General features: G+C 62.9%; 59 protein-coding genes (1 of these 59 running past the window's edge). 46 read left to right on the top strand and 13 right to left on the bottom strand.

From position 1 onward, the window contains the following. The 28 genes from rplE to IB235_RS06070 all read left to right on the top strand — a co-directional run. Positions 1 to 34, top strand: the final stretch of a protein-coding gene (gene rplE, locus IB235_RS06205) for a 50S ribosomal protein L5 (protein ID WP_155038739.1). 527 nt of this gene lie to the left of the window's left edge; 34 of the gene's 561 nt are visible here — the last part of the coding sequence; the start codon falls outside the window, past its left edge; the stop codon is at positions 32 to 34. Positions 35 to 53: 19 nt separating this feature from the next. Continuing rightward, the gene (gene rpsN / locus IB235_RS06200; RefSeq protein WP_155038737.1) at positions 54 to 359 is read left to right on the top strand and encodes a 30S ribosomal protein S14; all 306 of its coding nucleotides are present in this window, start codon (positions 54 to 56) and stop codon (positions 357 to 359) included. A gap of 9 nt (positions 360 to 368) precedes the next feature. Then, complete coding sequence (gene rpsH, locus IB235_RS06195) at positions 369 to 767, top strand: 30S ribosomal protein S8 (RefSeq protein WP_155038736.1); 399 nt, start codon at positions 369 to 371, stop codon at positions 765 to 767. Between the two features lie 12 nt (positions 768 to 779). Continuing rightward, positions 780 to 1,313, top strand: a complete 534-nt coding sequence (gene rplF, locus IB235_RS06190; protein ID WP_155038735.1) for a 50S ribosomal protein L6 — start codon at positions 780 to 782, stop codon at positions 1,311 to 1,313. Between the two features lie 12 nt (positions 1,314 to 1,325). Continuing rightward, the gene (gene rplR, locus IB235_RS06185; RefSeq protein ID WP_155038734.1) at positions 1,326 to 1,685 is read left to right on the top strand and encodes a 50S ribosomal protein L18; all 360 of its coding nucleotides are present in this window, start codon (positions 1,326 to 1,328) and stop codon (positions 1,683 to 1,685) included. 115 nt (positions 1,686 to 1,800) lie between these two features. Then, the gene (gene rpsE / locus IB235_RS06180; protein ID WP_134680219.1) at positions 1,801 to 2,367 is read left to right on the top strand and encodes a 30S ribosomal protein S5; all 567 of its coding nucleotides are present in this window, start codon (positions 1,801 to 1,803) and stop codon (positions 2,365 to 2,367) included. Between the two features lie 11 nt (positions 2,368 to 2,378). After that, positions 2,379 to 2,567: a 50S ribosomal protein L30 gene (gene rpmD, locus IB235_RS06175; protein WP_134680220.1), complete on the top strand. Its 189-nt coding sequence runs from the start codon at positions 2,379 to 2,381 to the stop codon at positions 2,565 to 2,567. A 139-nt stretch (positions 2,568 to 2,706) separates the two neighbouring features. Then, complete coding sequence (locus IB235_RS06170; RefSeq protein ID WP_192336072.1) at positions 2,707 to 3,411, top strand: hypothetical protein; 705 nt, start codon at positions 2,707 to 2,709, stop codon at positions 3,409 to 3,411. A gap of 254 nt (positions 3,412 to 3,665) precedes the next feature. Continuing rightward, on the top strand, positions 3,666 to 4,655 hold the full coding sequence (locus IB235_RS06165; RefSeq protein WP_192336071.1) for an acyltransferase: 990 nt from the start codon (positions 3,666 to 3,668) through the stop codon (positions 4,653 to 4,655). A gap of 153 nt (positions 4,656 to 4,808) precedes the next feature. Then, the gene (rplO, locus tag IB235_RS06160) at positions 4,809 to 5,294 is read left to right on the top strand and encodes a 50S ribosomal protein L15 (protein ID WP_155038730.1); all 486 of its coding nucleotides are present in this window, start codon (positions 4,809 to 4,811) and stop codon (positions 5,292 to 5,294) included. A 103-nt stretch (positions 5,295 to 5,397) separates the two neighbouring features. Further along, positions 5,398 to 6,768, top strand: a complete 1,371-nt coding sequence (secY, locus tag IB235_RS06155) for a preprotein translocase subunit SecY (RefSeq protein WP_155038728.1) — start codon at positions 5,398 to 5,400, stop codon at positions 6,766 to 6,768. A gap of 36 nt (positions 6,769 to 6,804) precedes the next feature. Beyond that, positions 6,805 to 7,461: an adenylate kinase gene (locus tag IB235_RS06150; protein WP_155038727.1), complete on the top strand. Its 657-nt coding sequence runs from the start codon at positions 6,805 to 6,807 to the stop codon at positions 7,459 to 7,461. Between the two features lie 155 nt (positions 7,462 to 7,616). Next, positions 7,617 to 7,985: a 30S ribosomal protein S13 gene (gene rpsM, locus IB235_RS06145; RefSeq protein ID WP_192336070.1), complete on the top strand. Its 369-nt coding sequence runs from the start codon at positions 7,617 to 7,619 to the stop codon at positions 7,983 to 7,985. Positions 7,986 to 7,997: 12 nt separating this feature from the next. Further along, positions 7,998 to 8,387, top strand: a complete 390-nt coding sequence (rpsK, locus tag IB235_RS06140; RefSeq protein WP_155038725.1) for a 30S ribosomal protein S11 — start codon at positions 7,998 to 8,000, stop codon at positions 8,385 to 8,387. A 118-nt stretch (positions 8,388 to 8,505) separates the two neighbouring features. Beyond that, on the top strand, positions 8,506 to 9,522 hold the full coding sequence (locus tag IB235_RS06135) for a DNA-directed RNA polymerase subunit alpha (protein ID WP_155038723.1): 1,017 nt from the start codon (positions 8,506 to 8,508) through the stop codon (positions 9,520 to 9,522). 109 nt (positions 9,523 to 9,631) lie between these two features. Beyond that, positions 9,632 to 10,054 (top strand): 50S ribosomal protein L17, encoded by a 423-nt coding sequence (gene rplQ, locus IB235_RS06130; protein WP_192336069.1) that lies wholly within the window; start codon positions 9,632 to 9,634, stop codon positions 10,052 to 10,054. Positions 10,055 to 10,399: 345 nt separating this feature from the next. Then, a complete protein-coding gene (locus tag IB235_RS06125) occupies positions 10,400 to 11,011 on the top strand; it encodes an autoinducer binding domain-containing protein (protein WP_155038721.1) in 612 nt (203 codons plus the stop codon). A 72-nt stretch (positions 11,012 to 11,083) separates the two neighbouring features. After that, positions 11,084 to 11,674: an acyl-homoserine-lactone synthase gene (locus tag IB235_RS06120; protein ID WP_155038720.1), complete on the top strand. Its 591-nt coding sequence runs from the start codon at positions 11,084 to 11,086 to the stop codon at positions 11,672 to 11,674. 62 nt (positions 11,675 to 11,736) lie between these two features. Then, the gene (locus IB235_RS06115) at positions 11,737 to 13,065 is read left to right on the top strand and encodes a replication-associated recombination protein A (RefSeq protein ID WP_192336068.1); all 1,329 of its coding nucleotides are present in this window, start codon (positions 11,737 to 11,739) and stop codon (positions 13,063 to 13,065) included. Further along, positions 13,062 to 13,436 (top strand): fluoride efflux transporter CrcB, encoded by a 375-nt coding sequence (gene crcB / locus IB235_RS06110; RefSeq protein ID WP_155038717.1) that lies wholly within the window; start codon positions 13,062 to 13,064, stop codon positions 13,434 to 13,436. Before IB235_RS06115 ends, crcB begins: the two co-directional genes overlap by 4 nt. Further along, positions 13,433 to 14,476, top strand: coding sequence for an RluA family pseudouridine synthase (locus tag IB235_RS06105; protein WP_155038716.1), 1,044 nt, complete (start codon positions 13,433 to 13,435; stop codon positions 14,474 to 14,476). The genes crcB and IB235_RS06105 overlap by 4 nt, the downstream gene beginning before the upstream one ends. Then, positions 14,476 to 15,150 carry an HAD-IA family hydrolase gene (locus IB235_RS06100; RefSeq protein WP_192336067.1) on the top strand — a complete coding sequence of 225 codons (675 nt, stop codon included), beginning with the start codon at positions 14,476 to 14,478 and terminating at the stop codon, positions 15,148 to 15,150. The genes IB235_RS06105 and IB235_RS06100 overlap by 1 nt, the downstream gene beginning before the upstream one ends. Then, positions 15,147 to 15,863 carry an ATP12 family chaperone protein gene (locus tag IB235_RS06095; protein ID WP_192336066.1) on the top strand — a complete coding sequence of 239 codons (717 nt, stop codon included), beginning with the start codon at positions 15,147 to 15,149 and terminating at the stop codon, positions 15,861 to 15,863. The genes IB235_RS06100 and IB235_RS06095 overlap by 4 nt, the downstream gene beginning before the upstream one ends. 153 nt (positions 15,864 to 16,016) lie before the next feature. After that, positions 16,017 to 17,042, top strand: a complete 1,026-nt coding sequence (locus tag IB235_RS06090) for an amino acid ABC transporter substrate-binding protein (protein ID WP_155038713.1) — start codon at positions 16,017 to 16,019, stop codon at positions 17,040 to 17,042. Positions 17,043 to 17,145: 103 nt separating this feature from the next. Next, entirely contained in the window at positions 17,146 to 18,399 is a 1,254-nt protein-coding gene (locus IB235_RS06085; protein WP_155038712.1) for an amino acid ABC transporter permease, read from the top strand. A 1-nt stretch (position 18,400) separates the two neighbouring features. Beyond that, a complete protein-coding gene (locus IB235_RS06080; RefSeq protein WP_192336065.1) occupies positions 18,401 to 19,846 on the top strand; it encodes an amino acid ABC transporter permease in 1,446 nt (481 codons plus the stop codon). 10 nt (positions 19,847 to 19,856) lie between these two features. Next, the gene (locus IB235_RS06075; RefSeq protein WP_155038710.1) at positions 19,857 to 20,627 is read left to right on the top strand and encodes an amino acid ABC transporter ATP-binding protein; all 771 of its coding nucleotides are present in this window, start codon (positions 19,857 to 19,859) and stop codon (positions 20,625 to 20,627) included. Between the two features lie 155 nt (positions 20,628 to 20,782). After that, the gene (locus IB235_RS06070) at positions 20,783 to 21,619 is read left to right on the top strand and encodes a calcium-binding protein (protein WP_192336064.1); all 837 of its coding nucleotides are present in this window, start codon (positions 20,783 to 20,785) and stop codon (positions 21,617 to 21,619) included. Between the two features lie 71 nt (positions 21,620 to 21,690). On the opposite strand, the gene IB235_RS06065 is transcribed toward IB235_RS06070, so the two are convergent. From IB235_RS06065 to IB235_RS06040, 6 genes are all read right to left on the bottom strand, one after another. Next, on the bottom strand, positions 21,691 to 22,551 hold the full coding sequence (locus tag IB235_RS06065; RefSeq protein WP_192336063.1) for a D-amino-acid transaminase: 861 nt from the start codon (positions 22,549 to 22,551) through the stop codon (positions 21,691 to 21,693). A gap of 389 nt (positions 22,552 to 22,940) precedes the next feature. Further along, positions 22,941 to 23,174 (bottom strand): hypothetical protein, encoded by a 234-nt coding sequence (locus IB235_RS06060; RefSeq protein ID WP_155038706.1) that lies wholly within the window; start codon positions 23,172 to 23,174, stop codon positions 22,941 to 22,943. Between the two features lie 57 nt (positions 23,175 to 23,231). Continuing rightward, a complete protein-coding gene (locus IB235_RS06055) occupies positions 23,232 to 24,842 on the bottom strand; it encodes an ABC transporter ATP-binding protein (protein ID WP_192336062.1) in 1,611 nt (536 codons plus the stop codon). Next, positions 24,839 to 25,651, bottom strand: a complete 813-nt coding sequence (locus IB235_RS06050) for an ABC transporter permease (RefSeq protein ID WP_192336061.1) — start codon at positions 25,649 to 25,651, stop codon at positions 24,839 to 24,841. Before IB235_RS06050 ends, IB235_RS06055 begins: the two co-directional genes overlap by 4 nt. Continuing rightward, a complete protein-coding gene (locus IB235_RS06045) occupies positions 25,648 to 26,589 on the bottom strand; it encodes an ABC transporter permease (protein WP_192336060.1) in 942 nt (313 codons plus the stop codon). Before IB235_RS06045 ends, IB235_RS06050 begins: the two co-directional genes overlap by 4 nt. A 64-nt stretch (positions 26,590 to 26,653) precedes the next feature. Beyond that, the gene (locus IB235_RS06040) at positions 26,654 to 28,288 is read right to left on the bottom strand and encodes an MFS transporter (RefSeq protein WP_155038701.1); all 1,635 of its coding nucleotides are present in this window, start codon (positions 28,286 to 28,288) and stop codon (positions 26,654 to 26,656) included. A 244-nt stretch (positions 28,289 to 28,532) separates the two neighbouring features. Between IB235_RS06040 and IB235_RS06035 the strand changes: the two genes are divergently transcribed. Continuing rightward, positions 28,533 to 29,834 (top strand): D-amino acid dehydrogenase, encoded by a 1,302-nt coding sequence (locus IB235_RS06035; protein WP_192336059.1) that lies wholly within the window; start codon positions 28,533 to 28,535, stop codon positions 29,832 to 29,834. A 302-nt stretch (positions 29,835 to 30,136) separates the two neighbouring features. On the opposite strand, the gene IB235_RS06030 is transcribed toward IB235_RS06035, so the two are convergent. Continuing rightward, positions 30,137 to 30,391 (bottom strand): GlsB/YeaQ/YmgE family stress response membrane protein, encoded by a 255-nt coding sequence (locus tag IB235_RS06030; RefSeq protein ID WP_155038699.1) that lies wholly within the window; start codon positions 30,389 to 30,391, stop codon positions 30,137 to 30,139. Between the two features lie 314 nt (positions 30,392 to 30,705). On the opposite strand from IB235_RS06030, the gene IB235_RS06025 reads away from it, so the two are divergent. From IB235_RS06025 to IB235_RS06015, 3 genes are all read left to right on the top strand, one after another. Further along, the gene (locus IB235_RS06025; protein WP_155038698.1) at positions 30,706 to 31,446 is read left to right on the top strand and encodes a L,D-transpeptidase; all 741 of its coding nucleotides are present in this window, start codon (positions 30,706 to 30,708) and stop codon (positions 31,444 to 31,446) included. Between the two features lie 135 nt (positions 31,447 to 31,581). Next, complete coding sequence (locus tag IB235_RS06020) at positions 31,582 to 32,139, top strand: hypothetical protein (protein ID WP_192336058.1); 558 nt, start codon at positions 31,582 to 31,584, stop codon at positions 32,137 to 32,139. An 84-nt stretch (positions 32,140 to 32,223) separates the two neighbouring features. After that, positions 32,224 to 33,138: a lytic transglycosylase domain-containing protein gene (locus IB235_RS06015; RefSeq protein ID WP_155038696.1), complete on the top strand. Its 915-nt coding sequence runs from the start codon at positions 32,224 to 32,226 to the stop codon at positions 33,136 to 33,138. Between the two features lie 58 nt (positions 33,139 to 33,196). On the opposite strand, the gene IB235_RS06010 is transcribed toward IB235_RS06015, so the two are convergent. From IB235_RS06010 to serB, 3 genes are read right to left on the bottom strand one after another with little or no spacing between them, the layout of a single operon-like run. Continuing rightward, on the bottom strand, positions 33,197 to 34,669 hold the full coding sequence (locus IB235_RS06010) for an ABC transporter substrate-binding protein (protein ID WP_192336057.1): 1,473 nt from the start codon (positions 34,667 to 34,669) through the stop codon (positions 33,197 to 33,199). Between the two features lie 52 nt (positions 34,670 to 34,721). Further along, positions 34,722 to 35,414, bottom strand: a complete 693-nt coding sequence (locus IB235_RS06005; RefSeq protein WP_155038694.1) for a phosphatidylcholine/phosphatidylserine synthase — start codon at positions 35,412 to 35,414, stop codon at positions 34,722 to 34,724. Positions 35,415 to 35,468: 54 nt separating this feature from the next. Then, positions 35,469 to 36,344, bottom strand: a complete 876-nt coding sequence (gene serB, locus IB235_RS06000; protein ID WP_192336056.1) for a phosphoserine phosphatase SerB — start codon at positions 36,342 to 36,344, stop codon at positions 35,469 to 35,471. Positions 36,345 to 36,535: 191 nt separating this feature from the next. Between serB and IB235_RS05995 the strand changes: the two genes are divergently transcribed. The 4 genes from IB235_RS05995 to hspQ all read left to right on the top strand — a co-directional run bounded on the left by IB235_RS05995 (position 36,536) and on the right by hspQ (position 40,614). Continuing rightward, positions 36,536 to 37,690 (top strand): phosphoserine transaminase, encoded by a 1,155-nt coding sequence (locus IB235_RS05995; RefSeq protein ID WP_192336055.1) that lies wholly within the window; start codon positions 36,536 to 36,538, stop codon positions 37,688 to 37,690. Positions 37,691 to 37,807: 117 nt separating this feature from the next. Beyond that, positions 37,808 to 39,397, top strand: a complete 1,590-nt coding sequence (gene serA / locus IB235_RS05990) for a phosphoglycerate dehydrogenase (RefSeq protein WP_155038690.1) — start codon at positions 37,808 to 37,810, stop codon at positions 39,395 to 39,397. A gap of 65 nt (positions 39,398 to 39,462) precedes the next feature. After that, on the top strand, positions 39,463 to 40,209 hold the full coding sequence (locus IB235_RS05985; RefSeq protein ID WP_192336054.1) for a metallophosphoesterase: 747 nt from the start codon (positions 39,463 to 39,465) through the stop codon (positions 40,207 to 40,209). Between the two features lie 72 nt (positions 40,210 to 40,281). Beyond that, positions 40,282 to 40,614, top strand: coding sequence for a heat shock protein HspQ (gene hspQ / locus IB235_RS05980; RefSeq protein ID WP_155038688.1), 333 nt, complete (start codon positions 40,282 to 40,284; stop codon positions 40,612 to 40,614). Between the two features lie 180 nt (positions 40,615 to 40,794). Here the strand turns inward: hspQ and IB235_RS05975 are convergent, their stop codons facing one another. After that, positions 40,795 to 41,049 carry a hypothetical protein gene (locus IB235_RS05975; RefSeq protein WP_192336053.1) on the bottom strand — a complete coding sequence of 85 codons (255 nt, stop codon included), beginning with the start codon at positions 41,047 to 41,049 and terminating at the stop codon, positions 40,795 to 40,797. 400 nt (positions 41,050 to 41,449) lie between these two features. Between IB235_RS05975 and IB235_RS05970 the strand changes: the two genes are divergently transcribed. The 5 genes from IB235_RS05970 to IB235_RS05950 all read left to right on the top strand — a co-directional run bounded on the left by IB235_RS05970 (position 41,450) and on the right by IB235_RS05950 (position 46,877). Further along, a complete protein-coding gene (locus tag IB235_RS05970; protein WP_155038686.1) occupies positions 41,450 to 42,856 on the top strand; it encodes a circularly permuted type 2 ATP-grasp protein in 1,407 nt (468 codons plus the stop codon). An 11-nt stretch (positions 42,857 to 42,867) separates the two neighbouring features. Then, on the top strand, positions 42,868 to 43,827 hold the full coding sequence (locus tag IB235_RS05965; protein WP_155038685.1) for an alpha-E domain-containing protein: 960 nt from the start codon (positions 42,868 to 42,870) through the stop codon (positions 43,825 to 43,827). Between the two features lie 15 nt (positions 43,828 to 43,842). Further along, complete coding sequence (locus IB235_RS05960; RefSeq protein ID WP_155038684.1) at positions 43,843 to 44,649, top strand: transglutaminase family protein; 807 nt, start codon at positions 43,843 to 43,845, stop codon at positions 44,647 to 44,649. Positions 44,650 to 44,736: 87 nt separating this feature from the next. Next, complete coding sequence (locus tag IB235_RS05955) at positions 44,737 to 45,462, top strand: peptidase (protein WP_192336052.1); 726 nt, start codon at positions 44,737 to 44,739, stop codon at positions 45,460 to 45,462. Positions 45,463 to 45,509: 47 nt separating this feature from the next. After that, positions 45,510 to 46,877 (top strand): glycosyltransferase 61 family protein, encoded by a 1,368-nt coding sequence (locus tag IB235_RS05950; RefSeq protein WP_192336051.1) that lies wholly within the window; start codon positions 45,510 to 45,512, stop codon positions 46,875 to 46,877. On the opposite strand, the gene mutS is transcribed toward IB235_RS05950, so the two are convergent. Next, a complete protein-coding gene (gene mutS / locus IB235_RS05945; RefSeq protein ID WP_192336050.1) occupies positions 46,869 to 49,505 on the bottom strand; it encodes a DNA mismatch repair protein MutS in 2,637 nt (878 codons plus the stop codon). The genes IB235_RS05950 and mutS overlap by 9 nt on opposite strands. Positions 49,506 to 49,651: 146 nt before the next feature. On the opposite strand from mutS, the gene IB235_RS05940 reads away from it, so the two are divergent. From IB235_RS05940 to IB235_RS05920, 5 genes are all read left to right on the top strand, one after another. Next, positions 49,652 to 50,491, top strand: coding sequence for a fumarylacetoacetate hydrolase family protein (locus IB235_RS05940; RefSeq protein WP_155038680.1), 840 nt, complete (start codon positions 49,652 to 49,654; stop codon positions 50,489 to 50,491). 134 nt (positions 50,492 to 50,625) lie between these two features. Next, positions 50,626 to 51,732, top strand: a complete 1,107-nt coding sequence (locus IB235_RS05935) for an ABC transporter substrate-binding protein (protein ID WP_192336049.1) — start codon at positions 50,626 to 50,628, stop codon at positions 51,730 to 51,732. 51 nt (positions 51,733 to 51,783) lie between these two features. Next, the gene (locus IB235_RS05930; RefSeq protein ID WP_192336048.1) at positions 51,784 to 52,632 is read left to right on the top strand and encodes an ABC transporter permease subunit; all 849 of its coding nucleotides are present in this window, start codon (positions 51,784 to 51,786) and stop codon (positions 52,630 to 52,632) included. Further along, the gene (locus IB235_RS05925) at positions 52,629 to 53,411 is read left to right on the top strand and encodes an ABC transporter permease (RefSeq protein WP_192336047.1); all 783 of its coding nucleotides are present in this window, start codon (positions 52,629 to 52,631) and stop codon (positions 53,409 to 53,411) included. The genes IB235_RS05930 and IB235_RS05925 overlap by 4 nt, the downstream gene beginning before the upstream one ends. Continuing rightward, positions 53,408 to 54,445, top strand: a complete 1,038-nt coding sequence (locus IB235_RS05920) for an ABC transporter ATP-binding protein (protein WP_192336046.1) — start codon at positions 53,408 to 53,410, stop codon at positions 54,443 to 54,445. The genes IB235_RS05925 and IB235_RS05920 overlap by 4 nt, the downstream gene beginning before the upstream one ends. On the opposite strand, the gene IB235_RS05915 is transcribed toward IB235_RS05920, so the two are convergent. Next, complete coding sequence (locus IB235_RS05915) at positions 54,433 to 55,197, bottom strand: WecB/TagA/CpsF family glycosyltransferase (RefSeq protein ID WP_192336045.1); 765 nt, start codon at positions 55,195 to 55,197, stop codon at positions 54,433 to 54,435. The two genes, IB235_RS05920 and IB235_RS05915, sit on opposite strands and share 13 nt — an antisense overlap. Between the last annotated feature and the right edge of the window lie 216 nt (positions 55,198 to 55,413).

Here is a 55,413-nt window from a genome sequence, read left to right as displayed (position 1 = left end):
GTTGAAGCATTTCAACATGCCGTTCAACAGCTGATCGCAGGGGTAAAAGAGATATGGCTAAAAAATCCATGATCGAGCGCGAGAAGAAGCGCGAGCGTCTGGTTCAGAAATTCGCCGCCAAGCGCGCCGCTCTGAACGAGGTCGTCCACGATCAGTCCCGCCCGATGGAAGAGCGCTTCAATGCCAGCCTGAAACTGGCTGAACTGCCGCGCAACTCCTCGGCCACGCGTCTGCACAACCGGTGCCAACTGACCGGTCGTCCGCACGCGTATTATCGCAAACTGAAACTGTCGCGGATCATGCTGCGCGAGCTCGGCTCGTTCGGTCAGATCCCCGGCATGGTCAAATCGAGCTGGTAAGGGGGCAATATGTCGATGAACGATCCTCTCGGCGATATGCTGACCCGCATCCGCAACGCACAGATGCGCGGCAAATCGACCGTTCGCACTCCGGCCTCCAAGCTTCGCGCCTGGGTTCTGGACGTGCTGAAGGCGGAAGGCTACATCCGCGGTTACGAGCCCGTAACCACGGAAGCCGGCCACAATGAGCTGGAAATCAGCTTGAAATACTACGAAGGCACCCCGGTCATCCGCGAACTCGCGCGTGTGTCCAAACCCGGTCGTCGGGTTTATGCCTCGGTCAAGGAAATCCCGTCGGTCCGCAACGGCCTGGGCGTTTCCATCGTCTCGACGCCGAAAGGCGTGATGTCGGACGCAGCGGCTCGCAACGCCAATGTTGGCGGCGAAGTCCTCTGCACCGTGTTCTAAAGGAGGGCAGAGATGTCTCGGATTGGTAAAAAACCGGTCGCCCTCCCGCAAGGCGTGACCGCAGAAGTCAAAGGTCAGACGATCGAAGTGAAGGGCCCGAAAGGGACCCGCAGCTTCACCGCGACCGATGACGTGACCCTGTCGCTGGAAGACGGCGCCGTGAAAGTGACCCCCCGTGGTCTCTCGAAGCGCGCCCGTCAACAGTGGGGCATGACTCGCTCGATGGTCGAGAACCTGACCGTCGGCGTGAGCCAGGGCTTCAAGAAAGAGCTGGAAATTCAGGGTGTGGGTTACCGCGCCTCGATGCAGGGCAATGTCCTGAAACTGGCTCTGGGCTATTCGCACGACGTGAACTTCGAGGCGCCTGCCGGCGTCACCATCACCTCGCCGAAGCAGACCGAAATCGTGGTGGAAGGCATCGACCAGCAACTGGTCGGCCAAGTCGCCGCGAACATCCGCGAGTGGCGTCAGCCCGAGCCCTACAAGGGCAAAGGCATCCGCTACAAGGGTGAGGTCGTCTTCCGCAAGGAAGGCAAGAAGAAGTAAGGGGCGCGAGAAATGGCACTGAACAAACGAGAGCTGTTCCTGAAGCGCCGCCTGCGCGTGCGGAACAAACTGCGGGCTATCACGGACGGTCGTCCGCGTCTGTCCGTTCACCGTTCTTCCAAGAACATCAGCGTTCAAGTCATCGACGACGTGAAAGGGGTCACCCTGGCCTCGGCATCGTCGCTCGAGAAAGACTTCGGCGCTGTTGGCAAGAACAACGTGGAAGTCGCGGCCAAGATCGGCGCAGCGATTGCAGAGCGTGCGAAGAAAGCCGGCGTCGAAGAAGTCATCTTCGACCGCGGTGGTTTCCTGTTCCACGGCAAGATCAAAGCCCTTGCGGACGCAGCTCGCGAAGGCGGTCTGAAGTTCTAAGGACTGCGGGTGGCGTCATCGCCACCCCGATGATCCGGGGGCCTTTGCCTTGGCATTGGCCCACCAGGATCGGATTTAACGGCGCGATCGCGCGCCAGTTTTAAAGGAATGCCATATGGCAGAACGTGAAAACCGTCGGGGTCGCCGCGAAGAGCGCGAAGAGACCCCGGAATTCGCCGATCGTCTGGTCGCGATCAACCGCGTGTCGAAAACCGTCAAGGGTGGTAAGCGCTTCGGCTTCGCCGCTCTGGTGGTTGTCGGCGATCAGCGTGGTCGTGTCGGCTTCGGCAAGGGCAAGGCCAAAGAGGTCCCCGAGGCGATCCGCAAGGCCACCGAACAGGCGAAACGCTCGCTGGTTCGCGTCCCGCTGCGCGACGGCCGCACCCTGCACCACGATATCGAAGGCCGTCACGGCGCCGGTAAAGTGATCATGCGGACTGCCGTTCCGGGTACCGGTATCATCGCCGGTGGTCCGATGCGCGCTGTCTTCGAGATGCTGGGCGTTCAGGACGTTGTTGCGAAGTCGCAAGGCTCGCAGAACCCCTACAACATGATCCGCGCCACCATCGACGGTCTGAAAAAAGAATCCTCGCCGCGCAACGTCGCTCAGCGCCGTGGCAAGAAAGTGGCCGAGATCCTGCCGTCGAACGACAAGCCGGCTGACGCCGCTGTCGAAGCGTAAGGAGAGACACCATGGCTAAAACCATCGTCGTCAAGCAGATCGGCTCGCCGATCCGCCGTCCGGCCGTCCAGCGCGAGACGCTGAAAGGCCTGGGCCTGAACAAGATGAACCGCACCCGCGAGCTGGAAGATACCCCGGCCGTGCGCGGCATGGTCAACAAGATCCCGCATCTGGTTGTCATCATCGAAGAGCGCGGCTGATTTCAGCACGCTTTGAGTTAGGAAACGCCCCGGAGCTTCTCCGGGGCGTTTTCCTTTGTCCGACCGGCTGGCTTAACCATTTGCTAACCAATCTGAGGCTACCTTCGCCGGGTCCGATCCCGCGCCAAGGAGCAAGCCCATGCGGCGTGTCAGTCTGCTGATTCTGCTGTTATGTCTGGGCGGCCCGGCGGCTGCCGGTCCTTGGGCGCGGGCCGAAAAGGGGATGTTCCTGTCGCTTTCGGATGAGCGGGACCGCGACGGCAACAGCTATACCGGGCTTTACGGCGAATATGGCCTGACCGCACGTGAAACGCTGGGCTTTGAACTGGGCTACACCAATGTCGGCGAGACCAGCGCGATCTTCTGGCTGCAGCATGGCCTTGAGCCCATCGGCGAGAACCGCTTCGCGCTATCTCTGGGACTGGGCATGGTCTCACGCGAGGGCATGGTTTTGCCGATGGCTCAGGCCGGTGCGGATTGGGGGCGTGGGTTTCAGGGCATCCTTGAAGGCGGCTGGCTGGCGCTGGAAACCCGGTTGAAGGTCGCCGGCTCGATGACGAACCCTGAGGATTTCGCAGGGCTTTCGCCCAGCGAGTTCAGCTATCTGACGCCCGAGGTGACGACCAAGGCCGATCTGACCGTGGGCCTGCATGCCACCGAATCGATGATGTTCATCAATCAGTTACGGCTGGAGCAGCGCGAGGATACCGGCTTCTCCAGCAAGCTGGCGACGACAATTGTCCATGACCTGATCGGCCCCGCCAAGATCGAACTAGGAGCGATCACGCCCTTGTCTGGTCCAGATCAGCAGGCGTTCAAGATCGGGACGTGGCTGGAGTTCTGACGCGGGCGACATCTGGCTGGGATGATACCTTTGCCGCCGTCAGATACGCCATAATAGGTGGAACAGGTCGATGAGACTCGCGCTGGGTCAGATCGGCGAGGTATCTTCTAATTTTTCCGCCTATTCATAAGGACAGTATAAAGGCAGATCTCAAAACGTTCTGTTCTCCTTGCCTCATTCTCGCCTTCGAGTAAGCTAAGTTGGCAGAAGCCTTAGTATTGAGTACCTGTTTTCAGTGTCCAAAGGTCTGTAGCGTGCTTGGTAATATCCAGATTCTGCGCTTTGCCGCTGCTACGCTTGTTGTTTTGTTTCACGTCGCCTGGACCGCCCAGAATGAGGGGCGCTCGACATCGTTTCTCGCGCATTTCATTAAATGGGGCGAATCGGGCGTCGATATTTTCTTCGTCATTTCCGGATTTGTCATGGTGCTGTCGCAGGCGCGAACCCGGCGCAGCCTCGGTCAGTTCTTGCTGGAGCGGGCGATTCGCATTGTTCCGATGTACTGGATTCTGACCCTGCTGCTGACTGGTCTGCTGCTGGCCTTGCCGCAGCTTTTCAGCAACAGCAGCTTTTCCGCGTCCAAGACCCTCACCTCGTTGTTCTTTGTGAACTGGCTGTCGGGAGAGGGGTTTCCGGTCGTATATGTAGGATGGACGCTGGAATATGAGTGGCTGTTCTATATCTTTTTTGCATTCAGCTTTTCGCTGCTGCCATTGGAATTAACTTGGATTCCGGTGTTGGCGTCATTTTCCCTGCTGAGCGCCTCGGGATGGATCGAATGGGTTTCGGTCGAATTCGTTTATGGAATGGGAATAGGACTATTCTACCTGCGCGGGTGGAAGCTGCCGTTCCCATCGCTTTTCATTATCATTGGGATGGCCATGTTGATTGGGGCGGCTCTGTTCCAGGTAGCAGAGTTACCTCGTCCTGTCGCATATGGTGTGCCGGCAGTGCTGATTGTCGCTGGTCTGGTGTATCTGCCGCAGCTGCGGGGCAGGGCGGTGATGTTCCTGGGGGCCGCATCCTATTCGATCTACCTGATCCAGGTCTTTACGATTCCTGTGGCTTTTCGGGTTATCCAGAAATTCGTCGCACTGCCGAGCGATGTGGTGGCGCTTCTTGCTGCCGCGATCACCTTGCTGGCAGGGGGATTGGCCTGCAGTCTGGTCGAAAAGCCGCTGGGGCGGCGGTTGCACAGACTGCATCGGCCCGAACCTCAGATGGAGATCGGCGTGCGGTCGTGACCGGTCCGGTCAAGGTCGAACGCGAAACTTGACCGGGTGGCTGCCTTCATATAGGAACCGCCGGTGCCCTCGCGGGCATCGACTCAACAAGCAAGAAATGCCGTGTCCGCCCCCTTCGCTTCATGGGGCGCTTCCGGCTGTAGGAGAAGCGATATGAAACTTCACGAACTTCGCGATAACGAAGGTTCCTCGCGCAAGAAAAAACGCGTTGCCCGTGGTCCCGGCTCGGGCAAGGGTAAGACCGCTGGCCGTGGTATCAAAGGTCAGACCTCGCGTTCGGGCGTTGCGCTGAACGGTTACGAAGGCGGCCAAATGCCGCTGTACCGCCGCCTGCCGAAGCGTGGCTTCAGCAAGCCGAATCGTCTGGAATTCGCTGTGGTCAACCTGGGCCAGCTGCAGACCTTCGTCGATGCCGGCCGTCTGGATGCCAAGGCTGACATCACCGCTGAAGTCCTGGTTGCTGCCGGCGTCATCCGCCGCAAACTGGACGGCGTGCGCGTTCTGGCCCAAGGCGAGCTGAAAGCCGCTCTGAACCTGACCGTTGCCGGTGCGTCGAAAGCCGCTGTCGAGGCGATCGAGAAGATCGGTGGCAAGATCACCGTCACGCGTCCGGTCAAAGAAGAAGCCGCGGCCGAATAAGCTGTTGAAGGGCGCGCTCGCGCCCAATACATAGCTGTCAAGTTTTCCAGGCGCCGCGGGATCGGGAAACGATCCGGCGGCGCTGCCATGAAGGGGCATACGTATGGCGTCAGCCGCAGAACAGATGGCCGCGAACCTGTCATGGGGTGCGCTCGGCAAAGCTACCGAGCTGCGCCAGAGGATCTGGTTCACGCTCGGACTTCTCATCATCTACCGCCTTGGCACCTATATTCCGGTGCCTGGGATCGACGGCGCGGCGCTGCGCAACTTCATGGACCAGGCACAAGCCGGCCTTGGTGGCATCCTGTCGATGTTCACCGGCGGTGCGCTGGGGCGGATGGGCGTCTTTGCGCTTGGCATCATGCCCTACATCTCGGCCTCGATCATCGTCCAGCTGCTGGCCTCGATGGTCCCCGCTCTTGAGCAACTCAAGAAAGAGGGCGAGAACGGCCGCAAGAAAATCAACCAATATACCCGCTATGCCACCGTGGCGCTGGCGCTGTTCCAGGCCTGGGGTCTGGCGGTCAGCCTTGAGCATGGCAACCTCGCGCATGAGCCGGGCATGTTCTTCCGCGCCTCGGTGGTCATCACCTTGGTTGGCGGCACCATGTTCCTGATGTGGGTGGGTGAGCAGATCACCGCCCGTGGCATCGGCAACGGCATCTCGCTGATCATCTTCGTCGGCATCGTCGCCGAGATCCCCGGCCACCTGGCGCAGTTCCTGGCGCAGGGCCGTTCGGGCGCCGTCTCGACCCCGGTGATTCTGGGGGTGATCGTGATGGTGATCGCGGTCATTGCCTTTGTCGTGTTCATGGAACGCGCCTTGCGCAAGATCCACATCCAGTATCCGCGCCGTCAGGTCGGGATGAAGATCTATGACGGCCAGTCCTCGCACCTGCCGATCAAGGTCAACCCCGCAGGCGTGATCCCGGCGATCTTTGCCAGCTCGCTGCTGCTGCTGCCGGTGACGATCTCGACCTTCTCGGGCAACCAGACCGGTCCGATCATGTCGACGATCCTGGCCTATTTCGGCCCGGGGCAGCCGCTTTACCTGCTGTTCTTCGTCGCGATGATCGTGTTCTTTGCGTATTTCTATACGTTCAACGTCAGCTTCAAGACGGATGACGTGGCCGAGAACCTGAAGAATCAGGGCGGCTTCATCCCCGGCATCCGTCCGGGCAAGCGCACCGAGGACTACCTGTCCTATGTCGTCAGCCGCGTGCTGGTCGTCGGCTCGGCCTATCTGGCGGCGGTCTGCATGCTGCCCGAGGTGATCCGTCACCAGCTGGCGATCCCCTTCTACTTTGGTGGGACTTCCGTGCTGATCGTCGTCAGTGTTGTCATGGACACGATCAATCAGGTCCAAAGCCACTTGCTTGCTCACCAATACGAAGGTTTGATCGAGAAATCGCAGCTGCGCGGGAAACGCAAGCCGGGGGCGCCGCGTCCTCGCAAGGCACCCGCCCGTCGTTGATAGGGAGAGGCCCTGAACGGGCGGAAGAGGGACAATATGGCGACCAATATCATTCTGCTCGGCCCCCCGGGGGCCGGCAAAGGCACTCAGGCGCGGCGGCTGATCGAAGAGCGCGGTCTGGTGCAACTTTCGACCGGCGACATGCTGCGCGAGGCCCGCAGTTCGGGCACCGAGATGGGGCAGCGCGTGGCACAGGTCATGGACCGGGGCGAGCTTGTCACCGATGAGATCGTCATCGGCCTGATCAAGGAAAAGCTGGATCAGGGCGGCAAGGGTTTCATCTTTGACGGCTTCCCGCGCACGCTGGCTCAGGCCGACGCGCTGGAAGGTCTGATGAAGGAAGAAGGTCAGGATATCGACGCCGTGATCGAGATGCGCGTCGATGACGCGGCTCTGGTCTCGCGTATTTCCGGGCGCTTCACCTGCGGCAATTGCGGCGAAGTCTATCATGACGTGACCAAGCCGACCAAGGTCGAGGGTACCTGCGATGTCTGCGGCTCGACCGATCTGCGTCGCCGCGCCGACGACAATGCCGACAGCCTCAAGACCCGGCTGATGGAATACTACAAGAAGACCTCGCCGCTGATCGGCTACTACTATGCCAAGGGGAACCTTCACCCCGTGGATGGCCTGGCCGAGATCGAGGTGGTGGCGGCCGAGGTCGCACAGGTGCTGAATGGGTCCAAGGCTTGACGAAAGCCTGCGAATCCCTTAATCCGCAGCATCTCGCATGAGAATCACCTGACTTCCAGGTGTCGGCTTCAAGACCCGAAGGCTGGGCTTTCGGGTCTTTGGTTGTGAAAAAAGGTTCCGGTGCTACGGAACCGCAACGTGAAAAGGAAAAACGCGTGGCTCGTATTGCTGGCGTCAACATTCCGACCGGGAAACGCGTCCCGATCGCTCTGACCTATATCCACGGGATTGGCCCGAAATTTGCGGACGAGATCATCTCGGCCGTGGGTATCGACGCGACCCGTCGCGTGAACGAACTCTCGGATGCCGAAGTTCTGCAGATCCGTGAATATATCGATGCCAACCTGACCGTCGAAGGCGACCTGCGCCGTGAGACGCAGATGAACATCAAGCGCCTGATGGACCTGGGTTCCTACCGTGGTCTGCGTCACCGTCGTGGCCTTCCGGTCCGCGGTCAGCGCACCCATACCAATGCTCGCACCCGCAAGGGCCCGGCGAAGCCGATCGCTGGCAAGAAGAAATAAGGGGGCTGATCAATGGCACGCGATAAAACCCGCATTAAGCGCAAGGAACGTAAAAACATCGCCACTGGTGTGGCGCATGTGAACTCGTCCTTCAACAACACCAAGATCCTGATCTCGGACGTGCAAGGCAACGCGATCTCGTGGTCGTCGGCTGGCACCATGGGCTTCAAGGGCTCGCGCAAATCGACCCCTTACGCTGCCCAGATGGCTGCTGAAGACGCTGGCAAGAAAGCCCAGGAACACGGCGTCCGTACGCTGGAAGTCGAAGTTCAGGGCCCCGGCTCGGGCCGCGAATCGGCTCTGCGCGCGCTGGCTGCCGTCGGTTTCAACATCACGGCCATCCGTGACGTTTCGCCGATCGCGCACAACGGCTGCCGCCCGCCGAAGCGTCGCCGCGTCTAATTCGGACTTGTGATGACGCGTTCCGCGCCAGGTTTTGGCGCGGAACGCGATTTTCGCATTCAACCTCGGGCGTTTCCGATCACGGTCATGGATCGGAAACAGGTATGGAGGCACACGCATGATCCACAAGAATTGGGCTGAACTGATCAAGCCGACCCAGCTTGAAATCAAGCCGGGCGCTGATTCGACCCGCGTCGCCACCGTCATCGCCGAACCGCTCGAGCGCGGCTTTGGTCTGACGCTGGGCAACGCGCTGCGTCGCGTCCTGCTGTCCTCGCTTCAGGGTGCGGCCATTACTTCGGTCCAGATCGACAACGTCCTGCACGAATTCTCGTCGGTTCCCGGCGTGCGTGAAGACGTGACCGATATCGTCCTGAACCTGAAGGGCGTGACCCTGAAGATGGAAGTCGATGCGCCCAAGCGTCTGACGCTCTCGGCCAAGGGTCCGGGCGAAGTCAAGGCTGGCGACATCCAGGAAACGGCCGGGATCTATATCCTGAACCGCGACCATGTCATCTGCCATCTGGACGACGGCGCCGAGTTGCACATGGAACTGACGGTTGCGACCGGCAAGGGCTATGTCGCCGCGGACAAAAACCGTCCCGAAGATGCGCCCATCGGTCTGATCCCGATCGACGCGATCTTCTCGCCGGTGAAACGCGTCAGCTACGAAGTCACGCCGACCCGCGAAGGTCAGGTTCTCGACTACGACAAGCTGACGATGAAGGTTGAAACCGACGGTTCGCTGACCCCGGAAGACGCCGTGGCCTATGCCGCGCGCATCGTTCAGGACCAGCTTTCGGTCTTCGTGAACTTCGAAGAGCCCGAAGCCGCGACCCGTTCGGATGCCGACGATGGTCTGGAATTCGATCCGCGCCTTCTCAAGAAGGTCGACGAGCTGGAACTCTCGGTCCGTTCGGCAAACTGCCTGAAGAACGACAACATCGTCTATATCGGCGACCTGATCCAGAAAACCGAAGCCGAGATGCTCCGCACCCCGAACTTCGGCCGCAAGTCGCTGAACGAGATCAAAGAAGTGCTCTCGGGCATGGGCCTGCATCTGGGCATGGATGTCGTCGACTGGCCGCCGGAAAACATCGAAGACGTTGCAAAACGCTTCGACGACCAGTTCTGATCGCTTTCGGGGGCGCTCGTCGCCCCCGCACGACTGGGCATTCCGCCCCAAGGAGAGCGGCCCAACGCAGGGTCGCCGGACAAAGTAAAAGACGTCATAGGAGATTATCATGCGTCACGCCCGCGGTTACCGCCGTCTGAACCGTACCCATGAGCACCGCAAGGCGCTCTTCGCCAACATGGCTGGCTCGCTGATCGAGCACGAACAGATCAAAACGACCCTGCCGAAAGCCAAAGAACTTCGCCCGATCGTTGAAAAACTGATCACCCTGGCGAAGCGCGGCGACCTGCATGCCCGCCGTCAGGCCGATGCGCAGCTGAAGCAAGACCAGCACGTCGCGAAGCTGTTCGAGATCCTCGGCGTTCGCTACAAAGACCGTCAGGGCGGCTACGTTCGCATCCTGAAAGCCGGCTTCCGTTATGGCGACATGGCCCCGATGGCGATCATCGAGCTGGTCGACCGCGACACCAGCGCCAAGGGTGCGGCTGACCGCGCTCGCCTGGAAGCCGAATCGGCTGCTGAAGAAGTATGATTTCATAACCCTTTCTTAGGGTTATCAAGAATTTATGCCCGTAACCCTTTATTGGGTTGCGGGCTTTCTGCAACATGAGCTTGCGAAATTGTCGCTGATCTCAACCGTGCGCTGAAAGCTGCCGATCTGCGAACAGTTTATCTATCTGTTTGCGATTGCAGGTAAATTCGGCTTCGGGGTCAGGGGCTGTTTGCTTGGCCTCGAAGCCCCGAAGCCTGGAAATGTTCTGGCGCTGAAAGATGGCGTAAGAAAAACACCGATTGAATGCGGGATTTGCTTGAATAGATTGACCCACATGCCAATTTCAGGCGGAACTCATAGAAATCGCAATCTGTCGAATTAGTCATGTCGTCTCGCGCGGATATCAACGCAGCACTCGCCAAGCTCAAGAAGCTTGCCCCGGCCGGCTACTTCGTCGGCCTGCACATTCGGTTTGCTGCACCCCTGATGCAGTTTCAGACCTATAACAAAGAATGGTCGCTGCGTTACGCGGAACGGGCCTATGCTTTGCGCGATCCCACGATTGCCTGGGGCTTTTCGACGACCGGCGCCTGTCGCTGGAGTGTGCTGCCCATCCCGGACCCGTTCTCGCTTCTGCAGGACGCGGCGGATCATGGGCTGAAATACGGTCTGGCCGTCGCGCATGGCCCGATCAAATCGCGCACGATTTGCTGTTTTGCCCATGACAAACGGGAATTCACGGATGACGAGATCGAAGTGATCTCGGCCACGGTTCGGCGTCTCCATGATATAACGGAGCCGCCGGAAAGCCTGACCAAGGCTCAGCAGGAGGCCCTTCGGTGTATCGCAGAAGGAGATCGGCACGCAGCGGCGGCGGCAAAACTTGGCATCACGGAGAGCGCATTCAAGGCTCGTCTCATCTCCGCGCGCGAACGTCTCATGGCGCGCACCACCGCCGAGGCGCTGCAAAGGGCCAAGGATTACCGCTTGCTGTAAAGGAAACGGTCCGCCTTTTGAACGGTTATCACCCTGGGGGCCAACACCCACCACAACCCCAGGAGATTATCAATGCAGACCACCACGCTTTCGTTCGCCAACATCCACAACCACGGCGAGCTTTTTGCAAATATCTTCCGGGCGCGGAAACAGAGCTTCATCGTCCAGAAGCGCTGGGATCTGCCCCAGACCGACGACATGGAATTCGACCAGTACGACACTCCGATGAGCCGTTGGGTCGCAATTCACGAAAGAGGCAATGTGCTGGCTGGCGTGCGTCTGACGCCGACCACGGCACGCTGCGGCATGTATTCCTACATGATCCGCGACGCGCAGCTGGACCTGCTGGGTGGCTCGATTCCGCGCAACCTGCTGGAAGACACCGCCCCGGTTGAAGCGACGACCTGGGAAGCGAGCCGGCTGTTCGTCGATCACAACACGCCGCAGCGTGACCGCCGTCGCGTCCATATGAATCTTGTCCATGAGATGACCAATTCGGCACGCGAACTGGGCGCGACCAAACTGGTCTGCCTGGTTGCGGCGACCTGGCCGCGCTGGCTGCGTCCCTGTGGACTGGATGCGCATGCAATGGGGCCGGTGATCTGGATCGATGACGGTCATTTCCAATGTGTCTCGATCAATCTCGCCACCAAGCTGCATTGATCGCATGAGCCGGCGGAGGGGGCCTTTCGCGCGCATTGCCCTCGGCGTAACATGCCCCCCGCATGGCAGATCTTTTCGATAACGCGTCCGCAAGCGACGCTCACCCGCATGAGGCTAACCGCCCTCTGGCAGACCGCATCCGGCCGGCCCGGCTGACCGATGTCGTCGGTCAGGAAAAGGTGCTTGGCCCTGACGGTCCGCTGGGCGCGATGCTGGCGGCGGGCAGCCTGTCTTCGCTGATCCTATGGGGGCCGCCGGGTGTGGGCAAGACCACCATCGCCCGGTTGCTGGCGCTGGAGACCGAGCTGGCCTTTGTCCAGATCTCGGCGATTTTCTCGGGCGTGCCGGAACTGCGCAAGGTCTTTGACGCCGCCCGACTGCGTCGTCAGCAAGGGCGCGGCACGTTGCTGTTCGTGGATGAGATCCACCGTTTCAACAAGGCGCAACAGGACAGCTTTCTGCCGCATATGGAGGACGGCACCATCGTTTTGGTCGGGGCCACCACCGAAAATCCCAGCTTTGAGCTGAACGCCGCGCTGCTGTCCCGCGCGCAGGTGATCGTCCTTGAGCGACTCGATCTGGCGGATCTGGAACGCCTCGCACAGCGGGCCGAGCAGGAACTGGGCCGCGCCTTACCGCTGACCCCTCAGGCGCGCGACCGGCTGCTGGAAATGGCCGATGGCGATGGCCGCGCCGGTCTGAACCTGATTGAGCAGGTCATGGCGTGGCGCGTGACCGGCCAGCTTGACATCGACCAGCTGTCCCAGCGCCTGATGCGGCGCGCGGCGAAATACGACAAGTCTGGGGATGAACATTACAATCTGATCTCGGCCCTGCACAAATCGGTGCGCGGCAGCGATCCCGACGCGGCGCTTTACTGGTTCTCGCGCATGCTGGAAGGCGGCGAGGACCCGCGCTATCTGGCCCGGCGCATCACCCGCATGGCTGTCGAGGATATCGGGCTGGCCGACCCTGCTGCGCAGCGTCATTGCCTGGATGCCTGGGCACTTTACGAACGTCTTGGCAGTCCCGAGGGCGAATTGGCGCTGGCACAGGCGGTGATCTATCTGGCGCTCGCGCCGAAATCGAACGCGGGCTACGCCGCCTATAAGGGCGCGCGCGATCTGGCGCGGCGCTCGGGCAGCCAGATGCCGCCTGCCCATATCCTGAACGCGCCGACCGGGCTGATGAAGGAACAGGGCTATGGCGCGGGTTACCAATATGACCACGATGCCGAGGACGGCTTCTCGGGGCAGAACTATTTCCCCGACGGCATGAAACGTCCCGTCCTTTACCTGCCGGTCGAGCGTGGATTCGAGCGGGAACTGAAAAAGCGCGTTGAATGGTTCGCCAGCCTCCGTCAAAAGCGGCGCACAGAGGGCAAGACATGAACCATGCATTCCTTCAGGTCGCAGTAGGTGGCGCCCTGGGGTCGATGGCGCGTTACGGCGTCAACATCATGGCGGCGCGGATCAGCGCCGGTTTCCCATTGGGAACGCTGACGGTGAATATCGTCGGCTGCTTCGTCATGGGCATTCTTGCCGCAGCCATCGCCGGGCGCGGAGGGCAGCATTATGCGCCCCTGCTGCTGACCGGGGTGCTGGGCGGCTTCACCACGTTTTCGGCCTTTGCGCTGGACACGATGGTACTGTGGGAGCGCGGCGCGGTTCTGACCGCCGCAGGCTATGTGCTGGCTTCCGTCGTGATTTCACTTCTGGCGGTCTTCGCCGGATTGGCCATGGGCCGGGGGTTATTCGTATGAGTGGTGTTCAGACCATCCGCGTCACTGCGGATGAGGGCGATCAGCGTATCGATCGCTGGTTGAAGAAGAAGTTTCCGCAGCTCACGCAGGGCGCGGTCGAAAAGATGTGCCGGACCGGGCAGCTGCGTGTCGATGGCGGGCGGGTCAAGGCCAACAGCCGGATCGAGGTGGGCCAAGAGGTGCGCGTGCCGCCGCTGCCGGATGCTGCCGCTCCGGTCGTGACCAAGCGCAATGGCATCAAGCAATCCGATGCCGAGATGATCCAGTCCTGCGTCTTGTGGCGGGATGAGCATATCATCGCGCTGAACAAGCCGCCGGGCCTGCCCTCGCAGGGTGGCTCGGGGCAGGGCGACCGGCATGTGGACGGGCTGACCGAGGCGCTGATGTTCGGCTTCAAGGACCGCCCGAAGCTGGTCCATCGGCTGGACAAGGACACCTCGGGCGTGCTGCTGCTGGCGCGCACCGACCGGGTGGCGCGCGCGCTGTCCGAAGGGTTCCGTCACCGCCTGACCCGCAAGATCTACTGGGCCGCCGTCGCTGGCGTGCCGCATCCGCGCATGGGCTCGATCAAATACGGTCTGGTCAAGGCGCCGGGTCGTGGCCGCATGGGCGAGGGCGAAAAGATGGTCGCCGTCCATCCCAGCCAGGTCGCCGAAACCGAGGGTGCCAAGCGCGCCCATACCGATTACGCCGTGCTTGAGGCGCTTGGCAGCCGCGTTTCTTGGGTCGCCATGGTCCCGGTGACCGGTCGCACCCACCAGCTGCGCGCCCATATGTCGGAAATGGGCCATCCCATCGTCGGCGACGGCAAATATGGCGGCTCGGGGCAGGAAAACCTTGGCGATGGCTGGGGCGCGCAACTGGGCGGAGAGATCAGTCGCAAGCTGCATCTGCACGCCCGCATGATCCGCTTTGAGCATCCGATCACCAAGAAGCTGATCACCATCACCGCGCCGTTGCCCGATCACATGGCCCGGACGTGGAAGACCTTTGGCTGGCATGAAAACGACGTGCCCGAAGATCCCTTCGCGGAGGAATGATGCGTCTGGTCGTCTTTGACGTCGATGGCACGCTGGTCAACAGCCAGCACGAGATCACCGAGGCAATGAACCTTGGCCTGCGCGACGCGGGACTGCCCGAAATGGCCTCGGCCGCAATCCTGTCCATCGTCGGTCTGTCCCTGCCCATCGCTGTCGCGCATCTGTTGCCCGAGGCCTCGCCCGTGCTGCATGAGCGTGTCGTCACCGGCTATCGCGACGCGTTTATCGCCTCGCGGGCGCGGGGGGTGGTGCCGCCACTTTATCCCGGCGCGCTGGACTGTCTGGACGCGCTGTCGGCGCAGGAGGACGTGCTGCTGGGCATTGCCACCGGCAAGCCGATGCGTGGGCTGATGGCGGTGCTTGAGGCGCATGGTCTGGCGCGGCGCTTCTTTACCCGGCAGACGGCGGACGGGCACCCCTCGAAGCCGCATCCGGCGATGCTGGAAAGCGCGCTGTTCGATGCCGGGCTGGAGGCGTGGCAGGCGGTCATGGTGGGCGACACCACATTCGACATGGAAATGGCCCGCGCCGCGGGTGTGACCGGCTTTGGCGTCGACTGGGGCTATCACCCCTCGGCGGAACTGCATGGGGCAGGGGCGGCACTGGTCGCCCCCGATTATCCGACATTGACGCAGGCCCTGCTGGACTGGGTCCCGAAGGAAAAGACGACATGAGCAGCGAATGGAAGGCCCGGCGATTCTGGACGGCCGCGGCAACCCGTGAAGCCGATGGCGGCTGGGAAGTCACGCTGGACGAACGCCCCGTGCGCACCCCGGGCAAGTTGCCCCTGATCCTGCCGACGCCCGGTCTGGCCCAAGCGATCGCCGTCGAATGGGACGCTCAGTCCGAAATCATCGATCCGAACAGCATGCCGCTGACCCGCGCCGCGAATTCCGCCGTCGAGCGCGTCACGCCGCAATTCGAAGCGGTGGCCCTGATGCTTGCCGAATATGGCGGCACAGATCTGCTGTCCTATCGCGCCGACGCGCCCGACCGACTGATCCGCGCGCAGGCCGAGGGCTGGGACCCGTTGATTGACTGGGCCGCGACCGAACTTAGGGCACCACTGCGCATCACGCACGGAGTCCTGCCCGTGCCGCAGGATGAGTCGTCCTTGCTGAAATTGCGGGCAGAGGTCTTGGCGCTGGATGTCTTTGGCCTGACCGCGCTGCACGATCTGGTCACGCTTCCCGGCTCGTTGATCCTAGGACTGGCGGTGATCCGGGGGCGTCTGGATGCCGAAATATCGCATGCGCTTTCCCGGATTGATGAGGAATTTCAAGCAGAAAACTGGGGTCGCGACGATGAGGCCGATGAGGCCGCTGTCGCGCGACTTGAGCAGATGCTGAATGCCGAGCGTTTCTGGAAACTCAGCAGATCCGTCTGACAGCCTTTCCCTAATTCTTGACGCAGGGAACTTCATCGGCACAATGCCGCTTATGGGGGCAGTCCAATTGCCCCCTGGCTCAAACGGGCTAGCCTACGGCCCTAGCTTCCACACGGCCCGTTCAGGGTCGGAAGACCAACAGAGAGGAACCCCATGAAGAAAACTGCGCTCTTCGGTTCTGTCACCGCCCTCGCGCTTGCTGCGACCGGTGCCATGGCCGCTGAAGGCGACACGCTGAAAGAGGTTAAAGCCCGCGGCGTGCTGAACTGCGGTGTGAACACCGGCCTCGTCGGCTTTGCCGCTCCGGATGCGAATGGCAACTGGACCGGCTTTGACGTCGCTTTCTGCAAGGCTGTCGCCGCCGCCGTTCTGGGTGACGCGACCAAGGTGAAATACGTGCCGACCACCGGCCAGACCCGGTTTACCGCCCTGTCCTCGGGCGAGATCGACCTGCTGGCGCGCAACTCGACCTGGACCTTCCAGCGCGATACCGACCTGAAGCTCGATTTCATCGGCGTGAACTATTACGACGGTCAGGGCTTCATGGTTCGCAAGGATCTGGGCGTGTCCTCGGCCAAGGAGCTGGATGGTGCCACCATCTGCATCCAGACCGGCACCACGACCGAGCTGAACCTGGCCGATTACTTCAAGGCCAACAACATGACCTATCAGCCGGTCAACATCGACAGCAACGCCGAAGGCGAACAGCAATACATGGCTGCCGCCTGCGACGCCTACACAACCGACGCTTCGGGCCTTGCGGCGACGCGCGCGGCCTTTGCCGATCCCGAGAACCACATCATCCTGCCCGAGATCATCTCCAAGGAACCGCTTGGGCCGGCCGTTCGCCATGGCGACAACAACTGGGGCGATATTGCCCGCTGGACGCTTTATGCGCTGCTGGCCGCCGAGGAATATGGCGTGACCTCGGCCAATATCGACGAGCTGGCGAAATCCTCGCAGAACCCCGAGGTCCAGCGTCTTCTGGGCAGCTCGGATGACCTGGGCAAGATGCTGGGTCTGGACGCCGAATGGGCCAAGCGCGCGATCAAGGCGCAGGGCAACTACGGCGAGATCTTTGCCGCGACCATCGGCGAACAGACCCCGATCGGTCTGGCCCGCGGTCTGAACGCGCAATGGACCCAGGGCGGCCTGATGTATGCGATGCCCTTCCGGTAATCGCTGAGACCTTGGACGGGCGGGGCAAAACCCCGCCCGTTCTGCCACGCGCCGGAAAGAACACGGGCAATAGACCCGACCGCCGGCCAACAGGGGTTACAATATGGTAGACTATCCAGGCGCGGCCTCGCCGCCTTTCCGCCTGTCGATGCTGATTTACGACCGCCGCTATCGGTCACTGACCATTCAGGCAGTCGTGTTCATCGGGGTCATGCTTCTGGCAAGCTGGCTGATCGACAACACGCTTCGCAACCTTGCCATCATGGGCAAGACACTCAGCTTCGACTTTCTTTTCAGGCGGGCGGGATATGACATTCCGCAGCAATTGATCCCCTATACCTCTGACGACACCCATCTGCGCGCGACCATTGTCGGCCTGCTGAACACGCTGCAGGTGTCGATCCTTGGCTGCATCTCGGCGACGGTGGTGGGCGTTGTGGTGGGCGTGCTGCGTCTGTCCAACAACTGGCTGATCGCGCGGCTGATGACCGTCTATGTCGAGGTCTTCCGCAATATCCCGCTGCTGCTGTGGATTTTGGTGATCCTTGCGATTTTCACCGAAACGATGCCGCCGCCCAATGCCTATCGCGGTGAGAATCCGGCGGCCAGCATGGTCATGTTCGACATGATCGCGCCGACCAACCGCTATACCGCCGTGCCCTCGATCGGCATGAGCAACCCGCCCGGCGTGATCGCGCTGGGGCGCGAGGGGATCAGCTGGGCGCTGATCGCCTATGCCGTGGTGCTGGCTGCGGCCTATGTCGCCCATCGCCTGCTGCGCAAGCGCGCCAAGCGCATTCAGGATGCGACCGGTCGGCGTCCGTCCACCCTGTGGATCTCTCTGGCGCTGTATCTGGTGCCGGTGGCGCTGCTGACCTGGTATTTCGGCCTGCATCTGGTCCCGCCGGTGCTCAAGGGCTTCAACTTTGCCGAAGGCCTGAATCTGGACAACGCCTTTGTCGTGCTGTGGCTGGCACTGACGCTTTATACCGGGGCCTTCATCGCCGAGATCGTCCGCGCCGGCATCATGTCGGTCAGCAAGGGCCAGACCGAGGCCGCCTATGCGCTGGGTCTGCGCCCGCGCCGCACCATGAGCCTTGTGGTCCTGCCGCAGGCGCTGCGGGTGATCATCCCGCCGCTGATCTCGCAATATCTGAACCTGACCAAGAACAGCTCGCTGGCCATCGCGGTCGGCTACATGGACCTGCGCGGCACGCTGGGCGGCACGACGCTGAACCAGACCGGGCGCGAGATGGAAGCCATGGTCCTGATGATGGGCATCTATCTGCTGCTGAGCCTGATCATTTCGGGCGGGATGAACGTCTTCAACAGTCGCGTCAAGCTGAAGGAGCGGTGAGATGAGCCAGACCCAATCCGTCGCCTTTGTCCGCGACAGCATGCTGCCGCCCGAACCGCCGCCGACGCGGGCTTCCGGCGCAATCCTGTGGCTGCGCGAGAACCTGTTCTCGGGGCCGCTGAACATTGCCCTGACCCTGCTGGGTCTGGGCATCCTGTGGCTGCTGTTCAGCACGCTCTGGCCGTGGCTGTCACATTCGGTCTGGAATGCGAACAGCATGGCCGAATGCCGCCAGATCATCGCGGCGGCGCATGGACCCGACGCCTCGGGGGCCTGCTTTGCCGTGATCAAGCATCGCTGGAACCAGTTCGTCTTTGGCTTCTACCCGGTCGATCTGTACTGGCGGCCGGTTCTGGCCTTTGGTTCGCTGTTTCTGGCCCTGGCACCCGTCCTGTTCGCCGACAACCCACGCGCCCGACGCATTGTCATCGGGCTTGCCGCAGTGCTGACCTTTCTGATCTCGGCGGTGCTGGGGGCGAACGGGGTCGAGCTGGGCGCGATGGCGGTGCTGCTGCTGGCATGGGTCGCGCTGATCGAGGCCCGCCGCGACTGGGCGCTGCTGGCAACGCTGATCTATCCCTTCCTTGCGACCTGGCTGCTATGGGGTGGAACCCTGTGGGAGCCGGCAATGGCGCTGGCCGGTTTCGTCATCGGCTTCTTTGTCTGGCGGGCGCTGTCGGCCTACGGCATGTTCGCCTTTGCTGCTGCCGTTCTGGTTGCGGCGTTCTGGTGGCTGGCACTGTCGGATATTGTCGCGCGCGGCATCGCCACCGTGCTGCCGATGCGGCTGACGCCGGTCACCTCGGACCAGTTCGGCGGTTTCGTCCTGTCGATCACCATCGGCGTCGCGGGCATCGCCCTGTCACTGCCTCTGGGGATCATCCTTGCACTGGCGCGGCGTTCTGATCTGCCGGTCATCAAGATGATGGCGGTGCTCTTCATCGAGTTCATCCGCGGCGTGCCGCTGATCACGCTGCTGTTCGTGGCCTCCTTGCTGCTGAACTACTTCCTGCCGCCGGGCACGAATTTCGACATCATCCTGCGGGTGATCATCATGGTGACGCTGTTCGCCTCGGCCTATATGGCCGAAGTGATCCGCGGCGGTCTGGCGGCGCTGCCCAAGGGCCAATACGAGGCCGCCGACGCGTTGGGGCTGGATTACTGGAAGGCGCAGCGGCTGGTGATCCTGCCGCAGGCGCTGAAGATCTCGATCCCCGGCATCGTCTCGACCTTCATCGGCATGTTCAAGGACACCACGCTGGTTGTCTTTGTCGGGTTGTTCGATCCGCTGAAGGCCATGTCCGACACCATCCGCGCGAGCTTCGAATGGAAGGGCGCCTATTGGGAGCCTTACATCTTTGTCGGCTCGATCTTCTTCATCCTCTGCTTCGGCATGTCGCGTTATTCCATGCATCTGGAACGCCGCCTGAAGCGCGACCACCGCTGAGGAGCATGTCATGGCCACACAAACCCAGACCCAACCGAAACTTGGCGAGACCGCGATCGAGATCGCCAAGCTGAACAAGTGGTACGGCACCTTCCATGTGCTGCGCGATATCGACCTGAATGTCAGCCGGGGTGAGCGGATCGTCATTGCCGGGCCCTCGGGATCAGGCAAATCGACGCTGATCCGCTGCATCAACCGGTTGGAGGAGCATCAGGCCGGCCGTATCATCGTCGACGGCACCGAACTGACCAATGACCTGAAGAACATCGACAAGGTGCGCTCGGAGGTCGGGATGGTGTTCCAGCATTTCAACCTGTTCCCGCATCTGACCATTCTGGAAAACTGTACGCTGGCGCCGATCTGGGTGCGCAAGGTTCCCAAGCGCGAGGCCGAGGAAACCGCGATGCATTTCCTGGAAAAGGTCAAGATTCCCGAACAGGCGCTGAAATATCCCGGCCAGTTGTCGGGCGGTCAGCAGCAGCGGGTGGCTATCGCGCGTTCGCTGTGCATGCGGCCGCGGATCATGCTGTTCGATGAGCCGACCAGTGCGCTTGACCCCGAGATGATCAAGGAGGTGCTGGATACGATGATCGAACTGGCCGAGGACGGCATGACCATGCTGTGCGTGACCCATGAGATGGGTTTTGCGCAGGCCGTGGCGCATCGCGTCATCTTTATGGATCAGGGCCAGATCGTCGAACAGAACACGCCCAAGGAGTTCTTCAACAATCCGAAATCCGAAAGAACCAAGCTGTTCCTGAGCCAAATTCTGGGTCATTGAGGCGTGGTCGGGCAGGGGGACTTCGCGTCCCCCGTCCATCGGTTCCCGATGGACTCCCCCTGCGGGATATTTCGGCAAGAAAGAAGATCGCGGTTTGCTTGCCGCGGCGGGGGGCGACGGTTTATCGTGCCGTCCGGTGACTTTGGAGGACAGGGATGAACCAGACCATTTTCCTTTTGCTGGGGGTGCTGGGCATTGCCGGGCTTGGCTCGCTTATTTCCAGCAATGACGACGACCATCCGCCAGAGGCACCTGCGGACGATCCGTTCGGCGGGCGCGAGCTGACCGAGGGAACCGAGGACGATGACACCATCGCCGCGGGTGATGGCGACGACGCCATCCAGTCCTTCGAAGGGAATGACTCCGTCTCGGGCGGCGGTGGCGATGACGCGATCTGGACCGGCTATGGCGACGATACGGTCAGCGCCGATGCCGGGGATGACGAGATCTATCTGGGCTACGACGACGACGTCTATGGCGCGGTGGACCCGGGCACCGTTGAGGGTAATGACACGATTGACGGCGGTGAAGGCGATGACACGATCATCACCAATAGCGGCAATCATTCGATCACCGGCGGTGAAGGCGATGACCGGATCGAGGATCATGGCGGCACCGTCTATATCGATGGCGAGGATGGCGACGACCTGATCCTGTCGGCCGATGCCTCGGAGCCGGACGCGCAGGATACGCTGCTGGGCGGTGAAGGCGACGACACCATCCATGCCGGGGCGAATGACATCGTCTCGGGCGGTGACGGTGATGACCAGATCGTCCTGCGCAGCGATGCGGGCGGTGCGACCACCATCATCTATGGCAGCTCGGACAGCATCAGCATCACCCTGCCCGCCGATTATGACGGCGAGGAGGAATACGATATGGTGCAGGATGGCGATGACGTCCAGATCGTCGTGAACGGTGAGGTTCTGGCGATCCTGAAGGATACCGTGACCGACGACGTGGACAACATCAGCTTTACCCGCGAAACCTGAGTGGTTTCATCCGGTCATGAAAAAGGGCGCGCCACTGGCGCGCCCTTTGCGTTCCGGCGAATGAGAGCTGCTCAGATGGCGGATTTCAGCGATTCCTCAAGGTAGAGTTCGCGCAGGCGGGTCGCCACCGGGCCGACCTTGCCGCCGCCGACCTTGGCGCCGTCGATTTCCACCACCGGCAGCACGAAAGCCGAGGCCGAGGTGAAGAAGGCCTCATCCGCGGATTGCGCTTCCTCGATGGTGAAGGGGCGTTCCTCGATCTTCATCTGGGCCTCGGCTGCGAAGCGCAGCAGCGAGGCGCGGGTGATGCCATGCAGGATGTCGGTCGACAGCTGGCGGGTGATGATCGTGCCGTTCTTGACGATATAGGTGTTGTTCGAGGTGCCTTCGGTCACGAAGCCGTCCTCGACCAGCCAGGCATCATCGGCACCGCGCGCCTTGGCCTCCATCTTGGCCATGGACGGGTAAAGCAGCTGCACCGTCTTGATGTCGCGGCGCGACCAGCGCAGGTCCTCAACCGAGACCACCTTGAGACCGGTCTGGGCCTGCAGGTTGGCAGCAAGGCCGGGTTTCGACTGGGTGAACAGCACCACGGTCTGGGGCGTGCCTTCGGGCGGATAGGCAAAATCGCGATCACCGGGATTGCCGCGGGTGACCTGCAGATAGACGATGCCTTCGACGATATCGTTGCGCGCAACGAGTTGGCGGTGAATCTCCAGCCACTCGGCGTCGGAATGCGGATTGCCCATGCCCAGTTCGGCCAGCGAGCGGCTCAGCCGCGTCAGGTGGCCGGGAAAGTCCAGCAGCTTGCCGTCAAGGACGCTGGTGACTTCGTAGACGCCGTCGGCCATGACGAATCCACGGTCAAAGATCGAGACCTTGGCCTCGGCCTCGGGCAGGTATTCGCCATTCAGATAGACGGTGCGGGACATGTTCTTCTCCTGAGTCGTGAAGCGAGCTTGGGCGTGGTGCGCCTAAAGCGCGCAGGGGTCAAGCACCAGCCAGACAGCACTGCATTGAAGTATGAAACTGCAATGACGATCAGGAGAATGTGAAGGAATGTTCGGTATACACTGGTAGACCAGTTGACAGGCCGTAGATTCGTCGGGCACAACTGTCCGCGTGGCAGGCAGAGCTGATCAGCTTCTGAGCCACAACGGAATACCTGGGCGGCCATTCGGGGAGGCTTGGCCGCCATCAAGGGGAGGAGCGACAGGCCCTGCGGCACGCGGGGCCTGTTGTCTTTAGTGCGATCCGTTCGTCTTTTTTCAGTCCCTGTCAGGTCTTGAGAGGTCTTCTTCGCCTAAGCGGCGCGGATGTTTCAGGCGCGCACGGCGATGGGTGCCGCGGGCCGGGGAAGCCGGCTCAGCCGGGGATCAGGCGTTCGATTGCGCGGATCAAGGACCGGAATCGGCGATTCGGCGACGGCGGGAATCACCTGGGTCACGCCATTTCCAACCAGTTGCCGCTGGGCAGCCTGGGAATTCAGCAAAAGCCGCTCGGCCGCGGACATGCCGGAAACGGGCCGGGCGCTGTTCATGGGTTTACGGGTCATCACATCACTCAGTCGGCATTTTCGAAGTCCGCAGCAGGTAATGGTGAACTGATCGGTTCACAAGCCGTCTGACAGATTTTCTACCGAAAGAAGGCCGATTTCCTGTGGAAGACGTGGCGTCGCCGCCAAAAGCTGGCGCGTATAGGGGTGGTCGGGGTTGTCCAGCACCCGTGCGGTCGGGCCTGATTCCACAATCTTGCCCTGCCGCATGATCAGCACCCGGTCGGTCACCTGCCGCACGACGGACAGGTCGTGGCTGATGAACAGGTAGGACAGGCCGTGCTTCACCCGCAGCCTGGCCAGCAGTTCCAGCACCTGCGCCCGCACCCGGACATCCAGCGCGGAAACGGCCTCGTCCAGAATGATCAGGCTGGGCCGGATGATCAGGGCACGGGCCAAGGCAATGCGTTGCCGCTGCCCGCCCGAGAATTCATGCGCATAGCGCCGCATCACATCGCCGGTGATGCCGACATCGAACAGCGCCTCGGCCACGCGGTCGCGCCAGTTCTTTGGGCGTCCGGTCAGATGGAAGGGCTCGGCCACCAGCTTTTCCACCCGCCAGCGCGGATCGAAACTGCCAAACGGGTCCTGAAACACCACCTGCATCCGGGCCCGAAGCGCATCGGGCATCCGCCATCCGGCGTGGACCTGTTGCCCTGCCAGCCGGATCTGGCCGCCCTGGATCGGGTCAAGGCCAAGGATGGCGCGGGTCAGGGTAGACTTGCCGCAGCCGGATTCGCCGACCAGCCCGACGGATTCATGCTCTTGGATGGTCAGGCTGACATTATCGACGGCCAGCAGCCGCTGTTCACCCGGACCGCTATCGGGTCGCACCGCCGGATAGCTGCGCGAGACCTGCTCCACCTGAAGCAGCGGCGCCGCGTCGGGGCGGGTCAGCACCAGCCGTGGCTGATGCTTGGCGGCCTTGAGCAATTCGCGCGTATAGGCGTGGCGGGGGTTATGAAAGATCTGGCTAGCAGGCGCGCTTTCGACGATGGTGCCGCGCTGCATCACCGCGACCTCATCCGCCAGACCCGCCACCACCGCCAGATCATGGGTGATCAGCAGCAGCGACATGCCCTCGTCGCGGACCAGCCCGGCCAGCAGATCAAGGATCTGCTTCTGCGTGGTCACGTCCAGCGCCGTGGTCGGCTCATCCGCGATCAGCAAATCGGGACGCTGGGTAATGGCCAAGGCAATGGCCACACGCTGACGCTGCCCGCCGGATAGCTGATGCGGATAAAGCGTCAGCGGAAAGCGCGATGCGGGCAGGCCGACGCGATCAAGGCGTTCGCGCGCCCGTGCCAGTGCCTGATCGCGGGGCAGGCCCTGATGCAGAAGCAGGGCCTCGGCCACCTGATCGCCGATGGTCATCAGCGGGTTCAGCGCGGTCATCGGCTCTTGAAAGACCATGGCGATGCGCTTGCCGCGAATGCGGCACAACTCGCGTTCGGGCAGGGGCAGGATGTCCTCGCCGTCCAGTTCGATGCGGCCCTGCGTCCGCATGCCGGGGGGCAGCAATCCGATGAGTGCAAGTCCCGTCAACGACTTGCCCGAGCCGCTTTCCCCCACCAGCGCGGTGATCCTGCCGGGGGCCAGCCGCAGGTTAACGCGGTTCAGCAGCATGGTCTGGCCCAGCGTCACGCCCAGATCAAAGGTCTCGATCATCGCGAACCGCGCAATCTGGGGTCCAGCGCATCGCGCAGCCCGTCGCCCAACAGGTTCAGGCCCAGCACCGTCAGCACGATGGCAAGGCCGGGCACGATGGCGACATGCGGCGCCAGTGAGATCATGGTCTGCGCCTCGGCCAGCATGCGGCCCCAGCTGGGGGTAGGGGGCTGCGCGCCAAGGCCGACATAGGACAGCCCGGCCTCGGCCAGAATGCCAAGGCTGAACTGGATCGTTCCCTGCACGATCAGGATATTGGCGATATTGGGCAGGATATGCTGCAGGCTGATCCGCGCCGCGCCCTTGCCGGCGACCCGTGCCGCGCGGATGTAGTCCAGCGTCCAGATCGGCAGGGCCGAGCCGCGGGTGATCCGGGCAAAGACCGGGATGTTGAAGATGCCGATGGCAATGATCGCATTCAGCGCCGATGGCCCGAATGCCGCCGTGATCAGGATGGCGATGACAAGGCTGGGAAAGGCAAAGATCAGGTCGTTGCCGCGCATGATGATCTCATCCAGCCAGCTGCCCTGAAACGCCGCCGCGATCAGCCCCAGTGGCACGCCCAGCCCCATGCCGATGCCGACCGCGACCAGCGCCACTGCTATCGAGGTGCGCGCGCCCACCATGATCATCGACAGCATGTCGCGGCCCAACTGGTCGGTGCCCAGCCAATGTTCGCCCGAGGGCGGCAGCAGCTTGTCGGCAATCGCCAGCTGCGTGACATCGCCCGGCGTCCACAGAAAGGACAGGCCCGCGGCCAGCACCGCAAGGCCGGTCAGCAAAAGCCCCAGCGCCAGTGACAGCCTCATTTCAGCCGCAGCCTCGGGTCGATGGCGGCATAGGCCAGATCGACCAGAAAGGTCACAAGGATCACCGCTGCGACCAGAACCAGTACCGCGCCCTGCACCACGATCAGATCGCGCTGGGTGATGGCCTGAAAGATCAGCCGCCCCAGACCGGGCAGGTAGAAGACGTTCTCGATGATGATGGCTCCGGCCAGAAGGAACGAAAACTGCATGCCAAGGATGGTGACGACCGGGATCAGGGCATTGCGCAGCGCGTGCAGCCGCAGCGCCTGTCCGCGGCTCAGGCCCTTGGCGCGGGCGGTGCGGATGTAGTCCTGCCCCAAGGTCTCGACCAGGGCCGAGCGCAGCACGCGCGCAAGGATCGCGGCTTGTGGCAAGGCCAGCGCCACGGCGGGTAGAATCAGGGATTTCAGCGCGGCCGAGGGATTGCCCCAGCCCGGAAAGCCGCCTGCGGGCAGCCAGCGCAGCCGCACCGCGAACAGCAGCACCAGCAGCATCGCGAACCAGAAATTCGGCAGCGAGATCCCGATCTGCGCCGCGCCCATGGACAGCGTATCTCCGGCGCGGCCCTTGCGGGCCGCAGCAAACATGCCGATGGGCAGCGCGATTGCGACCGACAGCAGCAGCGCCATCAGCGCCAGAGGCAACGAAACCTGCAGCCGGTCAAGGATCAGCGCCGCAACCGGGGTCTTGTAGGTGAAGCTTTGCCCCAGATCCCCGGTCAGGGCCGCGCCGATCCAATGGGCGTAGCGCAGGGCCACGGGCTGATCCAGACCCATCTGCTGACGCAGCGCCGCCACGGTTTCCGGCTGTGCGCCAGTGCCCAGCATGTAGCTGGCCGGGTCGCCCGGAACCAGTTCCACCACCATGAAAATCGCTACCGAGGCCACAGCAAGGCTGAGGCCAAGCACGATCAGGCGGTGAAGCAAGTAGCGTTGCATGCATGCCAAGCTAAACGCCCGCCAGCATTCGGTAAAGCCATTGCTGACAACGACTTGCAGCGGATCAGGGTAATTCCAGTTTGCCGATCAGCGGCAGGTCGTCACTGGAATCCACGGAATGGCGTTCAATCATGCGATGCACGACCGGAGGTTTGTCGCCGGAATGCAGGCGGTGCAATTCTTCATAGGTCTCGAAATCGGCCTTGGTGCGACGCAGGTTGTGGCGGACATATTCGTCCCAGGTCGCGATATGGTAGCTTTCCGACCACAATTCGGGATGCTCCAGATCGCGCAGCAGCGCCCAGTTGCGCGCGCCGTCGCGGCGGCGGATGTCGCGGCGCTTGGCCATCAGGCGCAGGAATTCGGGCACGTCCTTCTGCGCGATCTGATAGTCGATCAGAACCATGATCGGACCCGAGCGTCCGCGCAGGTCCAGCCGCAGTTCCGGCTCGCGGAAGCGGTTCACCGGGTCCAGATCGACCGTGCCGAATTCCGGCGCACTGAACCAGTGTCCGACCAGCGCGCCAAGGATCAGGGGCAAGGCCGCGCAGGCCAGCGCCGTATGGATGCCCTGGCTTGATGCGATCATGCCCCAGATCCAGCTGCCCGCCGCCATGCCGCCGAAAGTCGCGGTCTGGTACAGGGCCAAGGCCCGCGCCACCACCCAGCGCGGTGTCGACAGTTGCACCGTCACGTTGAACAGCGACAGCGCCAGCACCCAGCTGGCACCGGCGGGCAGCATGGCCAGCGCATGCAGCCAGACCCCATCGGTAAAGGCCAGCACCAGCGCCGCCCCGGCGAATCCCAAAAACGCCAGCCGGACGATTTTTTCATTGCTCATCCGCTCGCGGATGCGCGGGTTGACCACCGCGCCGCAGATCGCGCCCAGCCCGTAGCAGCCCAGCAGCAGCCCGAACAGCATCGAGCCGCCCTCGGGCTGGGCCTTGGCCACCAGCGGCAGCAGCGCCAGAATCGAGATGGCGGAAAAGCCGAACAGCGCGCCTCGCGACAGCACCCGCACCAGATTGGGAGACAGCAGCACATAGCGCAGCCCCGCGCCCACGGCCGAGACGAAGGGCTCGCGCGTGGTCAGACGCTCGGGGGTTCTGGGATGCCAGCTTAGCAGTGCGCCCAGCAACGGGATGTAGCTGGCGGCATTGACGGCAAAGGCTGCGGCCGCGCCGAACGCAGCAGTAATGATGCCGCCGACCGCCGGGCCGACACTGCGCATCAGGTTGAAGCCGACCGAGTTCATCGTCACCGCCGCCGGCAGATCCTCGCGCGGGACCAGATCGCCCATGCTCGCCTGCCAGGGCGGGTTGTAGATCGCCTGACCGACGCCGATGAGGAAGGTCAGCGACAGCAACAAAAGCGGCGTCATCCAGCCCTGCCATGTCAGCACCGCTAGCAGCAACGACATGATGGCCATGAAGATCTGCGCCCCCAGCAGCAGCGTGCGGCGGTCCAGATTGTCGGCCAGCGCCCCCGAGGCCAGGGCGAACAGCATGATCGGCAGCGTGTTCGAGGCCTGCACCAGCGCGATCAATGTGGCCGAGTCGGTCAGCTGCGTCATCATCCACGCTGCGCCCACCGATTGCACCAGCCCCCCGAAATTCGAGATCAGCGTTGCCGACCAGAGCAGGCGGAAATCCTTATGGCGGAACGGGGCGAAGGCGCTTTGTCTTGGCTTGGCGGGCATGCTGAGGGACCTCTGCTTCGGCCTTACCTTAGCAAAGCGCGGGCGGGCGGCAACCGCTGCCCGATTCCCCTGTCATCTTGGGCACATCTTCCGGCTTATTCAGATATTCGCGAAGGTTTCACGTCATCATCGTCAATCCATCGAAGAAAATTGCGACAGCCTGCTGCAAAGCGCCGCAGTTCGGGAATTCATTTCCTCGACTCGGCGTATCTTTTCATCAATCCCTTCTGAAAGGCGCGCGCAGATGAAAGTTATCGTTCTGGGAGCAGGTGTGATCGGCGTCACCTCGGCCTGGTATCTGGCGAAAGCCGGGCATGAGGTGACGGTCATCGACCGTCAGCCCGGCCCCGCACTGGAAACCAGCTATGCCAATGCCGGAGAGATCTCGCCCGGTTATTCCTCGCCCTGGGCCGCGCCGGGCATTCCGCTGAAGGCGATGAAATGGATGTTCCAGCGTCACGCGCCGCTGGTCCTGCAACCGCGTCTGGACATGCACCGTCTGGGCTGGCTGGCGCAGATGCTGGCCAATTGCACCAGCGCCGCCTATGCCGTGAACAAAAGCCGCATGGTCCGCATCGCCGAATACAGCCGCGACTGCCTTGGCGATCTGCGCGCCGAGACCGGCATCCATTACGACGAGCGCACTCAGGGCACGCTGCAGGTCTTCCGCAAGCAGGAACAGATGGACGGCGCGGGCAAGGATATCGAGGTGCTGCGCGCCGATGGCGTGCCCTTCGAGGTTCTGGACCGCGCGGGCTGCATCGCGGCCGAGCCGGGTCTGGCGAAATCCGCCGACATGATCGTCGGTGGCCTGCGCCTGCCGGGCGATGAGACGGGCGATTGCTTCAAGTTCACCAACAATCTGTCGGACATGGCGGCGGCTTTGGGCGTCACCTTCCGTTGGGGCGTCACCATCGAAGAACTTGAGGCCGAGGGCGGCCGCATCAGCGCCGTGCGCACCGATCAGGGCCGCATGACCGCCGATCGTTATGTGCTGGCGATGGGTCCGCATTCGCCGCTGATGGTCCGCCATCTGGGCCTGAAGCTGCCGATCTATCCGCTGAAAGGCTATTCGCTGACCATCCCGATCGAGGATGAAAGCCTCGCCCCGGTTTCGACCGTGATGGATGAAACCTACAAGGTCGCGATCACCCGTCTGGGCGACCGCATCCGCGTTGGCGGTCTGGCCGAAATCGCCGGCTATGATCTGAGCCTGAACGACCGCCGCCGCGCCACGCTGACGAAATCGGTCACTGACCTGTTCGGCGGCTCGGGCGATCCGGCCAAGGCCGAGTTCTGGACCGGTCTGCGCCCGATGACGCCGGACGGGACGCCGATCGTCGGCGCGACGCCGATTGCGAACCTGTTCCTGAACACCGGCCACGGCACGTTGGGATGGACCATGTCGGCGGGTTCGGGGCGGCTGCTGGCGGATCTGATCTCGGGGCGCAAGCCGGATATCGAATTCGCCGATCTGGGCTATGCGCGCTACCAGAAAGGCGCCAAGGCCCAGCTGGGCAAGGCGATGCAGCCCGCACGGGCCTGAACAGCCGGAAACCGACGAAATGCGAAAAGGGGGCCATGCGGCCCCCTTTTTCACACGCTCCAGCGCGTTTTCCGCTGAAGCCGGGCTGAGACTGCACGAGGAGACTTGTGCAGTTCAGCCCGGCCCGCTTGGCCGGCAGATGCCGACCCTTCCCGACGGCCCCGCGGTGCGGGGCGACACGACTTACTTCGTCGATCGTTAACTGCCACCCTTTCCGGTTCGAACAGGCTCGAACCGGTTCAGGCGGCCACATCGTCGGCTGACGACGGGAAACTCTTGTCCCCTTGACGGGGGCTGCGCCCTCAGGCGCGTTTGATCAGCCTTAGGATCAACAGCAGGATCACTGCCCCGATGGTCGAGGAAATGATCGAGCCCAGAACCGGGCTGGTGGTACCGAATCCGAATGCGGGGAACAGGAAGCCGGCGATCAATGCGCCGACGATGCCGACGATGATGTTCGTCAGCACGCCCTGTCCGTGTCCCTTGACGATCATACTGGCGAGCCAACCGGCAATCGCCCCGATGATCAGGGTGATGATGAGTGAGGTAACTGTCATGTCCTGCTCCCTCGTTTCAGACCCGCAGTCGGACATTCCGGCCGCAGATCGCGCATTCAACACGCAATTTCGTCTGCGGTTCCCGTGGGATGCAGGAATTTTTTCGAAACGTCGCGTTTTCAGCGAAACAGCAACAGTGGTTAACCGAAAAAGCGGCTCGCGCAGGGTTGCACTTGACGGCTGGCGGGGTCAGACGACTGTTGTAGACATAAGACTCGAATCCGCTCTGCTCGGCGATTCCTGTTTTCCTATGTCTTTTTTGCTGCCACCGGCCGCGCCCTTGTCGCGCAGCCGAGTAAAGAAGGGAAAGCCCGATGCGACTAGCCTCGCTGATGCTGGCGATGGGACTGGGCCTTGCGGCCTGTGCGCCCACGCAGACCACGACACCAACCCGGTCCTCTGTGGCCAGTGGCGTTTATGGTGCCCGTACCGATTCCGGACCCAACGGACAGCCGATCGAGATACACGCCGTCCGCAACGCCTACCTGACCGACCGCAACACCCGTCAACGCGTCGCCTATAATGGGTCCGAGGCGCCGGGCACGATCGTCGTCGATCCCTATGCGCGCTACCTTTACCACGTCATCGCGCCGGGCGAGGCGATGCGCTACGGTGTCGCCGTGGGCAAGGCCGGCAAGAACTTCGCAGGCGGGGCAACGATCGGCCGCAAGCAGGCATGGCCCAGCTGGACGCCGACCTCGAACATGGTGCGCACCATGCCCGACCTGTATGGCCCGCTGAAAAACGGCCTGCCGGGTGGCATCGACAACCCGCTGGGGTCCCGCGCCTTCTACCTGTATCAGGGTGGCCGTGACACGATGTATCGCATCCACGGCACGATGGACCCCTCGTCCATCGGCAAGGCGACCTCGGCCGGCTGTATCCGCATGTTCAACCAGGACGTGATGGACCTGTTCGGCGAGATTCCGTCGGGCACCCGCGTCAAGGTGCGCTCGCATGGGGAAAGCGTCGCGCTGGAAGGCCAGCTTGTGCAGACGCCGGACGGCTATCTTGTGCCCGCCGCGCAGACCACGACCGCGACGGCTGCCCCCTAAGGGCTGTCTTGGCCGGTAATCCGGCCACAATACGCCCACGAAATGCACCCCGGTCGCAAGGCCGGGGTGTTTTTTCTGGAGCAGATTCCCGTGGCATGGCAGATTCATCGCATGACCTGCCACGAGGACGTTTGAATGGCCGTGAATGCCCAAGAAAAACCCGCAGCCCCGGCCAATCCCGAGGCGCTGAACGAGCAGACCCGACCTGATGCGCTGAAACTTCTGGACGATGCCGCACTGGCCGCGCTGATGAAGGAATTGCGTGGGGTGAAAGCCGCCGCGACCGAGGCTGCCGTCAGGAAAGAGCTCGCGCAGGCGCTGCACCGCGCTTCCGAGGAGAAGCTGGCGCGGATGGCCCGCCCGAAAAAGGACAAGCGGGCCAAACCCGCCAAGGTGGTCGAGCCTGCGGCAGAAGGTGACGAAGCCCCGGCCAAGCCCGCCCGTGCCGAAAAACCCGCCCACGCCGAAAAACGCGCCCTTGCCGAGAAGCCGGTGAAGTCCGTAAAGCCGACCAAGGCCGACAAGCTGGAGGAGCGCCGCCGCAAGCTGGAGGAAAAGGCCGCCCAGCTTGAGGATAAGCGCCGCAAGCTGGCCGAAAAGGCCGAAAAGATCCGCGTGAAGGAAGCCGAGAGGGCCGAGCGCAAGTCTACGCCTGCTGGAAAGGTGGGCGGAAAGGCCGCGGTTCAGGCCTGAGATCCATCCCGTCCCGCGGTTTTCATCGGGCCGGGTTCCTGCTAACTGAAGGCCGCGCCACAGTGCAGCCGTTGTGAGTAACTCATGCGTTTTCTGGTCATCGCCCTTATTGCCGCCTTTTCAGCCGCCCAGGTCGGCGCCTATGAGGCCGTGGACGCGGTGAACGGGACGCCTGCACCACAGGTCTCCTCGCCGAAAAGCCGCTGCACCGATGACGGGCGCTACTGCATCTCGGTCGCGAATTACGTGCCCGATGTCTGTTCTGCAATTGAGCGCGCGGCGGGGCATAACGGCATTGATCCGCATTTCTTTGCCCGGCTTCTGTGGAAGGAAAGCCTGTTCGAGCCGGGTGCGATCAGTCCGGTCGGCGCGCAGGGCATCGCCCAGTTCATGCCGGGCACCGCCGAGATGGTCGGGCTGGACGATCCGTTCAATCCGGCCAAGGCGATTGCCGCCTCGGCCCGTTATCTGCGCAGCCTGACCGACGGTTTCGGCAATATCGGGTTGGCAGCGGTCGCCTATAACGGCGGCGAAAACCGCGCATCGCGCTATGTCTCGAATGGCGGTGGCCTGCCCTGGGAGACGCAGGATTACGTGCAGGCGATCACCGGGATGACTGCCGCCGTCTGGCGTGACAGCCCGCCCAAGGAGATGGACCTGCGGCTGGACAAGCAGCGCCCGTTCCTGCCCGCCTGCATCGATCTGGCCGCCAGCCGCAAGCTGCGCGAGTTCAAGACGCCCGAGCGTGTCTGGCCCTGGGGCGTGATCGTTGCCACCCATCCCAGCCAGTCCGGCGTCAACAGCCAGGTCTCGCGTCTGAACAAGACCCTGCGCCCGATCCTTGGCGGCAAGCGGATCAGCTATGTGCGGCGCAAGATCTCGGGCGGGCCGCGTCGGGTCTATACCGCGCAGATCGGCTATTCCTCGCGGACCGAGGCCTATGCCTTCTGCTCGCGTTTGCGCAGTTTCGGCGGGCGCTGCATCGTGCTGAAGAACTGAACGGGCACCGCCCGGGGGCAGCGCCGCTGGGGTATTTCAGAAACGAAGAAAGCGCGGGTCAATCCGCCCAGCGAACCTCGGTCAGGTCGTTGGCGGGCATGGGGGCGTTTTCCCACAAGCCTTCGAGCTGGGCTTTTGCGACGCCGGTCTTGGCCAGCTGGAACAGGAAGGCATTGGCATTGTCATCGGCGATGATCTGCTGCGCCTGTTTCAGCAGGTCTGAACGCTGGGCCGCGTCGGTGGCGGCGGACAGCTTGTCCATCACCTCGTTGAAGGCGGGATTGTCGTAATTGAAATAATAGCCGGGGCGACCGTAGATGCCGATGTCCATCGGCTCGACATGGCTGATGATGGTCAGGTCGTAATCGGCACTCTTGAACACCTGCTCAAGCCATTGCGCCCATTCCATGTTGGTGATCTGGGTCTGGATACCGACGGCGCGCAGCTGGGCTGCGACGATCTCGCCCCCGCGACGGGCATAGGGCGGCGGCGGCAGGGCAAGGCGCAGGGTCAGGTCGGTGACGCCCGACTCGGCCAGCAGGGTCTTGGACTGATCGGGATCGAAGGCCGATTGCGCGGTCAGGTCGATGTAATCGGGATTGTGCGGCGCGAAATGCGTGCCGATGGGCGTGCCATAGCCAAACATCGCGCCATCGATCAGGTCCTGGCGGTTGATGGCGTGGGCAATGGCGGTGCGGACCTTGGCATTGGCCAGCGCCGGGTTCTTGTGGTTCATCGCAAGGATGGTTTCACCCTCGGTCGTGCCGACAAGCACCTTGAAGCGGGGATCGGCCTGCAACTGGGGCAGGGTTTCCGGTGCCGGATAGATCGGGAAGGCGTCGATATCGCCCGCCATCATTGCGGCAAAGGCGGCGGTGGGGTCGGGGATGAAGCGGAAGGTCGCGGATTTCAGCGCCGGTTTCTTGCCCCAGTAGCCGTCATAGGCTTGCAGCGTGATGTGGTCGCCCTGTTTCCATTCGCCAAGCTGGAACGGGCCGGTGCCGATCGGATGTGTGGCGATCTGGGGGATGTTCGCCTGATCGACCATCACCGCATCGCCCCAGGCCATCTTGAAGGGAAATGCGCCATCGGCGGCCTTCATACTGACACGGACGGTTTGCGGGTCCAGCGCCTCGATCCTGTCGATGCCTTCGAACAGGTTCTTCTGCGCATTGGTACTGTCCGTCGCGCGCGCCCGGTCCAGCGAAAAGATCACATCCTGCGCATCGAAGGCGCTGCCGTCATGGAATGTCACGCCGGGCTGCAGGTGAAAGATATAGGCCTTGCCGCCATCCTCGACGTCCCAGCTGGAGGCAAGATCGGGCTGGACGCTGCCATCGGGGCCGATGCGGGTCAGGCCCTGAAACAGATTGGCATAGACCACCTCGTCGATGGCGGCGGCAGCACCTCCGGTCGGGTCGAGATGGGGCGGCTCAAGCACCATGCCAAGGGTGATGGTGTCCTGCGCCGCCAGCGCGGGCGCAGCCAGAAGGGCGGACAAAGCCGCCGCTTGCAAGAATTTCTGCAGCATGTTTCCTCCGGCCGCCTGTCCGGGCCAGCTTTTCAGCCAAACTCCGGTGGGATCAAGCCCGCTTCTGGGTCAGCTGCTGCAGGAAGCCCGCGCAGCTTAGCCAGAGCGAGGTGATCAGCAGACCCCAGCGCGCGAAGCTCTCGGGGTGGAAATCCACCAGCACTGCCCAGACCGCAAAGCCGACCCAGGCCATCGTTACCGGCAGCGAGATCGCCCGCCAGCGCTGGGTGCGAACCGGGTGGATGAATTTGACATTGGTGAACATCGTGGCGGTCAGGGCGACCACGACGAAGAGGATGATCCAGAAATTCGGCTTCAGCGCGAACAGGACCAGCACCAGCATGTTCCAGCAGGCGGGGAAGCCTGCAAAGGAATAGTCCACCGTCTTCATCCGCGTATCGACGAAATAGAGCACGCTGCCATAGGTGATGGCGATGATCGCGATCCAGCCGGTCCAGCCGGGCAGCAGGCCCGATTTGAACAGCGCATAGGCCGGGATGAAGACATAGGTCAGGTAGTCGATGATGAGATCCATCAGGACCCCGTCATAAGTCGGCCAGTTCACCCGGACGTGGTAGCGGCGGGCCAGAGGGCCATCGATTCCATCGACGATCAGCGCGATGACCAGCCAGAAGAACATCTGCGACCATTCGGCATTCGCCGCGGCCAGCAGGGCCAGCATCGACAGGACCGCGCCGGTGGCGGTCAGCAGGTGGACGGACAGGGCTTTGAAGCGAAGTGTCATGACTTCGCTTCTGTCACTGAACAGACAAATTCGCAAGTTCGTGATCGGGGGCGATCAGCTCTCGAATTCTTCTGCGCCATAGCCTTGCAGGTAAAGCAGCGCGGTCAGGTCGCCGTGATTGATGCGCAGATCGACCTGCGCGGCCACCACGGGCTTGGCATGAAGGGCGACGCCGCTGCCCGCCAGTTGCAGCATGCCCAGATCATTCGCACCGTCACCCACGGCGATGACATCGGCAGGGGTCAGGCCGCGGGCGGCGGTGATTGCCTCCAGCGCCTCGACCTTGGCCTCGCGGCCCAGAATCGGCAGGCCGACCTGACCGGTCAGCACGCCCTCATCGGCCAGAAGCTCATTCGAGCGGTGTTCGTCGAAACCCAGTGCAGCGGCGACCGGGCCGGTGAAGACGGTGAACCCGCCCGAGACCAGCGCCGCATAGGCCCCCTGGGCGCGCATCGTCGCGACCAGCTGCCGCCCGCCCGCTGCCAGGGTGATGCGGCTGTCCAGAACCTCGCCAATCGCGGTTTCCGCAAGGCCGGAAAGCAGGCCGACGCGGGCGATCAGCGCCTCGTGGAAGTTCAGTTCGCCGTTCATGGCGCGGGCGGTGATTTCGGCGACGCGGGGGCCGACGCCAGCGACATCGGCCAGCTCGTCAATGCATTCCTGATCGATCATGGTCGAATCCATATCGGCCAGCAGCACCGATTTGCGGCGCCTCTTGGTCGGTTGGATGGCAAGGTCAAAGCCCTTGCCCTGCAGGATTTCCCAGATCTGCCAGAAGTTCGCAGGCTGGGTTTCAAGCGGGAATTCGGCAGCGATTCCAGGGTTTAGCCAGATCACCGGGCCACCATTCCAGTCCTGTCGCAATTCATCGACAAGCGCGGGGCTGAGATTGGCACGTTGCGGGGCGGCAAGGACGGTGACGGTAAACATGGGGCGCTCCGGGGAAGGAATGTTGCGCGAAGGACTAGCCAAAGCGGCGCGCAGCTTCAATGAAGCGGGGGCGATTAAAATGTTTTGGGCAGGAAACGAAAAAATTCTTGCCTGAATCATGGGCGGGTTATATGGCCGTCAGCGGGACACGCCGCCCCAACGCGGCGCTATCTAGCTGGAAGGCTACACATATGAGCATGACTGCTCCGGCTGCGCGCCCGGTCAATCCGCGCTTCTCTTCGGGCCCCTGCGCGAAGATTCCGAATTTCTCGCTCGACATGCTTGCTGATGCGCCCTTGGGCCGCTCGCACCGTGCAGCGATTGGCAAATCGAAACTTGCCGAAGCCATCGAGCTGACCCGTGAGATCCTTGGCGTTCCCGCAGATTACCGCATCGGCATCGTTCCGGCATCGGATACCGGTGCCGTCGAGATGGCGCTGTGGTCGCTGCTTGGCCCGCGCAAGGTCGAGATGCTGGCCTGGGAAAGCTTTGGCGAAGGCTGGGTCACCGATGTGGTGAAACAGCTGAAGCTGGACGCGGTTACCCGCAAAGCGCCCTACGGCCAGATCGTCGATTTCGCCGAAGTCGATTTCAACAATGACGTGGTCTTCACCTGGAACGGCACCACCTCGGGCGTGCGCGTTCCGAATGGCGACAAGATCCCGGCAGACCGCGCCGGTCTGACCATCTGCGACGCGACTTCGGCTGCGTTTGCGATGGACCTGCCCTTTGACAAGCTGGATGTCGTGACCTTCAGCTGGCAGAAGGTTCTGGGCGGCGAGGGCGCGCATGGCGTCCTGATCCTGAGCCCCCGCGCTGTCGAGCGTCTGGAAAGCTATGTTCCGGCATGGCCGCTGCCGAAAATCTTCCGCATGACCAAGGGCGGCAAGCTGATCGAGGGCATCTTCAAGGGCGAAACGATCAACACGCCCTCGATGCTGTGCGTCGAAGACTATCTGGTCGCGCTGAAATGGGCCAAATCGCTCGGCGGTCAGAAGGCGCTGGAAGCTCGCGCCAATGCCAATGCCGCGGCGATCCGTGATTTCATCGCCACCCGCGACTGGATCGCCGATCTGGCCGAGGACCCGGCTACTGCGTCGACCACTTCGGTTTGCCTGAAATTCACCGATCCGCGCATCAAGGATGGTGCAGCCTTCGCCAAGGCTGTCGCGAAACGTCTTGAGAAAGAAGGCGTGGCGCTGGACGCCGGTGCCTATCGCGATGCGCCTGCCGGTCTGCGGATCTGGTGCGGTTCCACCGTCGAGGCATCCGATGTCGCGGCGCTGATGCCCTGGATCGAATACGCCTTCAACGCCGAGATCGAAGCGCAGGCCGTCGAAGCCTGATTGATCTGCCGGGCCGGGGGCGCTGCCCCCGGACCCCCGGGATATTTAGACAAGAAAGAAGCTGACTTGCGGTGCGCGCGGCGCGACGCCGACCCCGCATATCCAGAGGATAAAGAAATGCCCAAGGTTCTTGTTTCGGACAAGCTTTCGGAAACCGCCGTCCAGATCTTCCGCGATCGCGGCGTCGAAGTGGACTACCTGCCGGAAATCGGCAAGGACAAGGAAAAGCTGGCCGAGATCATCGGTCAGTATGATGGTCTGGCGATCCGTTCGGCCAGCAAGGTGACGGCGAAGCTGCTGGAAAGCGCGACCAACCTGAAGGTCATCGGCCGCGCCGGCATCGGTGTCGACAACGTGGACATTCCGGCGGCCTCGAAAAAGGGCGTGATCGTGATGAACACGCCTTTCGGCAACAGCGTCACCACCGCCGAGCACGCCATTGCGCTGATGTTCGCCGTGGCGCGTCAGCTGCCCGAGGCCAGCGCCTCGACCCATGCCGGAAAGTGGGAAAAGAACCGCTTCATGGGCGTCGAGGTCTTCAACAAGACGCTGGGCATCATCGGCGCGGGCAATATCGGCTCGATCGTGATCGACCGTGCGCTTGGACTGCGCATGAAGGTTCTGGCCTATGACCCCTTCCTGTCGGAAGAGCGCGCGCTGGAACTGGGCGTGAAGAAGGTCGAGCTGGACGAGATGCTGGCCAAGGCCGATTTCATCACCCTGCACGTGCCGCTGACCGACAAGACCCGCAACATCCTGTCGCGCGAGAACCTGCTGAAGACCAAGAAGGGCGTGCGCATCGTCAACGCCGCGCGCGGTGGTCTGATCGACGAAGAGGCGCTGGCCGAGCTGCTGAAGTCGGGCCATGTCGCCGGTGCCGCTTTGGACGTGTTCGCGACCGAACCTGCCACGGAAAGCCCGCTGTTTGGCCTGCCGAATGTCGTCGTGACGCCGCATCTGGGTGCCTCGACCAACGAGGCGCAGGAAAACGTGGCGCTGCAGGTGGCCGAGCAGATGGCCGATTACCTGCTGACCGGTGCCGTCCAGAACGCGCTGAACATGCCTTCGGTCACCGCCGAAGAAGCCGCCGTCATGGGGCCGTGGATCAAGCTGGCCGGGCATCTGGGTGCCTTTATCGGCCAGATGACCGATGAGCCGATCAAGGCGATCAACGTGCTTTACGATGGCGTCTCGGCTGAGATGAACCTGAAGGCGCTGAACGCTGCGGTGATCTCGGGCGTGATGAAGGCCACCAACCCGGACGTGAACATGGTCTCGGCCCCGGTCATCGCCACCGAGCGTGGCGTGCAGGTCGCGACCACCACGCAGGCGAAATCGGGCATCTTTGACGGCTATATCAAGGTCACCGTCGTCACCGACACGCGTGAGCGTTCGATTGCCGGGACCGTCTTCAGCGATGGCAAGCCGCGCTTCATCCAGATCCGTGGCATCAATGTCGATGCCGAGATCGGTGAGCACATGCTGTACACCCGCAACAAGGACGTGCCGGGCGTGATCGGTGCGCTGGGAACGACCTTGGGTGATCTGGGCGTGAACATCGCGAACTTCACCCTTGGCCGGACCAAGGCCGGGGATGACGCGATTGCCATCCTGTATCTGGACGAAGAGCTGAAGCCCGAGGTCATCGAAGCCCTGCGCGCGACCGGAAAATTCATCCAGGTCCGCCCGATCAACTTCGAAGTCTGATCCACGACCTTGCACCTGACGGCCCCCGGAGTAACCTCCGGGGGCTTTTTCATGCGGAGGCTTTCATGCGCAGCTATGTCATCGGCGATATTCACGGCCAGTTGGAGCTGCTGAAAGCGGCGCATGAGCGGATCGCCGAGGATGACGCCGCGCATGGCGGCGGCGGTCAGATCATCCATGTCGGCGATCTGATCGACCGGGGCCCGGATTCGCGTGGTGTCGTCGATCACCTGATGCGTGGACAGGCCGAGGGTCGGGACTGGGTGGTGCTGAAGGGCAATCACGACCGCTTTCTGCCGCGTTTTGCCAATACGCCGGAATGGGTCGATCCGGGTCTGGCCTCGGGTCGGCATTGGATCGACCATGCCAATCTGGGCGCGGCGCAGACCTTGGCCTCATACGGGATCGGGACCGAAGGGCGCAGCCATGCCGATATCCATGCCGACCTGATGCGGGCGGTGCCCGAGGCGCATCTGCAATGGCTGGACGGGTTGCCGCTGTGGCACCTGATCCCGCAGGCGCTGATCGTCCATGCGGGTATCCGGCCCGGCATCCCGCTGGCCCAGCAGGCCGAGCATGATTTGGTCTGGATACGTCAGGGATTTCTGGACGATGCGACCGATCACGGCATCCTTGTCGTCCACGGCCATACGGTGGTCGAGCAGGTCACCCATTTTGGCAACCGTCTGGCCGTTGATACCGGCGCCGCCTATGACGGGCCGCTGAGCGCCGTGGTCTTTGACGACAGTGGCATTCATGTCCTGTCCGATGAAGGCCGCCTGCCGGTACACCATGCGTCGCCGCCCCGTTAGGGCCGCGATTCACCCCAAGGTGGACAGCGCGGGCTGGTCGCGCTATGAGGCGCAGCGTCAAAGGAAGGCACGATGCGGATTCCGTCCATAACCGCGAAATACAGTCTGGGCCAAGTCGTCCGTCACCGCGAGCATCCGTTTCGCGGTGTGATTTTTGATGTCGACCCGGAATTCGCCAATACCGAGGAATGGTACGAATCCATCCCCGAGGAATCGCGCCCCTCGCGCAATCAGCCCTTCTATCATCTCTATGCCGAAACCGAGGCGACCTATTACGTCGCCTATGTGTCCGAGCAGAACCTGATGCCGGATGTCTCGGGCGAGCCCTTGGAACATCCCGAGGTGGACGAGATGTTCGGCGAGTTCGAGGATGGCCGCTATCCGCTGCAGGTCGGGCTGAACTGACCCGCCTTCATTGCATTGGTGGCGGCAAGTCGGACAGACTGTGATCCAAAGGCATGGTAAAGCCAAGATAGTTGCGCCGCCCCGTGTGGATACTGCGTAGTTGCTGGAGCCCGGTCCAATCGAGGCTGCCCTTGGGCAATTCGCGGACGGCAAGGCAAGACGGGCCTAGGGTCAGGTCCGTCATCGGTCACGGCGCAGGAAGTCCCCTCGATCCAGCGAATGACGCGTAGATGCACTGTTGGCCCGGTCGATGCTGCGCGTGCAGATGCTGTCCAGCACCTCGATCAACACCAGTTCCGGCCGGGACAGCGCATCAGGTTCGGTAAGGGTCGCGAAACGCTGACGCAACAAACCCAGCGTCCGCCGAACGGGCAGGGGATCGGCGGTGAAGATCGTGTGAAACATCGGCTGCCGGTCGTCCGATAGGACGGTCATTCCGTCGGTCCGGGCACAACATCCGGCATAATTCTGAACAGCATGGGAACGGCGTCCAGCCTTGGCTTGTGGGTGCCGATTGGGACGTTGTCCGGCTGTGGCAACAATGTAATCAGCATGACCAGTTCCCAAGCCTCGACTGGTCCCGGTCTAGGGCCGAACTGCTTCCGATTCCGTGAATCCTACGGCGAAATTGCCTTGGAATTTCATCGAATTCGCCCGACGGCTGCGTGCTGCGGGCCGCCTATGGCCCGTCTGGCGGCGGATGCCTGAATTTGCGGCAATGCCTGCTTGGAACCATGCCATCAGGAACTTCGTTTGCGCAAATTCTGTTGGCCGGATGGACAGTTCGCCCACGATTGCGAAGATCATGGGCAGAAATGCGGGTTGAGGGGGTGCGATGTCATATAATGAAATGATCGAAAGCGGAGAGGTACGCGCCCCATACGCGATGCTGTCCGACTGGGTCGCCTCGATGCCCGCCGAGATGCGCCAGATGAAGCAGGCCGAGGCCGAGGCGCTGTTTCGCCGCATCGGCATCACCTTTGCGGTCTATGGCGAGGGCGGCGACCCGGACCGGCTGATCCCCTTCGACATGATCCCGCGCGTCTTTCAGCAAAGCGAATGGCGCAAGATGGAACGCGGCATCAAGCAGCGCGCCCGTGCGCTGAACGCCTTTCTGCGCGATGTTTACGGCCGGGCCGAGATCATCCGCGCCGGGCGCATCCCCGCCCGGCTGGTCTTTCAGAACGAGGCCTATGAAAAGGCGGTGGTGGGTTTCGTGCCGCCGCGTGGGGTCTATTCCCATATCGTCGGCATCGACATCGTGCGCACCGGCCGCGATGAGTTCTTTGTGCTTGAGGACAATTGCCGCACGCCCTCGGGTGTCAGCTACATGCTGGAAAACCGCGAGATCATGATGCGGATGTTTCCGGGTCTGTTCCGCAACAACCGCATTGAGCCGGTTGACCAATATCCCGAACTTCTGCGCCGGACGCTGGCCTCGGTCGCGCCGGCGAAATGCGAGGGCACGCCGACCATCGTCATCCTGACGCCGGGCCATTACAACAGCGCCTATTACGAGCACAGCTTCCTTGCCAACCTGATGGGCGTCGAACTGGTCGAGGGCAGCGATCTGTTCGTCGATGGCGGCTTTGTCTACATGCGCACGACGCAGGGGCCGAAACGTGTCGACGTGATCTATCGCCGGATCGACGATCCCTATCTGGACCCCTTGTGCTTCCGCAAGGATTCCATGCTGGGCGTGCCGGGGCTGATGGATGTCTATCGCTCGGGCGGGGTGTCGATTGCCTCGGCGCCGGGCGCGGGGGTGGCCGATGACAAGGCGATCTACACCTATGTCCCCGAGATGATCCGCTTTTATCTGGGCGAGGAGCCGCTTTTGCAGAACGTCCAGACATGGACGCTGTGGAAGGACGACGACTACAAATACGTCATGGAAAACCTCAAGGATCTGGTGGTCAAGGAGGTCCACGGCTCGGGCGGCTATGGCATGCTGATCGGCCCGAAAGCCACCCGCGAGGAGATTGCCCGCTTCGCCGAACTCATCAAGGCCAATCCGGGCAATTACATCGCCCAGCCGACACTGGCCTTGTCGACCAGTCCGACCTTTGTCGATGAGGGCATCGCGCCCCGCCATGTCGACCTGCGGCCCTTCTGCCTGTGCGGCGACCGGGTCGAGCTGGTCCCCGGCGGGCTGACGCGGGTGGCGCTGCGCGAAGGCTCGCTGGTGGTGAACTCGTCGCAGGGCGGCGGGGTCAAGGACACCTGGGTATTGACGGAATAAGGGACGCATCCATGCTTAGCCGCACCGCCGCCAACCTGTTCTGGATGGGTCGCCACTTGGAACGCGCGGAAACCGCCGCCCGGCTTCTTGATGTGGGCGCCCGTATCACCCTGCTGCCCAATACCGAGGAAGGTTACCGCAACGAATGGGAATCGCTCCTGCGCGCCTCGGGGGCGCAGGACGCCTTCGCCGAGCATTATGGCGACCGCATCAATCAGGAGAACATCGAATCCTGGCTGTTCTTTGACAAGCAGAACCACTCATCCGTGGCCTCCTGCTTTGAAAAGGCCCGCGAGGGTGGGCGGATCGTGCGCACCGCTCTGACCAATCAGGTCTGGGACGCGCTGAACACCGCGTTTCAGGAATTGCGCCAGCTGGTCGCCCGCCCGCGCGGCGATATCGATACGGCGCAGCTGACCGATTTCACCACCCGGCACGGCGCGACGGTGCGCGGCGCGATCAATGCCAGCCAGTTGCGCAATGACGGCTGGCATTTCATCAATCTGGGCTATTCGCTGGAACGGGCGGACGCGACCTCGCGCCTGCTGGACGTGAAGTATTTCGTGCTGCTGCCGAGGGTCGAGTTCGTCGGCTCGGGGCTGGACAACTACCAGTGGCAGGTGATCCTGCGCGCGCTGTCGGCGCATCGCGCCTTTCACTGGGCTTATGGCGGTGAGGTCACCGCGAACAAGGTTGCCGATTTCCTGATCCTGAACGGGGAAAGCCCGCGCTCGCTGCTGACCTCGCTTTATGAGGCGGTCTGGAACCTTGACGGTCTGACCCGCCGCTATGGCGAGACGGTGCCTGCGACGGCATCCCTGCGCGCCCGCCAGACGCTGGAGGAGCTGATGGCACGCGATATCGACGCGATCTTTGACGAGGGCCTGCATGAGTTTCTCAGCTGGTTCATCAATGAGATCGGCGTCATCGCCGATGCGGTGCAGGACGACTATTTCAGCGGCCGGATGTAGGGGGAGGACGCGCCGATGAAACTGAAGATCATCCATGAGACCAGTTACAGCTATGACACGCCGGTCGAGGCGCTGGTGCAAAGCCTGCGGTTGACGCCTTCGGTCCATGAAGGGCAGCGGGTCAGCGAATGGCGCATCTCGGTCAGCGGTGGCCAGCGCGGCGCGGCATTCCGCGACGGGGCCGGGGACTGGATCGAGGGCTGGACCGTGCGCGGCCCGGTCGAGGAAGTGACCGTGCAGATCGAAGGCCTGATCGAGACCCGCGACACCGCCGGCGTTCTGCGCGGCCATCGTGAAAGCGTCAGCCCGATCGTCTATCTGCGCAGCACCCCCGCGACCAAAGCCGATGCGGGTCTGAAGGAACTGGCGGCCTCGGTTCAGGGAGAGGACGCGCTGGACATCGCGCATCGGCTGTCTGCTGCGGTCAGCAAGGCCATCGCCTATACGCCCGGCGCGACCGAGTCGGTGACCTCGGCGGCCGAGGCGCTGGAACTGGGGCAGGGGGTCTGTCAGGACCATGCCCATGCGCTGATCGCCTGCGCCCGCGAACGCGGCCTGCCGGCGCGCTATGTCTCGGGCTATCTGCATACCAGCGTCGGCGGCAAACCCCATGACGCCGCCCATGCCTGGGCCGAGATCCATGTCGGATCGCTGGGCTGGGTCGGCTTCGACGCCGCCAATGCCTGCTGCCCCGATGAGCGCTACGTGCGTCTGGGTTCGGGCTATGACGCGCAGGACGCGGCGCCGGTGCGCGGCATGGCCTTTGGCATCAGCATCGAAAGCCTCGACGTGCGGGTGCATGTCGAGGAGATCCAGCAATAGCCCACCCCCGGTTTGCGTGACCGTGAGTTGCGTGCCCGGGCGGCTGGGCCTATTCAGGTCCGGGAAGCGAGCCTTGGGATCCGGAAGATGACCTATTGCGTCGGGCTGAAACTGAATGCGGGACTGGTGCTGCTGTCGGACACGCGCACCAATGCCGGGCTGGATAATATCTCGACCTATCGCAAGATGTTCTTCTTTGAAGAGCCGGGCGAGCGGGTGATCGCGATCATGACCGCAGGCAGCCTGTCGGTCACCCAGACCACCCTTGGCCGTCTGCAGGAGGCGATCGAGAACCCCGAGGCCGATGAGACGACCTCGATCATGAAGGCGGGTTCGATGTTGCAGGTCGCCTCGATCATCGGCGAAACCCTGCACCGCACCACGCGCGAGATTGCCGAACAGACCCGCGATCTGAACCAGCAGGCCAGCGCCAGCATGATCGTCGCCGGACAGCGCCGCGACGGCGAGATGCGGTTGTTCCTGATCTATCCGCAGGGCAATTTCATCATGGCGACCGAGGACACGCCCTTCCTGCAGATCGGCGAGCATAAATACGGCAAGCCGATCCTCGACCGGGTGGTGACGCCGGAAACCAGCCTTGCCGATGCGCAAAAGGCCGTGCTGCTGTCGATGGATTCGACGCTGCGCTCGAACCTTTCGGTGGGCATGCCGCTGGATCTGGCGGTGATCGCCCGCGACGATTTACGCATCTCGCAGCGTCGCCGCATCCTCGACGGCGACCCCGCCTTCGCCGCGATGTCAGCGGCGTGGTCGGCGGCATTGCGCGAGAGTTTTGGAAATGTAAGCCTCTGAGCTCGCCCTTCCGCGGGACCGAGTACTGGATCAGAAGGAGCGCCTGAATGGCATTGGAATTGCGCCGGCCCCCGATGGACATGTTTCACATGCCTTCGCTGCACGAAGGGATGTATTACATTCCGCCCCGCAAGGGCTGGGTCATGCGACCGGCTGCAGGCGCAACCGTCCGGCTGTTTGCCGGAAGTGACAGCGATACCATCAACGACCTGCAAGAGCTTGTTATCGAGCGTCAGCAGCTGCAGCGTTTCAAGGCGATCATGGAGATCAACTCGGCGCCTGTCGTGCTTGAGAATGCCGAGTTCCGCAATTCCTTCGCGATGATCAACGGCCGTTTCTGGCTGAACGGTGCCTCTGGCGATCGCATTCGCAACAAGGTCGATGTCCAGAACAATGCCGACTGGCGCAAGAGCCGGATCAAATCCGCGTTTCGGCGTGCAAGGAACAACGGCACCCTGACGCCCGCACTGTGGAAGGGCAAGGGCAACGATCTGGATATCGCCATCGAGTTGAAGAACGGCTTCAACTATTACCATTTCACCACCGAGACCCTGGGCAGTCTGGCGCATTTCGTGAAGGACAAGTCGGGAAGGCCGATCAACCTTCACCTGCCGCAGGATAATATCAAGGGTTTCCTGAGTCGCTTTATTTCGGCGATCTACCCCAGCATTGCGGATCGCGTGAATTTCGTGACCAGCGGCACGAAATATGAGCGCGTCCGTTCGGTCTACAATCATCGTCACTACCTGTATCAGGTCCGCGATCCACGGATCGACGATTGCGTCTCGATCTCTGACGAGCCGAAATGGCATGAGCTCAACTCTGACAACTCCTATCGCAAGGAGGTCTCCAAGGCCTCGTTCGATTCAAGCCTGCGCATGCTGCGCGAACAGGCTTTGGGCCAACTGTCTGCGGACATCATCAAAGGCATGCCAAAGCTGGTTTTCATGGGCCGGGACGAGTCCGGAGACGCCCGCGCGCGTGGGCTTGTCGGGCACGAGCCGTTGCTGGAGGAACTCGGAAGCCGTGGCTTTGAAGTGGTGGTCTTTGAGCATCTGTCCCCGTTGGAGCAGATCGCCGCCATGCAGGCCGCCGATATCGTCATTGCGCCGCATGGTGCGGGGCTGGCGAACATGACCTATTCCCACCCGGATTCCCTGGTGATCGAGATCGGCACGCGTCAGACGCAGATGCATCGCTGGGGCGATTTCCTGGCCAATGCCCATGTATCGGGATGCCATTACGACACGGTTTTCGCGGATATTGCCGGTGTCGATGACCCCGACCTTGTCCCGCCGATGGCCGAGGGACATCTGGGGGTCAAAATCGGCAAGCGCGCGACCGACCGCATCCTGCAGATCGTGGATGAGCGGATGGCCGCGATCAGCAAGCCATCCGTGTCGCGGTCAGTCTGACGCGATCAGCCCTTCGCGCAGCTCGTAAATCAGGTCCAGCGCCTCGCGTGCGGTGATCTGGTCGGGGTTCAGCGCGCGCAGGCGCTCCTCGACGACCGAGGGCTTGGGTTTCGCCATCGGGGCAGGGGGCGGGGCGCTGCGGAACAGCGGCAGGTCGTCCAGCAATGCCGCGGGTTTGCCCGCGCCCTCATCCTCGCCGCTTTCCAGCTGGTGCAGGATTTCGCGGGCGCGTTCGACGACCGAAGGCGGCAGTCCGGCCAGCCGCGCCACCTGCACACCATAGCTGCGGTCGGCGGCGCCCTTCCTGACCTCGTGCAGGAAGATCACCTCGCCTTCCCATTCGCGCACGGCGACAGTGGCGTTTTCGACACCCGGCAGCCGGGCCGAGAGCGAGGTCATCTCATGGTAATGGGTGGCGAACAGCGCCCGGCAGCGGTTCTTGGCGTGCAGATGCTCCATCACCGCCCATGCGATCGACAGCCCGTCCCAGGTCGCGGTGCCGCGCCCGATCTCATCCAGAATCACCAGCGCGTGGTCGTCGGCCTGATTGAGGATGGCTGCCGTCTCGACCATCTCGACCATGAAGGTCGAGCGCCCGCGCGCCAGATCGTCCGCCGCGCCAACGCGGCTGAAAAGTTGGCTGACCATGCCGATATGGGCGTGGCTGGCGGGAACGAAGCCCCCCGCCTGCGCCAGAATGGCGATCAGCGCGTTCTGGCGCAGGAAGGTCGATTTACCGGCCATGTTCGGACCGGTCAGCAGCCAAATCGCCGGGGTTTCCCCCGCCGTCAGGGCGCAGTCATTGGCGACGAAGGCCTCGCCCTTGCGCTTCAGGGCACGTTCCACGACCGGATGGCGGCCACCCTCGATCTGAAAGGCGCGGCTGGCATCGACCTGCGGGCGGGTCCAACCCTCGCCCGAGGCCAGATCGGCGAAGGCCGCGGTCAGGTCGATCTCGGCCAAGGCACGGGCGGCCTGACCGATGGGTCCGGCGCGGTCCAGAACCGCGCGGGTCAGCCGGGCGAAGATCTCGCGCTCGATTTCCAGCGCGCGGTCGCGGGCGTTGAGGATGCGGGTTTCCAGTTCCGACAGCTCGACCGTGGTGAAGCGGATCTGGTTGGCGGTGGTCTGGCGATGGATGAAGCGCTCGTTCAGCGGCGGGGCCAGCATGCGTTCGGCATGGGTCGAGGTGGTCTCGATGAAATAACCCAGGACGTTGTTATGCTTGATCTTGAGGCTGGTGACCCCGGTCTGGGCGATATAATCGGCCTGCATGCTGGCGATGACGCCACGGCCCTCGTCGCGCAGACGCCGGGTGTCGTCCAGATCCGCATCATAGCCCGGCGCAGTGAAGCCACCGTCACGGGTCAGCAGCGGGGGTTCGGCCACCAGCGCCTCATCCAGCAGGTCGATCAGCGCATCGTGGCCGGTGAGGTCGCGCCCGGCCTGCTCCAGCACGGCAATGTCGTCGCAGCCGAGCATTGCGGCAATGGCCGTCCCCTGCGTCAGCCCGGCGCGGATCGCGGCCAGATCGCGCGGCCCGCCGCGTTCGAGTGCGATGCGCGACAGCGCCCGGTCCATGTCGGGGGCGCGGCTGAGGGCCTCGCGCAGGTCGGCGGTCAGGCGGGGTTCAGAGGCAAGATGGGCAACGGCGGATTGGCGGGCACGGATCAGGTCCAGGTCGCGGGAAGGCGCGCTGATCCGGCGTTCCAGCAGCCGCGCGCCGCCCGCCGTCACCGTGCGGTCAATGGCGGCCAGCAGGCTGCCCTCGCGCCCGCCGGACAGGGCCTGCGTCAGTTCAAGGTTGCGCCGGGTGGCGGCATCGATCTGCATCGCGCCGCCCGCAGCCTCGCGCACGGGTGGGCGGATCAGCGGCATCCGACCCTTCTGAGTCAGTTCCAGATAGTCGGCGATCGACCCCATTGCGGCCAGTTCCGCACGGGTGAAATTCCCAAACCCTTCAAGCGTTTCCACGTGAAACAGCGCGCATAGCCTGCGGGTTGCGGCAGCGCTGTCGAAGCTGCCTGCGGGCAGTTCGGTCAGGGCGGCGCCTGCCTCAAGCGCGATGTCGTCAAGCTGTGACCCCTCGGCGGCCAGCAATTCGCGCGGGGCATGGCGGGCCAGTTCCGGGGCCAGCCGCGCAGGCGGGCAGGTCATCACCCGGAACTCGCCGGTCGAAATATCGACCCAGGCCAACGCGGAATCGTCGCGGACATGGGCAAAACTGGCAAGGAAATTGTGCCGCCGCGCTTCCAGCAGGGTTTCCTCGGTCAGGGTGCCGGGGGTGACCAGCCGCACCACGTCGCGGGCGACGACGGATTTCGCGCCGCGCTTGCGGGCCTCGGCGGGGTCCTCCATCTGTTCGGCGATGGCGACGCGGAAGCCCTTGCGGATCAGGGTCAGCAGATAGGATTCGGCGGCATGGACCGGCACGCCACACATCGGGATCGGCTCGCCCAGATGAGTGCCGCGCTTGGTCAGGGCGATGTCCAGCGCCACGGCTGCGGCGACGGCATCGTCAAAGAACATCTCGTAAAAGTCGCCCATGCGATAGAACAGCAGCGCCCCCGGGTTGGCTTCGCGGATCGTCAGATACTGCGCCATCATCGGGGTGGGTTGATCGCTCATGTTTCGGCCTGTTCCTTCGGGGTAAGTCCTTCTATGGGATGACGCCACGGATGCAAACCATGTCGCGGTATAGTTGCGTAATTCTGGATGACACTAACCTTGGCTTCATGCATCGTCGCGCAAAAGTCCGATTGGTCGAGGGACAGATGAAGGCGTTGATTCTGGGCGCAGTTATGGGGTGCTGCGTGACGGCGGCCGATGCCGCCTGCCCGGATGTGTCGCTGATGCAGAACGCGGCGCGGGGCTGGATCGCGGGGCAGCGTCTGCCCGATCCGGTGGTGCGCAACATGGACGATGCGAATTGCGCCTATACCAGCTTCCGGTCGGTGCTTGAGGCAGAACTGGGACCGCCGGTCGGCGTGAAGGTCGGCTTCACCTCGCAGGATGTGCGCGACCGCTTCGGGGTAGAGGAGCCGATTTCGGGGGCGCTGTTCGGGCCGATGTTGCTGCCCAATGGCAGCAGGCTCAGCCTGAGGGGCAGCCGCATGCCCCATTACGAGGCCGATCTGGTCGTGACCGTGGGCGATCCGGCGATCATGCACGCCACCACCCGCGAAGAGGTTGCCGCCGCCCTGCGCGACGTCCGGCCCTTTATCGAATTGCCCGATATCGCCTTTTCGCGCGGGACGGTTCCGACCGGTCCGATCATGGCCGCCTATGGCGGTGCGCCGTGGCGGGGCGTGCTGGGTGACAGCATTGCGATTTCCGAACTGGAAAACCCGGTCGAGGATCTGGGCAAGCTGGGCGTGTCGCTGAAAAACAATGGCCAGACCGTCGCGATTTCGCGTGGCGACAGGCTGCTGGGGCATCCGCTGGACGTGGTGCTGTGGCTGGTTCAGCAGGGGCATTACGACCTCAAGGCGGGCTCGATCATCTCTCTGGGGGCCTTCGCCGCTTTCGCCCCGGCTGTGGCCGGTCACCGGATCGAGGCCGAATACAACCTGGCCGGTCGCACGATGCGGGCCTCGGTCACGCTGATCCCGTAAGGGGCGCGAAATCTGCGGGCACGCGAAAAATTAGCTTTGCCTCGCAGGCGGTTGTGTCGCAACACTGTCACTGGGCGTCGCTAGGTGGCACGGGATGCCGCCCATTGCGGCACAGATGGAACGGAGTTTGCGACATGACGATTCACTCGACCGCGACCGGACTTGCCGCTCTGATCGCGCTGGTAGCCTCGGGGGCGGCATCGGCCCAGGATCTGGCCGCGCTGGAAACCGCCGCCAAGGCGGAAGGAATGCTGACCACCATCGCGCTGCCCCATGACTGGTGCGGCTATGGCGCGGTGATCGAGGGCTTCAAGAAGAAATACCCCGAGATCAAGGTCAACGAACTGAACCCCGACGCAGGCTCGGCCGATGAGCTTGAGGCTATCCGCGCCAACAAGGACAACAAGGGCCCGCAGGCCCCCGACGTGATCGATGTGGGCCTGTCCTTCGGCCCGCAAGCCAAAGCCGAGGGGCTGATCCAGCCCTACAAGGTCGCCACCTGGGACACGATCCCGGATGATGCCAAGGATGCCGACGGCTATTGGTATGGCGACTATTACGGGGTCATGGCTTTCGGCGTGAACACCGATCTGGTCGATGCCGCGCCGAAATCGTGGAAAGACCTCAGCAAGCCCGAATATGCCAATGCCTTCGCGCTGGCCGGCGATCCGCGCGCCTCGGCGCAGGCGATCATCTCGGTCATGGCGGCGGGCATCGCCAATGGCGGCGAGCCGGGCGAAGCCTCGGGGCAGAAGGGCATGGAACTGCTGGCCGAGGTGAACAAGGCCGGGAACTTCGTTCCGGTCATCGGCAAATCCGCGACCATCGCGCAGGGCGCTACCCCGATCGTCACCGCTTGGGATTACAACCTGCTGTCCTGGCGCGACGGGCTGAAGGGCAACCCGCCGGTCGAAGTCATCATCCCCGAGGATGGCGTCGTCGCGGGCGTCTATGTGCAGGCGATCTCGGCCTATGCGCCCCATCCCAATGCCGCGAAGCTGTGGATGGAATACCTGTATTCGGACGAAGGTCAGCTGGGCTGGCTGAAGGGCTACTGCCACCCGATCCGCTTCAACGATCTGGTCAAGGCGGGTAAGGTTCCCGACGAGATGCTGAAGGCACTGCCCGAGGCCTCGGCCTATGAAAAGGCGATTTTCCCGACGCTGGAACAGCAGGAAGCCAACAAGAAGGTCGTGACCGGGGGCTGGGATTCGGTCGTCGGCGCTGCCGTCAAGGAATAAGGCCAACGGCCCCGCCCGCTCAGGGCGGGGCCAGCATCTGACGGGGCAATGATGAGCAGGTTTGGCTGGAACTGGCTGGGCATCGTGCCCTTTCTTGCCTTTGCGGGACTGTTTCTGGTTCTGCCGACGATGAATATCGTCATAGGCGCGTTTCAAAATCCCGAGGGGCATTTCACGCTGGCCAATCTGGCCGGGCTGGCCTCGCCCCGGATCGTCGATAGCTTTGCCATCTCGATCAAGGTCTCGCTGGCCTCGGCGCTTCTTGGGTGCCTGATCGGCTTTGCGATGGCCGCGGCAGTGGTGATGGGCGGCGTGCCCGGCTGGATCAAGGCACCGCTGATGACCTTTTCCGGCGTGGCCTCGAACTTTGCCGGTGTGCCGCTGGCATTCGCCTTTATCGCGACGCTGGGCCGGGTCGGGCTGGTGACGATGCTGCTGAAACAATGGTTCGGCATCAATATCTACGCGATGGGCTTCAACCTGCTCAGCTTCTGGGGCCTGACGCTGACCTATCTGTTCTTCCAGATCCCGCTGATGATCCTGATCATCACCCCCGCGCTGGAGGGGCTGAAACGCGAATGGCGCGAGGCTGCCGAGGTTCTGGGCGCCAGCACCGGGCAATATTGGCGCATGGTGGCGCTGCCGATCCTGTTCCCCTCGCTTCTGGGGACATTCGCGCTGCTATTCGCCAACAGCTTCGGGGCGGTGGCGACGGCCTATGCGCTGACCGGATCGTCGCTGTCGATCGTGCCGATCATGCTGTTCGCGCAGATCCGGGGCGACGTCCTGCAGGACCCGCATCTGGGCTATGCCATGGCCTTCGGCATGATCGTTGTGACGGGCCTCGCGAACCTTGCCTATGTCATCATGCGCTCGCGCGCCGAGAGGTGGATGCGATGAAGCGCGTATGGTCCTGGGGGGCGATTGTCTTTGGCGGGCTGTATTTCCTGCTGCCCCTGATCGGAACGGTCGAATTCTCGCTGCGGATGCGGCGCGGGGAATATTCGCTGGACGCCTATCGCTCGGTGCTGGCCGATCCGCAGTTTCGCGCGACCTTCAGCTACTCGGTGGTCATGGCGCTGCTGACCATCGTGCTGGGCGTGCTGATCGTGGTGCCGACCGCCTATTGGGTGCGCCTGCGCCTGCCGCGCCTGCGCCCGGTGATCGAGTTCATCACCCTGCTGCCGCTGGTCATTCCGGCCATCGTCGTCGTCTTTGGCTATATCCGGCTTTACAACACCTCGTCGATCCTGCCGCTGACCGGAACGGCTTCGGGGACGAACCTGCTGCTGCTATGCGGTTACGCCACGCTGGCGCTGCCCTACATGTACCGCGCCGTCGATACCGGCCTGTCGACGCTGGACGTGCGTTCGTTGACCGAGGCCGCGCAATCGCTGGGCGCGGGCTGGACCCGGATCATCGGCAGCCTGATCCTGCCCAATGTGCTGGGCGCGGTGATGTCGGGGGCGTTCCTGTCATTCGCCATCGTCATCGGCGAATTCACCATGGCGGCGCTGCTGAACCGCCCGGCCTTTGGCCCCTACATGCAGCTGCTGGGCGCGAACCGCGCCTATGAGCCCGCGGCGCTGGCCGTCATCGCCTTTGCCGCCACATGGGGCTGCATGGGTGTCATGCAACTGATCTCCCGCTTGGCGGGCGTGCGAAAGACCGCGAAATGAGCTTTCTGAACCTCGATCACCTGCAGAAATCCTTTGGCTCGACCAAGGTCGTCCATGACTTCAACCTGAATGTCGAGAAGGGCGAGTTCGTGTCCTTCCTTGGCCCCTCGGGCTGCGGCAAGACCACGGTGCTGCGCATGGTCGCGGGCTTTGAGGAACCGTCCGAGGGCCGCATCCTGATCGACGGGCAGGACGTGACCCGGCTGCGCCCGAATCAACGCCAGATCGGCATGGTGTTTCAGGCCTATGCGCTGTTTCCGAACCTGACTGTCGCCGACAATGTCGGCTTCGGCCTGAAGGTCGCGGGCGTGCCGCGCGCGGAACGTGCGGGCCGCGTGACCGAGATGCTGGAGCTGATCGGCCTGCCCGAGATGGGCGCACGCTTTCCGTGGCAGCTGTCGGGCGGACAGCAGCAGCGTGTGGCCTTGGCCCGCGCGCTGGCCCCGCGCCCGCGCGTGTTGTTGCTGGACGAGCCCTTGTCGGCTCTGGACGCCAAGATCCGCGTCAGCTTGCGCAACCAGATCCGAGAGATCCAGCAGCAACTGGGCATTACCACGATCTTCGTGACCCATGACCAAGAGGAGGCGCTGTCGATCTCGGACCGGATCGTGGTCATGCACAAGGGGATTGCCGATCAGACCGGCACGCCGCGCCAGATCTACAACCAGCCCGCCACCGATTTCGTTGCGGGCTTTGTCGGCACGCTGAACCGTTTCGATGCCGAGGTTCTGGATGCCCCTACCGGTCGCCTGCGTGTCGCCGGCACCGAGTTTGCGCTGGGCCGCGCCGTGCCCTCGGCCGTCAGCCTTGCCGCCCGGCCCGAAGGGCTGTCCCTGGCCGAGGACGGCATCCCCGCCGAGGTCACCGGGGTCGAGTTTCTGGGCTCGGTTCAGCGGTTGCGCATGCGGGTCGCCGGACGCGAGATCGTGCTGGACCGCTTCAACGCGCCATCCGCGGCGCTGCCCGAACCGGGCGAGGCCGTCCATATCTCGACCCAGGGGTCAAGCTGGCTGGTTCTGCCTCAGGGCGCCTGACGCCTGCGCAAGCGGATCGCGGCGGCGGCATGTCCGGGCAGGATGGTGAAGCCCTTGGCGTAGCGCGCGGCCAACCGCTTCGGGTTGGACAGCATCCGCCACGCCCATTCCATCTTGGCCTGCCGCACCCATCCCGGCGCACGGTGCTGATGTCCCGACAGAAAATCCAGACCCGCCCCGATCGAGGCGAAGCCGACATTCCCCAGCGCATCGCGGGCGCGAATGGCGAACAGTTCCTGCCGGGGGGCGCCAAGGGCCAGAAAGCACAGCCGCGCGCCTGACTGCCGGATGCTTTCGATGATGTCATCGGCCTCGGCCCCCGCGGGGTCAAAGGGGAAACCGGGGGCATGGGTCAGCGCCACGGTCAGGCCGGGAACGCGCGCGCGCATCGCAGCCGAGGCCAGCGCCAGAGACTCATTGCTGCTGCCGATCAGTGCCACGGGCAGGCCCTGCCGCGCCGCGACCCCGGCCAGCGGCAGCACCAGATCCGAACCGGGCACAAGGCTGACCGGTCGTGCCGCCAGCCGCGACAGCCAGACGATGGGATTGCCGTCGGCGCAGACCAGATCATGTTGGGCGTAAGCGTGACGAAAGCCCGCATCCTCGGCCAGCCGCTGCAGGTGATCGACATTCAGCGTGGCCAAGGCGAATCCGCGCCCTTCGGTCAGGTTTTGTCCGACCTGCGTCAGCAGGCTTGCCGCATCGCGGCAATTGATCTGGACCTTGCGGTCGTCGGGGAAGGTGAATTCCATGCCTTTTCCTGCACCGCGAACTGATGGCCTTGCCCAATCCATCCACAGCCCGCCGTTTCAGACAAGCGCCGCCTTTGCACCCGCAGAAGGATTCTGCCGAAAAAGGCAGGCCTGTTAGCGGTGATAGCATTTGGTGGATCGCGCAGGATTCGATATTCAGAATACGCGCAGCAGTTGTTTATTGTTTCTCGCTCACGCGGCGACCTGTCATTGAAT

Origin of the sequence: Paracoccus sp. PAR01, assembly GCF_014851995.1 — a bacterium.
Taxonomy (GTDB): Bacteria; Pseudomonadota; Alphaproteobacteria; order Rhodobacterales; family Rhodobacteraceae; genus Paracoccus; species Paracoccus litorisediminis.
The sequence above is the reverse complement of the archived record's forward strand: the minus strand, read 5'-3'. Positions and strand labels throughout refer to the sequence as shown.

Coding starts and splice junctions, on each gene's coding strand:
- rpsN (WP_155038737.1), top strand. CDS start 54: ATGGCTAAAAAATCCATGATCGAGCGCGAGAAGAAGCGCGAGCGTCTG.
- rpsH (WP_155038736.1), top strand. CDS start 369: ATGTCGATGAACGATCCTCTCGGCGATATGCTGACCCGCATCCGCAAC.
- rplF (WP_155038735.1), top strand. CDS start 780: ATGTCTCGGATTGGTAAAAAACCGGTCGCCCTCCCGCAAGGCGTGACC.
- rplR (WP_155038734.1), top strand. CDS start 1,326: ATGGCACTGAACAAACGAGAGCTGTTCCTGAAGCGCCGCCTGCGCGTG.
- rpsE (WP_134680219.1), top strand. CDS start 1,801: ATGGCAGAACGTGAAAACCGTCGGGGTCGCCGCGAAGAGCGCGAAGAG.
- rpmD (WP_134680220.1), top strand. CDS start 2,379: ATGGCTAAAACCATCGTCGTCAAGCAGATCGGCTCGCCGATCCGCCGT.
- IB235_RS06170 (WP_192336072.1), top strand. CDS start 2,707: ATGCGGCGTGTCAGTCTGCTGATTCTGCTGTTATGTCTGGGCGGCCCG.
- rplO (WP_155038730.1), top strand. CDS start 4,809: ATGAAACTTCACGAACTTCGCGATAACGAAGGTTCCTCGCGCAAGAAA.
- secY (WP_155038728.1), top strand. CDS start 5,398: ATGGCGTCAGCCGCAGAACAGATGGCCGCGAACCTGTCATGGGGTGCG.
- IB235_RS06150 (WP_155038727.1), top strand. CDS start 6,805: ATGGCGACCAATATCATTCTGCTCGGCCCCCCGGGGGCCGGCAAAGGC.
- rpsK (WP_155038725.1), top strand. CDS start 7,998: ATGGCACGCGATAAAACCCGCATTAAGCGCAAGGAACGTAAAAACATC.
- IB235_RS06135 (WP_155038723.1), top strand. CDS start 8,506: ATGATCCACAAGAATTGGGCTGAACTGATCAAGCCGACCCAGCTTGAA.
- rplQ (WP_192336069.1), top strand. CDS start 9,632: ATGCGTCACGCCCGCGGTTACCGCCGTCTGAACCGTACCCATGAGCAC.
- IB235_RS06125 (WP_155038721.1), top strand. CDS start 10,400: ATGTCGTCTCGCGCGGATATCAACGCAGCACTCGCCAAGCTCAAGAAG.
- IB235_RS06120 (WP_155038720.1), top strand. CDS start 11,084: ATGCAGACCACCACGCTTTCGTTCGCCAACATCCACAACCACGGCGAG.
- IB235_RS06115 (WP_192336068.1), top strand. CDS start 11,737: ATGGCAGATCTTTTCGATAACGCGTCCGCAAGCGACGCTCACCCGCAT.
- crcB (WP_155038717.1), top strand. CDS start 13,062: ATGAACCATGCATTCCTTCAGGTCGCAGTAGGTGGCGCCCTGGGGTCG.
- IB235_RS06105 (WP_155038716.1), top strand. CDS start 13,433: ATGAGTGGTGTTCAGACCATCCGCGTCACTGCGGATGAGGGCGATCAG.
- IB235_RS06100 (WP_192336067.1), top strand. CDS start 14,476: ATGCGTCTGGTCGTCTTTGACGTCGATGGCACGCTGGTCAACAGCCAG.
- IB235_RS06095 (WP_192336066.1), top strand. CDS start 15,147: ATGAGCAGCGAATGGAAGGCCCGGCGATTCTGGACGGCCGCGGCAACC.
- IB235_RS06090 (WP_155038713.1), top strand. CDS start 16,017: ATGAAGAAAACTGCGCTCTTCGGTTCTGTCACCGCCCTCGCGCTTGCT.
- IB235_RS06085 (WP_155038712.1), top strand. CDS start 17,146: ATGGTAGACTATCCAGGCGCGGCCTCGCCGCCTTTCCGCCTGTCGATG.
- IB235_RS06080 (WP_192336065.1), top strand. CDS start 18,401: ATGAGCCAGACCCAATCCGTCGCCTTTGTCCGCGACAGCATGCTGCCG.
- IB235_RS06075 (WP_155038710.1), top strand. CDS start 19,857: ATGGCCACACAAACCCAGACCCAACCGAAACTTGGCGAGACCGCGATC.
- IB235_RS06070 (WP_192336064.1), top strand. CDS start 20,783: ATGAACCAGACCATTTTCCTTTTGCTGGGGGTGCTGGGCATTGCCGGG.
- IB235_RS06065 (WP_192336063.1), bottom strand. CDS start 22,551: ATGTCCCGCACCGTCTATCTGAATGGCGAATACCTGCCCGAGGCCGAG.
- IB235_RS06060 (WP_155038706.1), bottom strand. CDS start 23,174: ATGACCCGTAAACCCATGAACAGCGCCCGGCCCGTTTCCGGCATGTCC.
- IB235_RS06055 (WP_192336062.1), bottom strand. CDS start 24,842: ATGATCGAGACCTTTGATCTGGGCGTGACGCTGGGCCAGACCATGCTG.
- IB235_RS06050 (WP_192336061.1), bottom strand. CDS start 25,651: ATGAGGCTGTCACTGGCGCTGGGGCTTTTGCTGACCGGCCTTGCGGTG.
- IB235_RS06045 (WP_192336060.1), bottom strand. CDS start 26,589: ATGCAACGCTACTTGCTTCACCGCCTGATCGTGCTTGGCCTCAGCCTT.
- IB235_RS06040 (WP_155038701.1), bottom strand. CDS start 28,288: ATGCCCGCCAAGCCAAGACAAAGCGCCTTCGCCCCGTTCCGCCATAAG.
- IB235_RS06035 (WP_192336059.1), top strand. CDS start 28,533: ATGAAAGTTATCGTTCTGGGAGCAGGTGTGATCGGCGTCACCTCGGCC.
- IB235_RS06030 (WP_155038699.1), bottom strand. CDS start 30,391: ATGACAGTTACCTCACTCATCATCACCCTGATCATCGGGGCGATTGCC.
- IB235_RS06025 (WP_155038698.1), top strand. CDS start 30,706: ATGCGACTAGCCTCGCTGATGCTGGCGATGGGACTGGGCCTTGCGGCC.
- IB235_RS06020 (WP_192336058.1), top strand. CDS start 31,582: ATGGCCGTGAATGCCCAAGAAAAACCCGCAGCCCCGGCCAATCCCGAG.
- IB235_RS06015 (WP_155038696.1), top strand. CDS start 32,224: ATGCGTTTTCTGGTCATCGCCCTTATTGCCGCCTTTTCAGCCGCCCAG.
- IB235_RS06010 (WP_192336057.1), bottom strand. CDS start 34,669: ATGCTGCAGAAATTCTTGCAAGCGGCGGCTTTGTCCGCCCTTCTGGCT.
- IB235_RS06005 (WP_155038694.1), bottom strand. CDS start 35,414: ATGACACTTCGCTTCAAAGCCCTGTCCGTCCACCTGCTGACCGCCACC.
- serB (WP_192336056.1), bottom strand. CDS start 36,344: ATGTTTACCGTCACCGTCCTTGCCGCCCCGCAACGTGCCAATCTCAGC.
- IB235_RS05995 (WP_192336055.1), top strand. CDS start 36,536: ATGAGCATGACTGCTCCGGCTGCGCGCCCGGTCAATCCGCGCTTCTCT.
- serA (WP_155038690.1), top strand. CDS start 37,808: ATGCCCAAGGTTCTTGTTTCGGACAAGCTTTCGGAAACCGCCGTCCAG.
- IB235_RS05985 (WP_192336054.1), top strand. CDS start 39,463: ATGCGCAGCTATGTCATCGGCGATATTCACGGCCAGTTGGAGCTGCTG.
- hspQ (WP_155038688.1), top strand. CDS start 40,282: ATGCGGATTCCGTCCATAACCGCGAAATACAGTCTGGGCCAAGTCGTC.
- IB235_RS05975 (WP_192336053.1), bottom strand. CDS start 41,049: ATGACCGTCCTATCGGACGACCGGCAGCCGATGTTTCACACGATCTTC.
- IB235_RS05970 (WP_155038686.1), top strand. CDS start 41,450: ATGTCATATAATGAAATGATCGAAAGCGGAGAGGTACGCGCCCCATAC.
- IB235_RS05965 (WP_155038685.1), top strand. CDS start 42,868: ATGCTTAGCCGCACCGCCGCCAACCTGTTCTGGATGGGTCGCCACTTG.
- IB235_RS05960 (WP_155038684.1), top strand. CDS start 43,843: ATGAAACTGAAGATCATCCATGAGACCAGTTACAGCTATGACACGCCG.
- IB235_RS05955 (WP_192336052.1), top strand. CDS start 44,737: ATGACCTATTGCGTCGGGCTGAAACTGAATGCGGGACTGGTGCTGCTG.
- IB235_RS05950 (WP_192336051.1), top strand. CDS start 45,510: ATGGCATTGGAATTGCGCCGGCCCCCGATGGACATGTTTCACATGCCT.
- mutS (WP_192336050.1), bottom strand. CDS start 49,505: ATGAGCGATCAACCCACCCCGATGATGGCGCAGTATCTGACGATCCGC.
- IB235_RS05940 (WP_155038680.1), top strand. CDS start 49,652: ATGAAGGCGTTGATTCTGGGCGCAGTTATGGGGTGCTGCGTGACGGCG.
- IB235_RS05935 (WP_192336049.1), top strand. CDS start 50,626: ATGACGATTCACTCGACCGCGACCGGACTTGCCGCTCTGATCGCGCTG.
- IB235_RS05930 (WP_192336048.1), top strand. CDS start 51,784: ATGAGCAGGTTTGGCTGGAACTGGCTGGGCATCGTGCCCTTTCTTGCC.
- IB235_RS05925 (WP_192336047.1), top strand. CDS start 52,629: ATGAAGCGCGTATGGTCCTGGGGGGCGATTGTCTTTGGCGGGCTGTAT.
- IB235_RS05920 (WP_192336046.1), top strand. CDS start 53,408: ATGAGCTTTCTGAACCTCGATCACCTGCAGAAATCCTTTGGCTCGACC.
- IB235_RS05915 (WP_192336045.1), bottom strand. CDS start 55,197: ATGGAATTCACCTTCCCCGACGACCGCAAGGTCCAGATCAATTGCCGC.